The sequence below is a fragment of the Agrobacterium sp. FDAARGOS_525 genome (assembly GCF_003938925.1).
GTDB classification, from domain to species: Bacteria; Pseudomonadota; Alphaproteobacteria; order Rhizobiales; family Rhizobiaceae; genus Agrobacterium; species Agrobacterium pusense.
In genome coordinates this window covers 1,678,866-1,733,963 of record NZ_RKIU01000004.1, presented here as the reverse complement: position 1 = coordinate 1,733,963, position 55,098 = coordinate 1,678,866, and the positions used below count along the sequence as shown (strand labels likewise).

Here is a 55,098-nt window from a genome sequence, read left to right as displayed (position 1 = left end):
TCGATCATCTCCTGCCGGTATTCGGGCGTCGTCGTGGCGTTATATTCGGCATAATCCACGCCCTTGCTATCCAGCAGCGCCTTGGCGCGCGCGCAATAACCACAAAAATCCCGCGTATAGATTGTCACCGGTGCCATGTTTTCAAAGCCTCGCAAACGTGCGGTCAAGCGCACGGTTTCCTCATGTCATTACGGCTTCATATAGGACCGGAAATGGCCATTGCAAAGGTCAAAACTGTCACTTCCGCAGCACCCGCTTTTCGGAGGGCCCGGCTTGCCGCACGCACTGTCGCGCCGGTGGTGTAAACGTCATCCACCAGCACCACGTGCTTGCCTGAAACATCCGCTTCCAGACCAGGCGCGAGAGCAAAAGCGCCCCGCATATTGTCACGCCTGGCGATCGCCGAGAGCCCAACCTGCCGCTCCGTCGATTTCACCCGCAGTAGGGCGCCGGCGAGCAAAGGCTTGTCAGCCGCCCTGGCCAGATGCCGCGCAAGCTCGGCGGACTGGTTGAAACGGCGGCGCAGGAAGCGGTAGCGATGCAGAGGAACGGGCACGATGCAATCGCAGGCGCTGACCGCTCCGTCGTCTGCGCGCAGCATCCACAACGCCATCAACCGCGCAAGCTCTGTCCGGTCCTGATATTTCAGACGGTGCACCAGCTTGCGGGCGACGCCCTGATGGCTGGCGGCGGCACGCAGACGGTCGAAGGGCGGCGGGTCGGCAATGGCCTCGGCGCTGACAATGTTTTCGCCATGGTCGCGGACAAAGGGAATGCCGAGAATTTCGCAGTAAGGACGCTCGATAAAAACAATGTCCCGCCAGCACTCCGGGCACAACGCCCCTTCCGCGCCGATCATGCGGGTGCAGCCGGCACAGGTCGGCGGGTAAATCATGCGGAAGACCGAACGAAACACGGCTCGCGCGACCCGCGGTACGACCGCAGATTTCGACAGCATCCCCGAAAACAGACCTTCACCAGCGCCCATGAGGTTGACTTTAGCGCCGAACGGGTGCCTTTGCGAGACAGATCATTCCGGCCGGTGCCGGAAAAGCAATGCCTGAAACGGCATGACACAGAATGCGGCCCCGCCGTACCGATGGCGCCAGAGGCCGAGCAGGCAAGACGATGGACATTCTTTTTGACCAGGCCGTGATCGAACAAAACCGTCGCCGGGCGTGGAACCGGCGCGACGACAACGCCCTTTTTCTTCTCGACATGGCGGCTGAAGAACTGGCAGATAGGCTTGCCATTGTCGAACGCCAGTTCGAGTCCGCCATCGAGCTGCATGGCGGCACCGGCGTTGCCGCCCGGCGGCTGGCCCAGACGGGAAAGGTGAATTCCATTCGCCGCATAGAGACGGAAAGCCGTTTCACCACGGATGAGAATATTCCGGAGGCGGCATCCATGGAGCATCTGCCACTGGAAGAGGCCTCCGCCAATCTCATCGTTTCACCGCTTGCCCTGCATTTGACCAACGACACGCCCGGCGCGCTGATCCAGATCCGGCGGGCATTAAAGCCGGACGGCCTGTTTCTCGGCGCGATTCCCGGCAGCGGGACGCTGCAGGAACTGCGCGACGTGTTGTTGACGGCAGAGGCGGAACTGACCGGCGGGGCAAGCCCGCGCGTCATTCCCTTCGCCGATGTGCGCGATGTCGGCGCGCTTCTGCAACGCGCCGGTTTCGCGCTTCCCGTCACCGACGCGGAAACCTACACGGTACGTTACGATTCGATTTTCCCGCTGATGCGCGACCTGCGTGCGATGGGCATGGCCAATCCGCTGGCAGGCCGTAGCAGACGACCGCTCACCCGTGCCTTTTTCATGCGGGCGGCAGAGCTTTATGCTGAACGTTATGCCGATCCGGATGGGCGCATAAGGGCGACATTCTCCGTCATCTATGTCTCGGGCTGGGCGCCGCATGAGAGCCAGCAGAAACCGCTGAAGCCCGGCTCCGCCAAAGTGCGCCTGGCGGACGCCCTGAAGACCAGGGAAGTCAAGCTATCCTGAACGCAAGAATGACCGTTTCAGAAACTGGCGAAAGTGTCGGCGATGAACTGAAACAGGGCATTGATGTTGCTGCTGATGGCGCTCGCGCCGCCGACAAGGGCGACGGAAATCACGGCCACTATCAGGCCATACTCAACGGCGCTGGCGCCGTCTTCATTCCTGCAGAAATCGATAAATGAACGCAGCACAGAATATGCCCAATCCGCCAGCCGGCAATATGACCTATTGAAGTCGGCTTATTCTAGACGGGCTATGTGAGAGATCGGTTACCGACAATGGTAAACGATCAGCAACCGCTCTCATTGCTGTAGCCCGTCACCACGCAGGGCATTTCCGGCATCGGCTGTGTTATGCTACGGCGGATGGAGTATGTCTTGCCCACATCTGTCTTCTTGATGGAGCCGGTGCTGATCATGTCGTAATTGTCGGGGAACTGCGCCACACGCGTGGAAGACTTTCCGGCGAGCATGGGTGTGATGATCAACGACAGGGCGATGACGGCCGTGCCGAAAAGCAATGCGACGTTCAGAACGCCGGTGCGACTGGATTTATCGGAATAAGAGTGACGACCTTCCACCGTCTTCCAGAAATCCTCGTTCATGACCAACCTCGTAACGCGCAGTTTACCGCTTCTTTAGCTTAACAATCTGCCAGAGGGTGCTGAACGATCTCTTAACACAGACCCGTTTTGACACGGCAAAGCACTGGCAACGGGGCATTTTCACGAAGCTGTGACGGGATCATAAGCGAGGGACGCCGGCGATTGCCTGTTCTAAAGCAGATCCTGCAGGAAGGGGATCAGCGGCTCATCGGCCGGCGGCATGGGATAATCGCGCAATGCCTGCGGTTTTACCCATTTCAGCGCCTGTCCTTCCCGGCCATGCGCAATGCCCTCGTAACGACGGCACACGTAAAGCGGCATCAGAAGGTGGAATGTTTCATAAGTGTGGCTGGCAAATGTCAAAGGCGCAAGGCAGGCGATCTTGGTTTTGATACCCAGCTCCTCGTCCAGTTCGCGCACGAGGGTTTCCTCGGGCGTCTCGCCCTGCTCCACCTTGCCGCCCGGAAACTCCCACAGGCCCGCGAGCGACTTGCCTTCCGGACGTTGCGCCAGAAGAATGCGGCCATCCTGATCGAGAAGGGCGCAGGCGGCGACCAGCAGGATTTTTTTGCCGGCCTCGCTCATTCTCCTGAACCCTTGCGCCAATAGCGATAGCGATAAGCCTCGGAGAAGCCGAATTTCTCATAAAGTGCGATTGCCGGCGCATTCGCGGCTTCAACCTGCAGCCACGCGCTTTTTGCGCCGCTGATCCTGGCCCAGCGCAGTGCGGATGACAGGATTTGCGTACCGAGGCCCTTCTTACGCTGCGACTTTTCGACATCGAGGGAAAGGATGCCGGCAAGATCGTTGTCCTGCACGCAGATGACGGTTGCGAGCGGATTGCCTTCCACTTCCTCATTGATGAAGAGACCGAGCGTCGGCTTGATGGAACTGACGATTTCAGCAATTGCCGGGCGCAGCGCCGGATCGCCATCGCTCACCTTGATGCTCGCCTCTACAAAACGGCCGATATCGTGGCTCGGAAGGCTGACCAGCGTTTCCGGCAACTCCATGTCGGAAAGATCGGCCGTCATGACCACAACCTCTTCGAACATCGACCAGCCGTCATTGACCAGAAATTCCACAAGCTGCGGCGGCATCAGCGTCGTTTCGCGCACCACCAGCGGCCGGCCGAAATCATCGAAACGCTTGCGCGCCTTTTCCAGCCGCACCGCGCTGTTTCCGTAATCGGACGGATCGAGCGGCACTACGCAGTTGATACGCTTGGAGGGATGCGAACCCGTGAGACGGATTTGCCAGCTGCCGTCATAAATAACCGACGAGGCTGGCCACGCCCGGAAGCTGACGGCTTCCAGACGGCGAACCAGCGGCAGATTGACGGCCTTGTTGTCCTGCATTCTCTTCGGCTCCAACGGTCAGCTCCGGTAGTCGCCGTTGATCGCAACATATTCTTTCGTCAGGTCACAGGTCCAGACGATAGCCGTTCCCTGACCGAGGCCGATATCGACCTTTACCGTGATGTCTTCCAGTTTCATGACGGCACTGGTTTCCGCTTCGGAATAGTTCGGGTCGCGTTCGCCGTTGACGGCTACGCGCACGCCGCCGAACCAGATGGCGAGACGGTCGCGGTCCGCCATTTCGCCTGATTTGCCGACGGCCATGACGACACGGCCCCAATTGGCGTCCTCACCGGCAACCGCGGTCTTCACCAGCGGTGAATTGGCGATGGAAAGGGCGATCTTCTTGGCGGCGGCGTCGTTTTCCGCTCCTGTCACGGTAACTTCCACCATCTTGCGCGCGCCTTCGCCATCACGAACGACCTGCAAGGCAAGGTCCTTCAGAAGATCGTTCAGCGCGGCGCGGAAGCCGGAAAGGCGCTCATCATCGGCATTCGTCACTTTCACCTGGCCGTCTTCGGCCGCAGCGCCCGTGGCGAACAGCATCAACGTGTCGGAGGTGGAGGTATCGCTGTCGACCGTTACGGAATTGAAGGTCGGGCCAACGCCGGCCGACAACAGGGCCTGCAACGCGGCAGGCTCAATATCCGCATCCGTCACAACGAAGGAAAGCATCGTCGCCATATCGGGCGCGATCATGCCGGCGCCCTTGGCGATACCGTTGATCGTCACAATCACGCCGCCGATCTCGGCGGTGCGGCTGGCGACCTTCGGATAGGTGTCGGTCGTCATGATCGCCTTGGCGGCTTCCTGCCAGAAATCGGCTTCTGCCCGAACATTCATGTCACCCAGGACACCGGCGAATTTCGAGGCATCCAGGGGTTCCCCAATCACGCCCGTCGATGCCAGAAAGACCTCTCCTTCAGAGCAGCCGACGGCAGCTGCGGCGGATTTCGCCGTCAGCTCGGTCGCGGCCTTGCCCTTGAGGCCGGTAAAGGCGTTGGCATTGCCGGAATTGACCACCACGGCGCGCGCCGCGCCGCCGCCGAGATTGGCGCGGCAGAAATCAACCGGGGCGGAAGGGCATTTCGACTTGGTGAAGACGCCCGCAACGCTTGCAGGCTTGTCGAACACCATCAAGAGAACGTCCGTGCGGTTCTTGTACTTGATGCCGGCAGCGGCCGTCGCCATGCGAACGCCGCGGAGCGCAGGCATGTCAGGATAGGATTTCGGAGCGAGCGGAGAAACGGCAACGGACATGGGAAGCGCCTGAAATTCTGGAATGGATGTCTGGAGATGGCCTGAGATGAAACGGGGCGGCCGTTAAGCCGCCCCGTAATCCGAATTTTACTGTTGCGGCTGTGCCTGCTGTTCCTTCGTGGCTTCGTCGTAGCCCTTCTTCAGCGTCTCATCCATGATTTCGATCTTCTGGTCAGCCTTGGCCTTCTCGATGAGGGCAACGTACTTGTCGCGCATGACAAGCTGACGAACCTGCGGCTCGACCTGCTCGAAAGCCGGCGGCGGCGCGATGCGCTTGTCTTCCAGCTTGATGACGTGGAAGCCGAACTGGGTCTTCACAGGCGTTTTGGTGTAGGCGCCCTTTTCGAGGCCGAAGGCGGCTTCTTCGAATTCCGGCACCATGCGGCCCTTGCCAAACCAACCGAGATCGCCACCGTCATCCTTGTTGGAATCGGTGGATTTTTCCTTGGCGAGGGCTGCGAAATCCTTGCCCGAATCAAGCTGCTTGATGATGTCCTTGGCTTCGTCCTCGCTGGCGACGAGGATGTGAGCTGCCTTGATCTCTTCTTCCTGCGGCAGGGCTGCGACTTCCTTGTCGTAGCGGGCCTTTACTTCGTCATTGGTGACGGCGTCGACCACGTGCTTGCGGAAATACGCGTTATGCAGCTCACGGTCCTGGATGAATTCCATGCGCTTCTTGAAATCTTCAGTCTTTTCCAGACCTTCGGCGCTGGCGTTCTTGACGAGAAGCTTGACATCGATCGCGCCGGAAAGGGCTGCGACCTTCTTCTGCTCGTCGGGAAGCTGCGCGAGTTGCGGATCGAGGTTGCTCATGGCGAGGTCGAGTTCGGACTGGTGGATTTCCAGATCGCCGACCTTGGCGACGACCTTGTCTTCCTGTGCGAAAGCCGGAAGCTGGAGGCCGAGCGTGGCCACAATCACCGCAGCCGCAATTTTATTATAGCGCAACATTTTGAACCTTTCGGGGACAATGCCGGCTCCAGACATGGTTTCCGGCTCTGAAAAAACTTCCAAACACCGGAATGTGGCCATTCTGTAACGGGCAGAACCGTTGACATCATTTGCCCCCCCTCTTATCTGTCACGCAACCTCGCGTCCAGATACGTTGAAGGGCGAAGTCCGTCATTTGTGCTGAAAACAGCGTGACGGAGCAAAGCGCCCGGCAAAACGGAATTTCAGAAAGGGCCAGTAAGATGGTCAGTCTCGGCGGAATAGCCCGCAAGTTGTTCGGTTCGGCAAATGATCGCCGCGTCCGCTCTTATAAAAGCAAGATCGCAGCCATCAATGCGCTGGAAGAAGCCACCAAGGCGCTCTCCGACGAAGCGCTGGCGGCCAAGACCGCCGAGTTCCGCCAGCAGCTGGCAGACGGCAAGACACTCGACGACCTGCTGATCCCGGCATTTGCCGTGGCCCGCGAAGCATCGCGCCGCGTTCTCGGCATGCGTCCCTTCGACGTGCAGCTGACAGGCGGCATGATCCTGCACGGCGGCGCCATCGCCGAGATGAAGACGGGTGAAGGCAAGACGCTGGTGGCCACTCTTGCGGTGTACCTCAACGCGCTCGCCGGCAAGGGCGTGCACGTCGTCACCGTCAACGACTACCTCGCCCAGCGCGACGCCGCCACGATGAGCCGGCTCTATCGCTTCCTCGGCCTGACCACCGGCGTCATCGTTCATGGACTTGACGACGACCAGCGCCGCGAGGCCTATGCCTGCGACATCACCTACGCGACGAATAACGAGCTCGGCTTCGATTACCTGCGCGACAACATGAAATATGACCGCGCCCAGATGGTTCAGCGCGGCCACAACTACGCAATCGTCGACGAAGTCGACTCGATCCTGGTCGATGAGGCGCGCACGCCGCTCATCATTTCCGGGCCGCTGGACGACCGTTCCGATCTCTACAATACCATCGACGCCTTCATTCCGCTCTTGACGCCGGAAGATTACGAAATCGATGAGAAGCAGCGCTCGGCCAACTTCTCCGAAGAAGGCACCGAAAAGCTCGAAAACCTGCTGCGGCAGGCGGGGCTGCTCAAGGGCGAATCGCTTTACGATGTCGAGAACGTCGCGATCGTCCACCACATCAATAATGCGCTGAAGGCCCACAAGCTCTTCACCCGCGACAAGGACTACATCGTCCGCAACGACGAAATCGTCATCATTGACGAATTTACCGGTCGCATGATGCCGGGCCGTCGTTATTCCGAAGGTCAGCACCAGGCTCTCGAAGCCAAGGAAAAGGTACAGATCCAGCCGGAAAACCAGACGCTGTCCTCCGTCACCTTCCAGAATTATTTCCGCATGTATGAAAAGCTGGCCGGCATGACGGGTACGGCAGCGACGGAAGCGGAAGAATTCGGCAACATCTACGGCCTCGATGTCATCGAGGTGCCGACCAACCTGCCGATCCAGCGTATCGACGAAAACGACGAGGTTTATCGCACCGGCGAAGAGAAATTCCAGGCGATCATTACCGAAATCAAGGCAGCGCATGAGCGCGGCCAGCCGGTTCTGGTGGGCACGACGTCGATTGAAAAATCCGAGCTTCTGGCACATCTCCTGCGCCAGTCCGGTTTCTCCGACTTCCAGGTCCTGAACGCCCGTTACCACGAGCAGGAAGCTTATATCGTCTCGCAGGCCGGTGTGCCGGGCGCCGTCACCATCGCCACCAACATGGCGGGCCGCGGTACCGACATCCAGCTTGGCGGCAATGTCGAGATGCGTCTCGAGCGCGAGCTGGAAGGCATGGAGCCGGGTCCGGAGCGCGATGCGAAGGAACAGGCGATTCGCGCCGAAATCAAGGTGCTCAAGGAAAAGGCGCTGGCCGCCGGCGGCCTCTACGTCATCGCCACCGAACGCCATGAAAGCCGCCGTATCGACAACCAGCTGCGTGGCCGTTCCGGCCGTCAGGGCGACCCGGGCCGCTCGAAATTCTACCTGTCGCTTCAGGACGACCTGATGCGCGTCTTCGGTTCCGAGCGTATGGACTCGATGCTGCAGAAGCTGGGTCTCAAGGAAGGCGAGGCCATCGTCCATCCGTGGATCAACAAGGCGCTGGAACGCGCCCAGAAGAAGGTCGAAGCCCGCAACTTCGAGACCCGCAAGAACCTTCTGAAATATGACGACGTGCTGAACGATCAGCGCAAGGTGATCTTCGATCAGCGCCTTGAGTTGATGGAAGCCGATAATATCGGCGAAACCGCAGCCGATATGCGTCACGAAGTCATCGAAATGCTCGTCACCAAGCATATTCCCGAAAATGCCTATGCCGAACAGTGGGATATTGCAGGCCTGAAGGCGGGCATCGCCCAGTTCCTCAACCTCGACCTGCCGGTGGAAGAGTGGGCCAAGGAAGAAGGCATCGCCGAAGACGATATTCTCCAGCGCGTCACGGAGGCGGCCGACAAATACGCCGCCGAGCGTGCGGAACGTTTCGGCCCCGAGATCATGGCCTATGTCGAACGCTCGGTCATTCTCCAGACGATCGACCATCTGTGGCGCGAGCATATCGTCAACCTCGATCATCTCCGCTCCGTCGTCGGTTTCCGCGGTTATGCCCAGCGCGACCCGCTGCAGGAGTACAAGGCCGAAGCCTTCGAACTCTTCCAGGCGTTGCTCGCCAATCTGCGCGAAGCCGTGACCGCCCAGCTGATGCGTGTGGAACTGGTTCAGCAGGAGCCGCAGCAGCCGGAACTGCCGGAAATGACTGCCCATCACCTTGACCCGAACACGGGCGAGGATGAAATGGCTCAAGGCTTGCAGGCGGCGCCTGCCGCCTTCGTGCCGGCCGAGGAGCGCGATCCGAACAACCCCGCCACCTGGGGCCGTATCGGCCGCAATGAAATGTGCCCCTGCGGATCCGGCAAGAAATACAAGCACTGCCACGGCGTTTACGAACAGGCCTGAACGCCGCGCATATCCGATGAAGACCATCGCCCGTAACCCAGGTTGCGGGCGATTTTCTTTGCGCAATTCATTGTTGTTGACGGGCATGATCGGTTTCCAATATGGGAGCTGGATCATCCTCCGGAAAATGCTGCCATGGCCCCTCGCGATCTTGCCGCCTATGTTTTTCTCGCACTCGCATGGGGCGCGTCCTTCCTCCTGCTTCTACAGGTTGTGGATGCATTCGGCTGGATCGGCGCAGTGACGTTGCGGTCACTGGTGACCGCCACCACTCTTTTCCTGATCGCGAGAACTGCGCGACGCAAACTGGCGTTTTCGGCAAGCTGGCAAGCCTTTGCCATTGTGGGCGCAACCACCGTTGCCGGCCAGTTGATCGGCCTTTCTTATGGCACGCCACTTGTCGGGACCGCCATGGCCGCAATATTGGTCGCGACCATCCCGCTTTTTTCCATGCTCATCTCGCAGGTCTGGGGGCTGGAGCGACTGACGAGGCAAGGTGTCGTGGGGCTGGTTTTGGGCTTCGGCGGCATTGTGCTGCTCGTGGGTTTTCCCGCCGTACCCGTCACGACCGGTTTTGTCATCGGCTGCATCGCCTGTGTCGCCGCCTGCATCTGCGCGGCCTTCGGCAGCAATTATGCCAGCAGGTATCTCAAAGGCGTGGGTTCATGGGAAATTACCATCGGCTCATTCATGACCGGTGGTATCATGACGCTGCCACTGCTGCTGGCAGTTCCGATTCCCCGCATTCCCGCGCCGATCGACTACCTATACCTGCTCATCCAGGCCATCGTCATGAGCGGCCTCACCTACATAACCTATTTCCGCCTCGTCTCGGTTATCGGCGCGACAAAGGCCATCAGTGTGGAGTTTGCAGTCACCGTTGTGGCGGTGCTTATCGGCGCCCTCGTGCTGGATGAGCCGCTGTCGCTGCCTCAGCTCTTCGGCGCGGGCATCATTATCCTCGGCTGCGCGCTGGTGCTCGATCTTCTACCCAAAAAGAAGGCTCCGCCCACACCGGCCGGCGCATGAAGGGTTTGTTAGCGTTTTCCACCAATAGTCGTGTCGGCTAGCGCAGATCACGCGTGATCGCATGTGCGACGCGAGGAGAAAATGCAACCGAGCAGTTCAGATTATGAACATTACTGGGACCCGTTGCGAGCGCTTCTGATGCTGCTCGGCATTCCCTATCATGCCTCACTGCTCTATAGCTACGCCCTGCCCTGGGACATCAAGGATTTTGAGACCAGCACGCTCCTGACCGCGCTCGGTGCCGGGCTCGTCACCTTCCGAATGCCGGCGTTTTTTCTGGTCGCCGGGTATTTTTCCACCATGGTCATTGGCAAAAAAGGCAAAATGCCTTGGCTCAGACAACGTTTCCTCCGCCTCGGCGTGCCCTTCGTCGTGACGCTCGTTCTGCTCGGGCCGCTGCAGCTTTTACTGTTGCGACTGGCCGGTATCGCCAAAGGCGAGATTTCAGCCGAAGGACTGATTGAGAGCCTGCCGGGTCTGCTGCGCCCGAGTGAACAATGGATCATGCATCTGTGGTTCCTGCCCGCTCTCATAGCCTATTCCGTGGTGCTTGCCGCTTTCTTGTATCTTCTGGAACGTCCGCCTTTTGCGCGCGCAGTAGACAGGCTCGACAGGCTGCGGCGGCGACATGCCGGGGTGTTTTTCGCCGCACTCTGCATCCTGCCCATTTTATGGGAGCTGGCGATATATGGTTCCAGCCTGATTGCGGCAGAAACCGAAAGCAGCCTGCTTTCTCTTTATGAGCGCGCTTCCGACCCCTATGGGCGCTATCTGCCCTTCTTCCTTGTCGGAGCCCTGCTCCACCGCGACCGGACCCTCTTTCACCGCTTTCGCCAGACCGGTATTCTCACGGCAATCGTAGCGACGGCCGCCATTGCGGCGGCAGTGACACTCAGGCTGCAAAGTCCGTTTTCGAATTCAGCCCTGCTCGTGCTGGTGTCGGCAATTGCCGCAGTAACTGTGAGCCGCCTGCTGATCGACCTCGCCTGCCGGTATTTCGACCGGCCAAGCCGGTTTGCCAGACGGATGACGGATGCGTCCTTCACTATCTATCTGTTTCACCACCCGCTGATTTACGTTCTGGGTACGCTTTTTATTCTCATCTCCCTGCCGCCCCTCGTTGAATTCACCATCATCGTCGCAGCCACGACCATCACGGCTTACTCTCTGCATCAGGCGATACGCCGCAGCCCGTTGGCTCTGTTTCTCTTCAACGGCATCCGCAAGCCGCGGGAAGCGGGTGACATCAGGACAGGCGCAGCCGCCTCCCAAACGCTTCGTTAAGGATGAAGGGCTTACAATCGGCCTGCCCATTCAACTGGAAATAATGGCGTGTGGATCATGGCTATCCTCAGCACGGCGGAAAAAGCCTTACCCGCAGGCCTGCGCGCGAAGATTTCGCCGCTGGGCGATAAAATCGCCCTCATTGTCTCCGCGAGGGACGAGGTTGCCCGGGCACAGCGAATGGCGCTCGTCGCCTTCGCGGTGCGCATCGTCAGCGCCGGCATCGCCTTCATATCGCAGATCATCCTTGCCCGCCTGATGGGCGAGTTCGAATATGGCCTCTTCGCCTTCGTGTGGGTTCTGGTAATCCTGTTCGGCAATCTTTCCTGTCTCGGCTTCCACACCACCGTCATCCGCTTCCTGCCCGGCTACCGTCTGGAAGATGCCCATGACAAGATCATGGGGCTAACCTCGACGGCCCGCGTATTCGCCATGCTGTCTGCCAGCACGCTGGCGCTTTGCGGTTTCATCTTTCTGTATTTCTTTGGCGAGCGCATCGCCGCCTATTATCTCATTCCTGTCTCGCTGGCGCTTTTCACCCTGCCGATGGTGGCTCTGGGCGATGTGTTGAACGGCACGGCGCGGGCCAATGGCTGGGCCATCTCCGCCCTTAGCCCCACCTACATCGTACGTCCCGTGCTGATCCTCCTGTTCATGCTGGTGGCCATTGCCCTGGGAGCCGAAAAGACTGCGACGACGGCCATGCTGACGGCGCTTCTCGCAACTTATGTCACCACCATTTTTCACTTCGTCTTCCTGAACCGCCGGCTCAACCGACATTTCCGCAGCGCCGCCCGAAGGGTTCATTTTCGTCACTGGATCAGATTTGCCTTTCCGGTCTTTCTGATCGACGGCATCGGTTTTCTGATGACCAATTCCGATGTGGTGATCGTCGGCCTTTATCTGCCGCCGGATCAGGTCGGCATCTATTTCGCCGCGGCGAAAACCATCGTGTTGATGCAGTTCGTGTTTTTCTCCGTCCAGGCGGCGGCCGCACCACGTCTCGCGGCGCTGATTTCGGCCAATGACAGGCCGGGGCTTGCGAGCTTCGCGAGCCAGGCCGCACGGTGGGCCTTCTGGCCGTCTCTCGCCGTTGGCAGCGTGGTGCTTCTGGCCGGGCCATTCCTGCTGTCGCTGTTCGGTCCTGGCTTCGTAGAGGGTTACGAGCTGATGTTCTTCCTGTTTGCGGGGTTCCTGGCAAAAGCGCTCATCGGCCCCGGAGAGACGCTGCTGAATATGGCCGGCAAACAAAAATTGTGCGTGATACTTTATATTATCATCTTCGGTTGCAACATTGCACTCAACATGGCGCTCATTCCGGTCTATGGTCTGACAGGCGCCGCGGCAGCGGTGGCGATAGCCATGTCCATAGAGGCTGTGCTATTGCATGTTGCCATACGCCGTACACTCGGGATCGTCCTTTTTGCCTTCAACGACCCCCGGGCGAGTCAAAACACTGGTAAGGCGGTGTAACGATAAGCATGTCCAGCGATCCAAAGAATCCGGATTTTCAGGACCCGCGCATCGCGGCGCTCATGGCGTCTGCGGAGCGTGATCGCCCGGTGGCGGACAGCAGCCGGCGTGTGGACCGGGAAGGCCGTGAATTCTGCATCTATCCGGGGCAGCTCGGTTACGACATGCAGGAGGAACTCGACTTTCTCTCCAACCGCGTCATGGAGGCAAACGTCTTTTTCACCGGCCGGCTTCTTGCTCCGGCCATGCCGCGTATCGACGACAAGACCGTGCGCTTCGCCCTCATTCGCGATGAGAACGGCGCCCGAAGCCGCATGCGGTTTCTGATGCCTTTTACCGTTGAAAAGCCGGGTTTTTCCATCGGTCCTTCCATTATTCGCGTCTGGGCCAATCCTTTCGGGCCGCTCGGGACGCCGCTGGTGGATACCGAAGGGGCGGCCGAGACCCTCGATAACCTTTTTGACGCCATTTCCGACCGGGACATGCGGCTGCCGAATGTTCTGGTTCTGCCGGATGTGCGGCTGGAAGGGCCTTTTGCCCGCATGTTCCGAGCCATCGCGCTCAGCCGCAACCTGCCGGTGACGACGACGGGCCATTATCACCGGCCGATGCTGGAAAGCCTGCTTGATGGCCAGGCTTATCTGCAAAAAGCCCTTGCCCCGCATCATTTGCGGGAAATGCGCCGGCAGTGGCGACAGCTCGAGAGGTTGGGCGCGTTATCCTACACTGTCGCGCGCCAGCCGAAGGATATACGCTACCGCATGGAGGAGTTTCTGGCGCTGGAGGCAAGCGGCTGGAAGGGCCGCAAACGCACCGCGCTGGTCAACGACCGGTATCGCGCGGCCTTCGCCCGCGAGGCGATCACCAACCTGGCCGAAGCCGATGCCGTGCGTATCCACACCATCGATCTCAACGGAAGCGCCATTGCCTCCATGATCGTCTTCATCACCGCCGGCGAGGCCTATACGTGGAAGACCGCCTTCGACGAGAATTACGCGCAATTCTCGCCCGGCAAGCTGCTGGTACAGAAACTGACCGACTGGCATCTGGACGACGCCAATATTCTCCGCAGTGACAGCTGCGCCGTGCCCGATCATCCTGTCATGAGCCGCTTCTGGCAGGAACGGCAGGAAATGGGCACGCTTGTCGTGGGGCTCACCCAGAACAGTGACAGGGACGTTCGACAGGTTTCCACGCAGGTGGACATGTATCGCAACACCCGTAACCTCGCCCGCAGCCTGCGGCAGAAAATCCTGTCCTTCGGTCGCAAGGGCAACTGAGGCCGGAGGACGCCAACGGCATCCTCCGGATTGTTCGGGTCCAGCTTCAGCGCGAGGCCGTCCGGATCATCTTGCACAATTGCGTCAAAGCCGCATCGTATCCGCCACCCAGAATATCGATGCAACGCCGGGCGAGCCTGATCTGCTCGGTGCGCGACATGTCGTTATAAGCCTGAATGGCGTTACGCATGGCGCCAGGCGTTACCGGCCCCGATTTGCCGGGATTGTTCGGATTTCCCGGACTGCCCGGGTTTCCAGGATTGCCCGGATTACCGGGATTGCCCGTGGAACCTGAACCGCCGATGCCGAGACCGACATCAACGCCCAGGCCGCTGGATCCGCCGACATTTGCGCCGACATTGGCATTGACGCCGTTGGAGCCGCCAACGGAGGCGTTCACGCCCGCATTGACCCCGCTGGAACCGCCGACGGATGCGTTGACATCCGCATTGACCCCATTGCTGCCACCAACCGAAGCGTTGACGTCCGCGCCCAATCCGCCGCCGCTTCTGCCGCCGACATCGGCACTGGCGTTGACGCCGCCGCTGCCACCGACGGAAGCATCGACCCCGAGCCCACCGCTGCCATTACCACCCACGCTCGCATTAACCCCATTCTCTCCACCGATCCCTATGTCCAGCGCGTGGGCGTTGACCGGTAGGATCAGGCAGGCAGACAATAATAAATTGCGAGAAAAAGCCCTCATAATTTCCTCCCTATGAGTTGGCTACTCCCGCCCCGCGTGGAAACTCCACCCGGCCATTATAAATTCAATTAGCAATTGCGTACATACTAATTTATTAGAACTATCTAAAATTATCATGAAAACGCAACCGAGGATGTATCATTTCGAGACAGCGTGGGCGGTAAAATCCGTCCACGCTGCCCTCGTCAGTTTCCGAACCGTTCGACAAGCGTTGTGAGATCAACATGACCCCGGCAGCTTCCATTGCCTTTCGCCGGCTCTCCACGTTCCAGGCCACTCGCATAGACAACAGCGGGATCAGCCTCGAGACGCCTGCGCAACGCGGCTAGCTTTGGCCACCGGCCCGGGTCAGCCACATCGTGAATCTCCAGCCAGCGGGCGACACCGACCAGGATTCCATCCGCGAGGCTCGGCCCGTCGCCGATTGCAAAGGGGGTGACGCCAATCATCTCCTCCAGCAGGTCGTGCCGCCTGATGACCGCGTCCGTTCCATACTGCCGAAGAGCCGATTGCAGGGCCGGGTTCGGCGGCTCCATCTCAAGCGCAACCCACAGCGGGGTGAAAGCGCCGGTGAAGCCGGTGTTGATGAACGCCATAAACTGATGCATCAGCTCGGCCTCCCGTGAATGGAGATCGAAACTGATACGCCGCTCGGTGTCGCGTGTTTCCAGCCATGCAGCGATCGCCATCGTCTCGGTCAGTATCTCGCCCCTGTCCGTGATAAGGACGGGCGTTTCGATGCGTCGATTGATACGCTTATAGGGCGCCTGCCGCATTTCACCGAGCATATCCACCCGGCAAAGCCTGTACGGCTTGCCAAGCCACTCAAGCGCTGCGACAAGCCCCATCGAACTTCCCGCCGGGAAGCCATAAAGTAAAATCGGTTCCATTTTTCATACTCTCAGTTTCGAGGGCGCTGCGCAGCGGGTTGAACTTAGCGCCGGGTGGCGCCAAGTAAATTACGAACCTTTTTGTAACCACGAGGCGCTGATGAAAGACCTTGTATCCCGTTGCCCCATCGAGGAGGCCATGCAGGTCCTGAGCGGGCGCTGGCCGACGCTCCTGATCTACTACCTGAAGGATGGCACAAAACGCTTCAGCGATCTGCGCAGGGACAACCCGACGATCTCGCATAAGATGCTCGCACTGGAATTGCGCAAACTGGAAGACGCTGGCATCGTTCAACGGACAGAGTTTCAGGGTTATCCGTTGCGCGTCGAATACGACCTGACCCCCGCGGGCAACACGCTTGTACCGCTGATCGACTCTCTCGGCCAATGGTGGGAAACGACGAGCGCCACACCGGAAGCCAGCGGCCCGCCCGTCCACGCCCTACCTGGTGCTCAGGCACAGCGAAACGCTTAAAATTCCAAGGAATGGCAGCGATGAGCTGCCATTTGAAAGGCGCGAGGTTACACGCTCAAACGCGCAAATTTCCAGCTTTTGGGGTTGCACGCAGGGTCTCGCCCGTGATAGACGCCGTGACATTACCACCGTTGCCCCAATGGCGGAATTGGTAGACGCGCCGCACTCAAAAAGGGATTTGTCTACCAATCCACAGAAAATCACGGTGAAGTGAAAGCGTCGTGTTTTCAACGGACTGGCGGTATGGAAGTGAAGTGAGAGGTTTCCGTCGAAATGGCGCTAGGGGTCGGCTAGGAGCCGAGACCTAGAGTAAGATCGGCGGCAAAGTGCGGGCGTGGCGGAATTGGTAGACGCAGCGGATTCAAAATCCGCCGTCCTTACGGATATGTCGGTTCGAGTCCGACCGCCCGCACCATTGTCTCATTCACTGCAAAAGGCGCTTCTTGATAACGCGAAGTTCGCACTACCTGTCGAAGGACTTCACCAGATCATCGACGGCCTTCTCCTGCGAAAGGGACGCGGGGAGTGCAGCGAGACACAAGGGGCTTGGACCGTCGCACAATGCGTGGTCAGGATCGGGATGGGCTTCAAGGAATAGTCCAGCCAGCGACAAGGCCATTGCCGAACGGACGAGTGAAGCCGGTGGCGCGTGTAAAAGACTTCGGGGTATCGCCCTCAATGGCTTCCCGGCGCTTCATCGCGTAGCATCTACCTAGCCGGGGCTCTCAATGAACACGTCCAATCGACGAGCCGCGTGCGCACATGTTCCGGTCGGAAGCCGATCCCAATGAGGCGGCCGGTCAGCCGCGGCAGTAGGTGTGACTGGGCAATCAGGCGCATGAAAAGCGGAGGTCTTCGAATTTGCGTGTTGCCCGCTTCACCGGCACGCTTCCGGCTGCGCATCATCAATTGCAGTTTCTGGGTTGCCTTGGTCGGGAAGTTGCGACGGCGCTGTACGGCTTCGAGCATGCGCGTTTGCAGCCGCCCCTCGCGAAGAGCCTCCGCCAGCGTGTTGGCGGTGGCGATCGCGTCCTGGATCGCGAGATTCACACCGACCCCGCCAATGGGCGACATGGCATGGGCCGCGTCCCCAATGCAAAGCACGCCGGGTTTCCACCACGACTTGAGACGGTCGATGCGAACACTGAGCAGATGGATGTCATCCCAGGAACGGATTTCTTCAAATCGATCCGCCGACAATGGTGCTACGTCGGCAATCCTGGCGCGAAGCGCCTCAAGCCCTTGCTCTTTCAGCGAATCAACGGTTCCCTTCGTGATTACATAACCGCATTGCCAGTAAACGCCACGATCGATCAAGACCAGCCCTTGGCTCGGACCGGCGTGGCCCATTGCCTGCTGCGGATCGCCTGCTTTTTTGGAGATCTTCATCCAGAGAATGTCGGTAGCGATACCGAAGCTCTGAACCTCAAGTCCAGCCGCCTTGCGGATGATCGAATTGCGTCCGTCCGCCCCGATGACGAGAGCGGCTTCCATGGCGAGTTCACGTTCGCCCTGGCGAGCATTCAGGCCGACAACCCGGCAATTGTCCCAACGGAGCGAAGTTGCCTCAGTGGACATGATCAACCGAAAGCGCGGAAACTCGCCTGCCTTTCGCGCAAGAAAATTCAGGAAGTCCCATTGCGGCATGAAGGCGATGAACTTAGCGCGCGTCGGTAGTCTGGAGAAATCGGCGATCGTGGCCTTGCGGCCGGCGATCTCAGCGTGGAGATGGTAGGCTCTCTGATGGGGGAGAGAAAGAAGCTCATCGAGCAAGCCAAGCTCATGAATCGCTTCGAGGGTCGATGGATGGATGGTGTCCCCGCGAAAATCGCGCAGAAAGTCTTGATGTTTTTCGATGACCGTAACATCGACGCCCGAGCGGGCCAGCAAGAGCCCGAGCATCAGGCCCGCCGGTCCCGCACCGACCACGACGCAGCTCTGGCTCCTTTTCACATGGGAATAGTATCTCAACGTCGTCGGTCCTTGGGATGAGGCTAGTGAATCGATTCGCGGCCTTTGCTTGAAGTTTTCACCTCAGCATCGCCATCGCGGCTGGTGTCTTTCAAGGGCAAAATATCGAGCGGGATCAGATCCCCGTCATTCTCGCTTTCGGCAACGAGCTGGATCATCTTTTCGAGTGTTTCCAGTTGAGCGATTTTTTCCTCGACCGCAGCGAGTTGCTCCTTTGCGATGCGGAGCGCTTCGGCCGGACTTGAGAACGAGACGTCGGCAAGTCGAAACAGGTCCTTGATCGCCTCGATGCTGAAGCCGAGATCGCGGGCGCGGCGGATGAAGAGAAGGCGATGGACCGCGCCGTGGTCATAGCGTCGCTGGTTTCCCTTGCTCCGCAAGCGCTCGCGCAGCAACCCAATCTGCTCGTAGTAGCGGATCGTCGGAATTTTGACGCCGGTGAGCTGAGAGAGTTCGCCGATGCCGATATCCATGTTTGAAGTCCCTTCCGGATAGCCGCGTGTTTATGATTTGCTGCGTGTTCGATCGCTGAGGCCCTGACGGCCCGACCGCGCCGGGGTGCGGCAGCAGCCATGGGCCGCCCCGGCGTGGAATTGTGTGTCGGCCTGCTCAGGTATGGACTTCGGTCGCCTGTTGGGGCGACGCGCTCCGCCTGATCGCGAGCCGCCGCACGACCACATAGAAGATCGGCGTCAGAAGCAGGCCGAATAGCGTCACGCCGAGCATGCCGGCAAAGACGGCGATGCCCATGGCGTGCCGCATTTCGGCGCCCGCTCCGGTGGCGATGACGAGCGGAATCACGCCGGCAATGAAGGCGAGCGACGTCATCAGGATCGGCCGAAGGCGCAGGCGGGCCGCTTCGAGAACGGCGGCCAACGGATCGACGCCTTCATCCTCCTTCGCTCGGGCGAACTCGACGATTAGGATTGCGTTCTTCGCGGCAAGTCCGACCAGAACGACAAAGCCGATCTGCGTGAAGATGTTGTTGTCGCCGCCAGTGAACCACACCCCGGCGATCGCCGAGAGGAGCGCCATTGGAGCGATCAGCAGCACCGCGAAGGGAAGCGACCAACTGTTGTACTGCGCCGCGAGGATCAGGAACGCGAGCAAGACGGACAGCGGGAAGACATACATCGCTGTGTCGCCGGCCTGCTTCTCCTGATAGGCGAGATCGGTCCATTCGAAGGCCATGCCCGCTGGCAAGGTTTCGGATGCGATGCGCTCCATGGCGGCGGTGGCCTGCCCGAACGAGTATCCGGGCGCGGGACTGCCGCTGATGTCCGCAGAGGGGAAGCCGTTATAGTGCATGACACGATCGGGGCCTGAGCTGTGCTTGATGGTCAGCAGAGCCGAAAGCGGAATCATGTTGCCGGTCGCGTTGCGGACCTTCAGGCGGCCGATGTCCTCGGGCTGCATGCGGAACGGCGCGTCCGCCTGCACCATCACGCGGTAGGTGCGGCCGAAGCGATTGAAGTCGTTCGCGTAGAGCGAGCCGAGGTTGACCTGCAACGTCTCGAAGATGGTATTGAGCGGCACGCCTTGCGACTTCGCTTTCACCCTGTCGATATCGACCTGCACCTGCGGCGCGTTCACCTGGAAACTTGCCAGCATGCCGGCCAGCTCGGGCGTCTGCATCGCTCTGCCCATGACCGCGCCTTGAGCCTGCGCGAGCGCCTCGAAGCCGAGGCCCGCTCGATCCTCGATCTGGATCTTGAAGCCGCCGGTCGAACCAAGTCCCGGAACGGGCGGCGGCGGGAAGATGCCGGCGAAGCCATCGGGAATCTGGCTGAACTTGCCCATGAGCTTGCCGGCGATGGCAAAGGCCGAAAGAGACGGGTCCTTTCGTTCGTCGAACGGCTTGAGCATCGTGAACATGACGGCCGCATTGGGGATGTTGACCATGCCGTTGACCGAGAGCCCTGGAAACGCGACGACACTCTCCACGCCCGGCTCGGCCAGCGCGATCTCCGACATTTTCTTGACGACGGCCTCGGTGCGGTCGAGCGAAGCGCCAGTCGGGAGCTGGGCGATGCCGACGAGATAGTATTTGTCCTGGGCCGGCACGAAGCCGCCCGGCACCGTCTGGAAGCCGACCCACGTCATGCCGACCAGGCCGGCATAGACGAGCAGGACGAGAACACTGAGCCTCGCGGCACGGCGCACCGACCAGACGTAGGCGGTCGAAGCGCCGTCGAAGAAGCGATTGAACAGCCGGAAGAACCAGCCGAACAGGAAGTCGATCACGCGGGTCAGGAGATCGCGCTTCACGTCGCCGTGGTGGGGTTTCAGGAGCACGCCAGCAAGCGCGGGAGAGAGCGTGAGGGAGTTGATCGCCGACAGGATGGTCGAGATCGCAATCGTCAGCGCAAACTGGCGGTAGAATTCGCCCTGCAAGCCCGAGAGGAACGCCGATGGAATGAACACGGCCGACAGGACAGAGGTGATGGCTACGATCGGCCCCGTCACCTCGTCCATGGCCTTGCGCGCCGCCTCTTTCGGCGTTTCCCCAAGCGCGATGTGGCGCTCGACGTTCTCGACCACGACGATCGCGTCGTCGACCACGATGCCGATCGAGAGAACGAGGCCGAAGAGGGACAACGTGTTCAGCGAGAAACCGAACATATACATCAGCGCAAATGTGCCGACCAAGGAGACGGGAACGGCGACAAGGGGAATAATCGACGCCCGCCACGTCTGGAGGAACAGAACCACGACGATAACGACCAGCACGACGGCTTCGAGCAGCGTCATGACCACAGCTTCGAGAGACGCCTTGACGAACACCGTTGGATCGTAGGCGATCCGATATTCGATGCCTTCCGGAAAGCCCTTCTGAAGTTCGGCCATGGTGGTGCGGACGGCGCTCGATACGTCGAGCGCATTCGCGCCGGGGCTTTGGATGATCTGCATCGCGAGCGCCGGCTTGCCGTTGAGGAGGCTACGAAGGGCATAGGAGTCTGCGCCAAGCTCGATGCGGGCAACGTCGCGCAAGCGGGTGACCTGACCGTCGGTGCCTGTCTTTACGACGATCTCGCCGAACTGCTGCTCACTGGACAGCCTTCCGAGCGTGTTGACCGTCACCTGAAACGCGGCCGAGGCTTCGGGCTGCTGGCCGACCGAGCCGGCGGCCACCTGAACGTTCTGTTCCTGAATCGCCCCAACGACGTCGCTGGCGGTCAGCCCCCTCGCGGCCACCTTGGCCGGATCGAGCCACACGCGCATGGAATACTCGCCAGCCCCCCAGACGAGTACGTCACCCACACCTGACAGGCGCGCAAGCTGGTCGCGTACCTGCAAGGTGGCGAAGTTCGACAGGTAGACGGGATCGTAGCGATTGTCGGGCGAGACGAGATGGACGACCATCAGGATGTCTGGGGACGTCTTCTGCGTCACGACCCCGATGCGCTGCACTTCCTGCGGAAGCCTGGGCAATGCGCGCGAAACGCGGTTCTGCACCTGAATCTGCGCCATGTCGGGATCGGTGCCCTGCTTGAACGCAATGGTCAGGGTCATGCGTCCGTCGGTCGCCGCCTGTGAACTCATGTAGAGCATATTCTCGACGCCGTTGATCGCCTGCTCCAGAGGGGCGGCGACGGTTTCGGCGATCACGGCGGGATTTGCGCCGGGATAGCTGGCGGTGACCTGCACCGTCGGCGGCGTGACCTGGGGATATTCGCTGAGCGGGAGCTTCAGGAGCGTGAGGCCGCCAGCGATCAGCATCAGGACGGACAGAACGACCGCGAAGATCGGGCGGTCGACGAAAAAGCGCGGGATATTCATTGACGCGCCTCCTGCGAGTCTGCCGCAGCCCGGTCATCTGTAGCGGTGTCGCCGGGCGCCATGGAGATCATCTGCGGAACTACCTGCATGCCTGGGCGGACGAGTCCTTTTACGATGATCTTGTCGGCCGGCTTGAGACCCGCCGCGACGACGCGCAGGCCATCGATCATGGGTCCGATTTCGACCGGGCGGTATTCCGCCTTGTTGTCGGCGCCGAGAGCGAGAACGTAGCGCCGCCCCTGGTCGATACCGATCGCCTGATCGTCGATGAGCACGGTCTGGGCTGGTTCGGCCGTGACGAGCTTGACCCGCGCGAACAGGCCGGGCGTCAGCCTGCCGTCCGGGTTCTTGACGATGGCTCTTGCGCGGATCGTCCCGGTGCTCCGGTCCACGCGGTTGCCGAGGAAGTCGAGTTCGCCGGCATGCGGAAAACCCGTATCGGTCATCAAGCCCAGATGCACCGGGAGCTTGCCGGCAACCGTTCCCGTCTCGGGTGCGCGGGCATTGGCTACGAAGCCGAGATAGGTGGCTTCGTCGATGTCGAAATAGACGTAGAGCGGATCGGTCGCGACAATCGTGGTGAGGAGCGTCGCAGCGCCTGCATTGCCGCCGGTGACGAGATTGCCTTCCGTGACGAGGACCCGGTCGATGCGCCCAGCAATCGGCGCGGTGACGCGGGCAAAGGAGAGATCGAGTTCGGCGGCCGAGACGGCAACCTTGGCGATGTCGACTTGCGCCTGGCGTTGACGCCGCATGGCCAGCGCGTCATCGAAAGCCTTGCGCGGCGCGTTGCCGTTCGAAGCGAGCGCCTCGGTGCGCCCGAAGTCGATCTCGGCCTGATCGAGCAGGACGTTTGCCTGCTGCAACTGCGCTTTGGCCGCGTTCAGGACCACCTCGAACGGTCGCGGATCGATCTGGAACAGAAGCTCGCCGGGCCGCACGAGACCGCCTTCGGGAACGCTGGCGGCGACGATCGCGCCGCCGACGCGCGGACGCAGCTCGATAGCCTTGGTCGCTTCCAGATGGCCGGTAAACTCAACGGATGGCGCGACCTTGCGCGTGATGACCTCGGCAACCGGCACCTGCGGAACAGGCATCTGTGCCGGCTGCGCGACAGCCTCCGACGCAGCGGTCGAGGAAGCAAGCGCCAGAACGCTTTTGGCGTAGGGTCCGATCTCGTCGCGATAGACGATGGCAAGCGTGCCACCGGCGATGACGGCGCCGGCTAAAAACAGGGCGGCGGCTTTATTACTCATTCTCGTTCACCTTCAAAAGGCGCGCGCCCCCGGCCAGCCGGATGCGGCGACGTTCATTTTCTGCGAAGGTGCGGTTTCCAACGATGGAAAGGTCAAGGGCCTTGCAGGATGTTTCCGAACAGACCCTTGACGCTGCCGCCTAGCCATGTCGTGGCCAACCGCATGTCTCGCTTCGCCGACGTCTTGGAAGAAGCGGAGTCCGTCCCCGAATGAGCGCGATGGATCAGCGTTACCTCGACGGGCTCCAGTTGTGTGAAGCCGCCAGACCGATCCGGTTGGCGGCTCCTTGAGTGCGAGCGACTAGTGGCTTTCGGCCGGGACGAGAGGGTGAGAACGCATGCCCTCATCGCGACCGTCATCGGCAGACTTCGCACCCTTGAAGCGCAAGAGCCGCAACGCATTCAGCGTGACGATCGCCGTTGCGCCCGTATCGGCAAGGACCGCGATCCAGAGGCCGGTGATGCCGAGGACGCTGGTAACGAGGAACAGGCCCTTCAACGCGAGAGCGAAGACGACGTTCTGGTGGATGTTCGCCATGGTGGCGCGGGACAGCGCGACGAGATGGGCGACGTCCGTGACACGGCTCTTGAGCAGGGCGGCGTCCGCAGTCTCGATCGCCACATCGGTTCCGCCGCCCATGGCGATCCCGACGTCGGCCGTCGCCAGTGCCGGAGCATCGTTGATGCCGTCGCCGACCATGGCCACCTTGGACTTCCGCTTCATCTCGTTGACGAGATCGAGCTTGTCCTGCGGAAGCAGCTCGGCGCTCCACTCGATACCGAGACCCTTGGCAATGGCCTGGGCGGTGCGCCGGTTGTCGCCGGTTAGCATGACGGAGCGGACCCCCATAGCTTTGAGCTGGGCGACACCCTCCCGCGCGTCACGGCGCGGTTCGTCGCGCAGGGCGATGAGGCCGAGGACTTCCTTCGCCTGCTCGTCGAAAAGGACGGCAACGGTATTGCCGCGATCTTCGAGCTTCTCGATGGCGCTGCGCTCAAGCACCCCGAGCGTCACCATCTGTGCGGCATGGGTCGGGGAGCTGACGGCGAGGCGACGTCCGGCAACGGTCGCATGTACGGCCTTACCCGCCGTCGCCGATGCATCCTGTGCAAGGGGAACGGCGATGCCATCGGTTTCGGCACGGCCGATGATCGCCTTCGCAAGCGGATGGCTCGAACCTGTTTCGACCGCCGCTGCCAAAGCGAGAACGTCGCTCTCCTCGTTCTTGCCAAAGGCGAAGACTTCGGTGACGCGCGGCTTGCCCTCGGTGAGCGTACCCGTCTTATCGAAGGCGATGGCGCTCACCTTGCCAATGGTTTCGAGCGCATTACCGCCCTTGATCAGGAGGCCGCGGCGCGTGCCGACGGCGAGGCCCGAGGCAATCGCAGCAGGCGTCGAGAGGACAAGCGCACAGGGACATGCGATCAGCAGCAGCGCGAGGCCGCGGTAGATCCATGTGTCCCAATCACCGCCCATCGCGAGCGGCGGGACGACGACGATCAGCGCGGCGATCAGCATCACCGCCGGGGTATAGTAGCAGCTAAAATTCTCAATGAAGCGCGCGGTCGGGGCCTTGGCGGACTGCGCCTGCTCGACGAGCTGGATGATGCGCGAGATCGTGTTGTCGGAAGCCGTCTTTTCAACGCGGACCTGAAGAACGCCATCGACATTGATGGAGCCGGCGAAAATGCTGTCTCCCTTGGCCTTCGAGCGCGGCACGGATTCGCCGGTGATAGGCGACTCGTCTAGGCTGGAAGCGCCCTGTATGATTTGCCCGTCCGCCGGCACGCGGTCGCCGGGCCGCACCAGAACTAGATCGCTGACACGCAAGGACGTGGCCGGGACGCTGCGCTGCCCGCCATTCGGATCGAGCAGGACGGCCGTCTTCGGCACGAGCGATGCAAGGGCCTTTATGCCGGCGCGCGCCCTCCCGGCCGCGACGCTTTCGAGCAATTCCCCGACCGCGAACAGGAATACGACCGCAGCCGCCTCTTCAGCCTCGCCGATCACGAGGGCGCCTATCGAGGCGACGACCATCAACGTCTCTATAGAGAACGGAGATCCAGAGGTCGCGAGCGCGAATGCCTTGCGAGCGAAAGGAATGACGCCCGCGACGACGGCGGCGGCAAAGATCCATTCCGCATAAAGGGGGAAGAATTGGGCAATGGCGTACGCCGAGCCCATCAGCAGACCGAGCCCAATGACATGCTTCCCCTTGCGGGTCTGCCACCAGCGCTGATTGGGCATCGCTGGCGCTGGCGCGACGTCGATGGCCGCATCCGACGAAGCCGAAAGCTCGCGTGTGTTAGACACACCGAAGCCGAGGCTCTTGATCGTCTTTTCGATGTCGGCGACCTTGGTGATCGCGCCGGCAGCGAGCGTCAGTTCAAGCGTTTCGGTCGTGAAGTTCACGCGCACGTCGGAGACGTCTGGCATCCGTGCCAAGGCGACCTCGATCTTGCCGACGCAGCTTGCGCAATCCATCCCCTCGACGCGCATGGAGACATTGGGCGGAGAGGCCGGTGCGGCGCGGGGAGTTGGCGCAAGGCCCGCGTGATCATGTCCAGAGCAACCACCGTGGCCGTGATCATGATCGTGATGAGCGTGGTCGTGGTCATGGTGAGCGTGATCGTGACCGTGACCGTCATGACCATGGTCGTGCTTGTGATCGTGGCCGCCGCAGCCGCTGTGATCGTCGTGGCTTGCGTGACCGTGATCGTGATCGCCGGCGCAGCCGTTGTGATCATGACCAGCATGGGCGTCGGAGCGCTGCTCAGGCGCGGCGGGAATCGCAGAAGACGGCAGCTCGGTCACGTCGAACCCAAGCGAGCGAATCTTCTTGGCGATATCCTTCGACGTCGTTTTGCTCGTGGCATCGCGTGAGAGCAGCAATGTCTCGGTCGCGAAGTTGACGGCAACGTCGGAGATACCCCCCAGACGGCCCAAGGCCGTCTCGATCTTGCCGACGCAGCTTGCGCAATCCATGCCGTCGACACGAAAGCCGAGCCGTTCACCAGCGTCCGGCGTTGAAAGTCCAGTTGTCATTCCGATCTCCTTTCCGGCCGCCGTAGCGGGCGCGCGTGCTCACACGCCCTGCGCGGCTTCGGAAGGAGTCAATAACACACTTGAACAGCTATTCAAGTGTTAGTGGTAAAATTATGCTCTTCTCCAGGCGGATCAGTCGTCCGCATGATCCTCTGAAATATGCGTCGCCATATCCTGAAGAACATGGCTGACGTGCTGGTCGGCGATCGCGTAGAAGATCTGCTTGCCTTGGCGATCGCCCTTGACGAGACGCGCGCCGCGCAGCAGGCGTAGATGGTGGCTGACGAGGGTCACGGACAGGTCGAGCCGCTCGGCGATATCGCCCACCGAAATGGGCGCCGGTACACAGCTCAGCAGGATCTTCAACCGTGAGGGATCGCCGAGCAGGCGAAACGTTTCCGCGAGGATCGTGATCTCGTTCTGCGAGAGTGAAGGGAGCAGGAGGTGACCTTCAACCTCCATATGCTCGGGGGTCGCACGATCGTCTGGCTTCGTGGCGTTTGTCTTCTTGAGAGCAGTCATCTGCGTGCTTTACCTGAGTTCGGGACGGAACCTGCCGGCATTTGATCGCCAAGAGCTGTCCGTGTTTGATTGGTCTCGCCCAGTTTACCGGATGGGCGCGCAATCACAATGCGAAACACGGTCGCTGTCGATCGGCGGGACAGTTGGCGCAGTCCTTCTCTGCCCCTGCGTCATATCTCGAATTTTCCTTTTCCGCGCACGAACAGTCTTGACCTTACAAGCGCTGGAAGCCGCACGCTGACGACAATCCTGCCAAATCCGCCTGCGGTTGGGCGGCCTGGCGGCGGGGCAACCGTGTCGAATTCAGAGAAAGGCAAGACCGATGACGGAGAGCAGCAAACCCCAGATTCTCATCTACACCACACCGACCTGTCCGGACTGCCACGCGCTCAAACGCTGGCTCGACCAACAGGGCCTCGCCTACGAGGAACGCGACCTCACCGACCCGAAGATCGCCGAGGAGGCAAAGGCCCGGACCGGCGTCCGGGTCGCTCCGATCACCATCATCGGATCGGAAGTCTTCTACGGGACCTTCCCGAGCCAGAAGCCGGGCCTCGTCAAGGCGCTCGGTCTCGCCGGGAGCCTGTGAGGAGACGCAGATGACGAGCAAGTTCGTTGATATCCGGCAAGCGCGGACCAGCCTTGAGGTCCAAGAGGACCAAACCATCCTCGACGCCGCGCTCGCCGTCGGCATTCCCTATCCTCACGGTTGCCGTTCCGGCCGCTGCGGCTCCTGCAAGTCCCGCCTGATCGAGGGCGAGGTGGAATTGCTCCAGCACTCGCGCTTCGCGCTCACCGAGGAAGAGAAGGCCGATGGCCTGATCCTCGCATGCCGCGCTATGCCGCAAACGGATGCGGCCGTCGCTTGGCTGGGCAGCGATGACGACGATTCCGTGGAGACGCCGCGACGCCTGGACGCGATTGTCACCGGCCTCGACGATCTCACGCACGATATCAAGCTGGTGCGGATTGCACCCGCGGATGGTAGCCCGTTGCTGTTTACCGCCGGGCAGTATGCGCAGGTCGGCTTCGATGGAGCGCCGGCGCGCAGTTATTCGATGGCCAATCGTCACGGCGACGACAGCCTTGAATTCCACATTCGTCGCGTTCCGGGCGGCGTCACCTCGGAGCATGTGCATTTTGGGCTGAAGACTGGCGACAGGGTGGCGCTCGAATTTCCGCTGGGCTCTTCCTACCTGCGCCAGCATCATTCCGGCCCGATTCTTTGCATCGCCGGGGGCTCCGGCCTGGCGCCGATCAAATCGATCGTCGAAACCGCTCTTGCGCACGGCATGAAGCAGCCGATCCATGTTTACTTCGGCGCACGCGGCGAGCGAGATCTCTATCTCGTGGAGCATTTCCAGGCCATGGCCGAGCGTCACTCCACTCTTGCCTTCTCGGCCGTGCTCTCGGAGGCAGAGTCAGCGCAGCACCGGCGCGGTTTCGTGACCCAGGCGGTGGCCGAGGATCTGGAGGATCTCGACGGCTGGAAAGCCTACGTCGCCGGGCCGCCGCCGATGGTCGATGCAGCGATGGAGGTCGCCTTCGGACGGGGACTGCGCAGGGAGGACATGCACGCTGACGTGTTCTTCACGCCTGACGATCAGGATGCGTGAGGACGCCAGCCAGCAAGAGGGCAAGTCGCGGGCGAAATGGGGGAGAGCAGCTCGCCAGAGCGGGCAAAGGAGACCGAGAGTTATGAGCAGCCATACCGGGCGCCGCCCGAAGCCGACCGTTGCAGAGCTTCTTTCCGATCCGATTGTCCGCGCTGTGATGTCGGCGGACGGAGTGGACGAGGCCCAACTGCGAGAGCTGCTTGATCGCGTTTCCCGAGAGCAGTCGATGTGCGCGCCCCCCCCACGCGCACGAAGCTGTGAAGATAGTCGGGAGCGCTATCGAGCAAGCCTGCGCCGCGATCCCTCGCGGCGCAGGCGCCCTATCACGCTGATACGCTGAACTCGGTCATCATGCCAGTTTGAAGGTGCGGCATGTGGTGGCAATGCAGCATCCAGCGCGCCGCCTCGCCAGCATCGAGCGCCACCGTCACCATGCCCATCGGAGGAACATAGACGGTGTCGCGCCGCGCGCCTTCGAACCGCTTGCCGTTGATCTCCACGACCTGAAAAACGTGGCCGTGCAGGTGCATCGGATGGCCCATCATCGACATATTGTGGAACATGATCTCGACGCGCTCGCCAGTCGTTGCGACAATCGGCTTGTGCTCTCCCCAGACCTTGCCGTCGATGGTCCAGAGGTAGGGCTGCATTGAGCCGCCTAGCATGACCATCTGGGTGCGTTGCGCGGCACGCGGCGGCAGATTGTCCGTCGCCCGCAGCCTCTGCTCTTGCGAAAGCTCGATGTCGAATGCAGGCGTATCCGCGTCGCCGAGTGCGGGAACCTTCTGAATAGTCGCGCCCGGCGTTGCGAGGATCAGCCCGGTGCGCTCCTTTGCGCCCTCGCGCAACGCCAGCACAGGCCAGGCTCCATCTCCGGCAAGCTCCAGCTCAAGATCGAGACGCTGGCCCATGGCGACGCCGAACCGTTTGCCCTCAAGCGGTTGCACGGCATGGCCGTCGACAGCTACGAGGCGCGCCGAAAGCTCGCCGGTATCGATCCAGAAGACGGTGGCCGAAGCGCCGTTGATCACCCGAAGCTTTATCCGTCCGCCCTTCTCGACCCTGACGATCTGCGGATCGGACAAGGTGCGGTCGTTGGTGAGGTAGGCGTCCCAATCGTAGTCGTTCAGGTCCACGGCCATGCCCTGCATCGAGGACATATCCATCTTCATGCCGGAATGGTCCATCGACGCGCCGGGATCGGATTGGCCTCCCATCGCGCTCATATCATGGCCGCCACCATGTCCGCCGGTGATCTCCTGCATGACCTCTTCGGGCGTCTTGAACGAGAAATCATGAAGGAACATCACGACCTCCTGGCGGTCGGCCTTCACGTCTTCGGCGCTGCGCACGATCAAGGCCGCGGCGAGAAGGTTCATTTCTTGAAGCGGGATATGCGCGTGCATCCAGTAGGTGCCGGGAAGCGGCTCATAGTCATAGGAGCGCGTTTCTCCGGGTTGCAGCATCGGGCGCGGCACGTCCGGAACGCCGTCCTGCTCGTTGGGCGGGATCTGGCCGTGCCAATGGATCAGGGTCGGCACATCGAGACGATTGGCCAGGTCGACGCGAAAGCGTTGTCCGGGGTCGAGAACCAATCCTTGCCCGCTCGACCCTTCAAGGCCGAAGACTGTGGCGGCGCGCCCGTCGACGTCCAGCACGCGCGTTGCAGCGCTGAGGGCCATCGCGCTTTGGGCGTTGGCGAAGCGCGGTAGAGCTGCTGCGGATAGCGTGGCAGCGCCTGCGGCGAGAAAGCTGCGGCGTGAGATAAGCTTCATTTTCGGTCTCCTGGGAGGACTATGCTCCCTCTGAATTCAGATCGGCGTGCGACTAGGCAGGCCACTTGCGTTCAGCAAGACCGTCGTTGGGAGGGCGTTCGTTGCGTGCGGGGCCGATGCCGGCGAGGTCCGGCATCTCGGTAATGCTCCAGATCGCTGCGGTAGGAGCGGTGGCATTTGTCGGCGCCTTAGGCGCAAGCCAGTGCGTCATGCCTGAGCATAGGGCATAACAGAAGGCATTGTTTCCGTTGCAGATTCGATGTTCCTGGCACGGCACGGCAGCGGTATCCGCGGCCGGATGCTGCGATCCGTGTTCCGAAATCATTACGTGGGAGTTACTGGCCATGCGAGCACCGAGCGCCGGAACGGTCAACGCCACGCTGGCGAAGGAAAGGAGCATGAGCAGAGCGATGAACAGCCGTTGCATCGCCGTCAAAACGCCGTGCAAGACAACATCATCCGCACCCTCGGCTTGCGTTCATCCAGGGTGGTCCGCTCCCACCCGCTCGCCGCGTCCGCCGCCGAGCGTCTTTTTTGGTGACACACCACGGCGGTTCCAGGCGACACTGGTTACTTGCCTCGGTCGGCGAGCCACTTCTTCATCATGGCGATCTCGCCCTCCTGGGCCTTGACCACCTCTTCGGCGAGTTTGCGGACCTCGGGGTCCTTGCCGTACTGGAGCACGACCTTCGCCATGTCGATCGCGCCCTGATGGTGCGGGATCATACCGCGCATAAAGTCCACGTCGGCGTCGCCGGTATAGGGCACCATCATGTCCTTCATCATGGCATCCATGGCGGTCTCGTATGCCTTCGTCGACGGCGTGTCCGATCCTGGCGTCTGCATGCCTGACATGTCGTGACCTTGCATCGTGTTGTTGTCCGTTTTCATTTGGGTTTGAGCGAATGCCAGGCCGCCGGCGATAGCGATGGCCCCTGCGATGAAGATCGGAGTGAGCTTGTTCATGGTCTCGCTCCCGTTCAGTTTGAGGTCGCCGGATAGCCGGCTTCTTCCAGAACCTGCAAGATCGCGGACGGCGTGGCGGTCGTCTCGACCTTGACGGCGCGCGCGGCGGGATTCGTCTCGATCTTGGCTGCGGAGTCCACCGACTGGATCGCCTTGGTGACGGACTTGGCGCAACCGCCGCAGGTCATGTTTTCAATTTTGAGGTCCATGAGACTTCTCCTTGTTTTGATCTCATGTCGCCCAAGGTGGTGCTTCCAACCGTGGTAAGGTCAAGGGCCAAAAAAAAGAAAATGCGCTATTGACCTTCCCATGGTTGGAAGCCTCATTTTCCGTCCGAACGTGAATTTCGGAACGAGAAAAGGAGGCGGCTATGAATGCCCCCGTTCGAGCTGCGGACACCAGGAACGCGGCAATTTCCCTGTCAATAGAAGGCATGACCTGCGCCTCCTGCGTCGGTCGTGTCGAACGAGCCCTCAAGGCCGTCCCCGGCGTTGCCGATGCGGTCGTCAACCTGGCGACCGAAAAGGCAAGCATCACGACGAATGCTCCCGTCGATCGCGCTACGCTCGTCAAGGCCATCGAGGATGTCGGCTATGAGGTTTCGGAGAGCCCTGCCGCACAAGCGGCCGCCTCGCTTGAAGTCGCGATCGAGGGCATGACCTGCGCCTCCTGCGTGGGTCGTGTCGAGAAGGCCCTGAAGGCCGTGCCGGGCGTCACCAGCGCCGTCGTCAACCTCGCGACCGAGAAGGCCACGATCCAGGGAACCGCAGACACGGCAGCCGTGATTGCGGCCATCGAGAATGCGGGCTACGACGCCAAGGTCATCTCGGCGGCAACCGGATCGAGCCAGGCCGAGACGAATGACCGCGCAGAGAAGAAGGAAGCCGAACGCCGCGAGCTGACCCGCGACTTCACCATCGCGGCGGTGCTGACCGCTCCGGTCTTCCTTTTGGAAATGGGCTCGCACCTCATTCCGGGCGTGCATGGCGTGATCGAATCCACCATCGGCATGACGAACAGTTGGTATCTCCAGTTCGTGCTGACGACGCTGGTGCTGTTCGTGCCGGGCATCCGCTTCTATGACAAGGGGCTTCCCGCCCTCTGGCGTCTGGCGCCGGACATGAACTCGCTGGTGGCAGTCGGCTCGCTCGCGGCTTACGGCTATTCGCTGGTCGCGACCTTCGCGCCGGGCTTCCTGCCCGCAGGGACGATCAACGTCTATTATGAAGCCGCCGCGGTCATCGTCACGCTGATCCTGCTCGGCCGGCTGCTCGAAGCCCGCGCCAAGGGGCGTACCTCGGAAGCGATCAAGCGTCTGGTCGGCCTTCAGGCCAAGACGGCGCGCGTCCGCCGTGACGGCAAGACGGTCGATCTTCCGATCGACTCCGTGCTGTCGGGTGACATCGTGGAGGTCCGTCCCGGCGACCGTATCCCGGTCGATGGCGAGGTCATCGAGGGCGAAAGCTATGTCGATGAATCCATGATCACCGGCGAACCGATCCCGGTTTCCAAGACGAATCGTAGCGAGGTCGTCGCCGGCACCGTGAACCAGAAGGGCGCCTTCGCGATCCGCGCCACGGCGGTCGGCGGCAACACCGTGCTGTCGCAGATCATCCGCATGGTTGAGGAAGCACAAGGCTCGAAGCTGCCGATCCAAGCGCTGGTCGACAAGGTGACGATGTATTTCGTGCCGGCTGTCTTCGCCGTCGCGGCTCTGACCTTCGCGGCATGGCTCTATTTCGGGCCGTCGCCGGCGCTCACCTTCGCGCTGGTCAATGCGGTCGCCGTGCTGATCATCGCCTGCCCCTGCGCCATGGGTCTGGCTACGCCGACCTCGATCATGGTCGGCACCGGCCGGGGCGCGGAGCTGGGCGTACTCTTCCGCAAGGGTGAAGCGCTGCAACTGCTGAAGGACGCCAGGGTCGTGGCCGTCGACAAGACCGGCACGCTGACCGAGGGCAAGCCCGCCCTGACCGACCTCGAACTGGCCGCCGGCTTTGACCGTGCGACCGTGCTGGGTCTAATCGCGGCCGTCGAAGCCAAGTCAGAACACCCGATCGCCCGCGCCATCGTGGAAGCGGCCGAGGCGGAAGGCATCGCGCTTCCCGCCGTGTCTGGTTTCGAATCGGTAACCGGCTTCGGCGTGAAGGCCGTGGTCGACGGCAAGCGTATCGAGATCGGCGCGGACCGCTACATGGTCGAGCTTGGCCATGACGTGGCGGGCTTCGCCGTCGTGGCCGAACGGCTCGGCAACGAGGGCAAGTCGCCGCTCTATGCCGCGATCGAGGGCAGGCTCGCGACGATCATTGCCGTGGCCGACCCGATCAAGGCGACGACGCCGGCCGCGATCAAGGCGCTGCACGATCTCGGGCTGAAAGTCGCGATGATCACCGGCGACAACCGGCGGACGGCCAAGGCCATCGCCGCGCGTCTCGGCATCGACGAGGTGGTGGCGGAAGTGCTGCCGGACGGCAAGGTCGAGGCGATCCGTCGCCTCAAGGCCGAGCACGGTAAGGTCGCCTTCGTCGGCGACGGCATCAACGACGCTCCGGCGCTCGCCGAGGCGGATGTGGGCCTCGCCATCGGCACCGGCACGGATATCGCCATCGAGGCGGCGGACGTGGTGCTGATGTCGGGCAGCCTGACCGGGGTGCCGAACGCCATCGCACTGTCGAAGGCGACGATCGGAAACATCCGGCAGAACCTGTTCTGGGCCTTCGCCTACAACACGGCCCTGATCCCGGTCGCCGCCGGCGCGCTCTATCCGGCCTACGGCATCCTGCTGTCGCCGGTCTTCGCCGCCGGCGCCATGGCCCTGTCGAGCGTCTTCGTGCTCGGCAATGCGTTGCGGCTCAAGACCTTCAAGGTCCCAACCTAATGAACCGAAGCAGCCGACCCTATATTCGGGGTCGGCTGTCGTACCTTACGGGAGAAAACGCATGAATATCGGACAAGCTTCGAAAGCGTCCGGCGTCTCGGCCAAGATGATCCGCTACTACGAACATACCGGCCTCATTCCGGCCGCCGATCGGACGTCTTCCGGCTATCGCGACTATTCGGACACGGACGTTCACATGCTGCGCTTCATCCGGCGCGCGCGTGATCTCGGCTTCTCGGTGGCCGAGATCGGCGATCTCCTCGGCCTCTGGCGCGACGAGTCGCGGCAGAGCGCGGAGGTCAAGCGTCTGGCGCAGGGCCACATCGACGCGCTGGAGAAGAAGATCGCGGACTTGCAGGACATGGCGCACACGCTCACGATGCTGGTGAAAGCCTGCACGGGCGACCATCGCCCGCATTGCCCGATCCTCCAGCGTCTGGAAACCGATCAGGACGATGAGGACCTCACGGTCCAGCCGCGCAGCGGTGCGATTACTCGTTCCGTGCAGTAGAGTAACACTCGGCCCGTTCGCCTAACCGAAGCGGCCTGATGTTTTCGTCCCTGCCAGATATGGCGGGGACTTGTCGTTTCAGGCTTGGGGTTTGCGCGCCGCCTGCCAGAGCAGCGGCACGAGGATCAAGGCGACCGGCGGAAACAACAGCCAGTTGATCGCCGCCCAGCCCGAGTTGTGCAGGACGCTGCCAGCCAGAAACGATACGGCGGCGGTCGTGCCGAAGACCATGAAGTCGTTCGCGCCCTGCGCCTTGGCGCGCTCGCCCGGCGTATGGCAGTCCGTGACCATAGCCGTCGCGCCGATGAAGCTGAAATTCCAGCCGAGCCCCATGATGGCGAGAGATCCCCAGAAATTGATCAGCTCAAGCCCGGCCAGTGCGACCACGGCCGAGACGGCGATGAGCAGCATCCCCGCAGCGGTGACCCGCTCCTTGCCGAAGCGTGTCATGAGACGGCCGGTGACGAAACTTGGCGCGAACATCGCCAGTAGATGCCACTGGATTCCGAGTGCTGCACTGTTGACCGAATGGCCGGTGTTGACCATCGCGATCGGAGCCGCCGTCATGACGAAAGCCATGAGGCCGTAGGAGACGACGCCGGCTGCGACGGCGAGCATGTAGCGGGGCATCATCAGGATCTGAATCAGGGAACGGCCGGAGCTTTCGGACTCGGATTGCGAACCAGATTGCGGCGCGCGTAGCATCAACAGAATCGGGATGGACAACAGCGGAAGCGCCGCCTGGCTGAGAAAGCTGCCGACATAGGGCGTGCCGGGGAAGGAATCGCGTGTCCAGATGACGAGCTGGGGACCGATGACAGCCGCGATCAGTCCGCCGACCATCACCCAGGAGATTGCGCGTGCCTTCAACGCGCCTTCGGCAGCGTCGGCGGCGGCGAAGCGATAGCTTTGAACGTAGGAGCCGTAGAGACCGGCGGTAAAGCAGCCAACGCAGAACAGCAGAAACGATGCCACAAAGATACCAAGTGCTGCGATGAGACCCGCCGCGAGGCCGAAGAAGGCGCCGAACAAGTAACCGCTCCGGCGTCCCCAAGCGCGCATGACGAACGCGGCGGGCAGCGTGCCGATCGCCAGGCCGACGCCGAACAGGCTGACCGGCAGCGTCACCCATGCGGGGTTGTCGGCGAGCTGCTGGCCGACCAGGCCGCCGAGCGACATGACGATTGGCGCGCTCGATCCGCCGAGCGCCTGAGCGGCGGTCAGCACGGTGATGTTGCGCCGGACAGTTGCAGTATCGTCCATGGGAACTCCCACAATTATTTGCTTCGACGTTGACATGCCGGCAAAACTTTTGGGTTTTGCGGGAACGAAACCTTTCCTGAAACGTATATATACCCATACCGGGTAGGGGTAGCTGGATGTGCAATAAAAACTCGAAGCAGATCATTGCGTCACTCAACCGGATCGCCGGCCAGGTTCGCGGCGTCGGTCAGATGGTGGAGGACGAGCGATACTGCATCGACATTCTCAACCAGATCCACGCGGTCAAGGCCGCCCTCTCGAAGGTGGAGAACCAGGTGCTGCGATCGCATGCCGCCTGCTGCGTCGAGGAGGCGATCGCCTCGGGCGATGGCGACCTGCAAAGAGCAAAGTTCAACGAGCTGGTCGAGGTGTTCGCAAAGGCGAAACTATAGATCGAAGGGATCAGACAATGGCGACCCATGCTGCCAAACGCGCCGAACTTCATCGAATGGTGATGGAAAACCATACGTGTCCCTACGGGCTGAAGGCGCTCGATCTCCTCAAGCGCGAAGGCTACGAGGTCGATGATCACCATCTGACGACTCGCGCCGAGACGGATGCTTTCAAAGCAAAGCACAATGTTCAGTCAACGCCACAGACCTTCATAGGCGGCAAGCGGATCGGCGGCTACGATGATCTCGTCCGGTTCTTCGGCGGCAAGGTCAAGGACAAGGACACCGTCACCTACAAGCCGGTGATCGCGCTGTTCGCGATGGCAGCGCTGATGGCATTGGCCGCGAGCTGGGCGGCGTTCGGCAACCTCGCGACGGTCCAGGCGGCCGAATGGTTCATCGCCATCGCGATGTGTCTTCTTGCCCTTCAGAAGCTGAAGGACGTGGAAGGCTTCGCGACCATGTTCCTGAACTACGACCTTCTGGCGCAGCGGTGGGTCCGATATGCCTACATCTATCCCTTCGCGGAGGCGCTCGCCGGCGTCCTGATGATGGCTGGCGCCCTGATGTGGGTGTCGATCCCCGTCGCGCTGTTCATCGGCGGCATCGGCGCGGTCTCAGTGTTCAAGGCGGTCTATATCGACAAGCGCGAGCTGAAATGCGCCTGCGTCGGAGGCGACAGCAACGTGCCGCTCGGCTTCGTGTCGCTCACCGAGAACCTCATGATGATCGGCATGGCGGTCTGGATGATCTTCAAGCCGATGGGCATTGGACACTGACAACCGCGAAAGGACGATCAAATGGCGAGCGACCACACATCTCATGGCGGGCATTCGAGGGGCTCCCATGGCCGTCCCTATCTGATGTTCTGGATCAACATGATCCTCTGCCTCATTGTGATGTATGTCGTGATGTTTTCGATGATCGACGGCTGGGGCGACTTCCGGAATAATCTGAACATGCTTTACATGGCGATAACCATGTGGGCGCCGATGGGCATCTTCATGCTGGCGACAATGCCGGGCATGTTCCCGAACCGGAGCGCGAATATCGCCCTTTACGTCGTCTTCGCGCTGCTGACCGCCGGTTCCTTCTGGGCGACGCGGAGCCAGACCCTGATCGATGATCGCCAGTTCATCGATTCGATGATCCCGCACCATTCCGGCGCGATCCTGATGTGCCGCGAGGCGAAGCTTGCCGACTCGGAACTGAAAACGCTGTGCGACGAAATCATGGCAGCTCAGCGTGAGGAGATCGACAAGATGACGAGCATTCGAAATCGTCTCTAGTGTAGCGGCGGCGATAAAGACTCTACATCACGCACGCCGTCGCCGCCGCCAGAACCAGATATCGCCCGAGCTTGGCGACGCCAACTAGGAGGAGAAAGACGGGTAGCGGCTCCTTCATGATCCCGGCCGCGAGGGTTAGCGGATCGCCGATGACCGGCATCCAGCTTAGCAGCAACGACCATTTCCCATAGCGGCGATACCAACGCCGCGCCCGCTGGAGACCGGCTTCCGACACCGGGAACCAGCGCCGGTTACGGAAACACTCGACGCCGCGCCGATGATCCAGTTGACGACCGAGCCGGCCACGTTGCCAAGGCTCGCTGCGGCGACCAATGCCCAGGCCGCGAAAGAATCGGCCAGCAGCAGCCCGATCAGCGCGGCTTCCGACTGCATCGGCAGCAGGGTGGCAGCAAAGAAGGCGGTGAGGAACAGGCCCAAGCAGGCCGCCAGTGTGCTCAAGCACCGGCCCCGCGATCGCGCGGCGAAGCCGGCCATCTTGTATGATGGCGGTCGATGACGAAGGCATGGCGGTGCCGATATCCGCCATCGGCGGCAGCCGCATCGGACAGATGCGGATGGCTCGCCTCGAGCGTGTCATGCATATGGTCGAGTTCGTCGGGATCGGCCGCGGGCCAGAGGACCGCAGCGGCCGATACGGCGGCGGCGGCCAGCAGCCCCAGCGCAACGAAGGTGATCGGGAGGCCAAACGCGGCGCCCAGGCGCTCCGCGAAGGTCGCTGCGATAGGGGCCACCCCCACATAGGCGACCATCTTGATGGCGAGCGCCGTTCCCAGCACCGCATCCGCATCGGGACCGGCGAGATCATAGGCCAATAGCCCCAGCGCGATCGTGGCAAGCCCTGTTCCGATAAGCGCGATAACCTGTGCCAGGAAGAGGTGGCGATAGGTGCGGTTTCCAAGAACCTGCAACATAGGAACCTCACAAGTACTTGGTTATTTCCTTGAATTCGTCGATCGAACGACGATCGTCCTTAACAAGCGGCCCGACCACGTCGTCGAGACAGTGGTCGAGGTGGTTCTGAATCAGCGTCCGCTTGGCTTGTGCGATGGCCTTTTCGACCGCGTGAAGCTGCTGCGCGATATCGAGGCATGGCCGACCAGCTTCGATCATCTCGACGATCCCGCGCAAATGGCCGTCCGCACGCTTGAGGCGCATTGTGATCGCGGCGTGGGATCTGTGGGCATCGGATTGTTCGCTCATCCAGATATCCTATCCCCCTGGAGAGGATATTGTAACGAGCCTGCCGCCGGCGTCGCCTCAACCCCATGATCGTCGATAAGCCGTCGGCGTCGTCCCGAGCCAGCGCTTGAACATGGCGGTGAGAGAAGCCTGCCTTTCAAATCCCAGCGACGACGCCACCGTGCCGATCTCGTAGCCTTGGACCATCTTTCAGACGCCGCCGTCGCATGGTGGCTGGCTACTTTCTCGTTGCCACGCCAGCGGCGAAGATGCCCAACAGGGTAAGAAGCGCGATGCCGAGCGTAACATAGCGTGCGGAATCCACCGCAGATTCCCCGCCTGCCGCCATCAGCGTGCCAGCGAGTGCGGAAGTGATCGAGAAAGCAATAAGCTGTGTGATGGTGATCGCAGCAGCAGCCTTGCCTCCTTCGGCGGGATCATGTGTGCTGCTCATCGCTGCAACACCGAGCAGCGGCCACGCCAGTCCGATGCCGACGCCGGCAAGCGCGAGGACAGCCGCCCAAATCAGCACCATCCCGATATCGGCACCGAACACTTGTAGAAGTCCATAAGCGATCAGCCCAGCCGTCAACAGCAGTGGGCCGACGCGGATGGCGCGGCGGCGGCCGCTCTCACTCTTGACCGAAACAATGAAGAGCTGGGCGATGACCCATGCCAGCGAAAGAACTGCGCCAAGGAAACCGGCGATCAGCGGCGAAAGGCCCGCCAGTTGCTGACCAAACAGGGGGATGAAGTTCTCCACCATCACGCCCGCGCTCAGGGCAGCGACCGTGAGATAGACCCATTTCAGGGAGTTGCCACGCCGATAGGTGATGTGCGGAAGGATGGTCTCTTTTGCTCGCCGCTCCACGACGACGAAGAGCCAGAGCAGCACGATGCCAATTCCGACCATTGCCAGCGTTGGCCAGCCTATCGGCACGATGGCGCTGAGGCTGATAGCGATGGTCGCAAGCACAAGCGGAATGAGGGAGGCGACGGGAACAGGTGAACGATGCCCCGATCCAGCCATGCGGCCGAACGCGCGTTGAGCGATGATTCCGAACAGCAGCGAAACGACCGCCAGCGCACCGTAGGACCAGCGCCAGAGGCCCAGTTCTGCGAACACGCCGCCAAGCGCCGGCCCGAACAGCGTCCCCAAGCCCCACATGGCCGACACGACGCCGGTTGCCCGCGCCCAATGGCGTTCGGGAAGTGCTGCACGAATTACCGCATAGCCGAGTCCTGCCAGCAAACCGCCGCCAAGTCCTTGCACGACGCGACCGACGATCAGCGGTTCCATCGTTGGGCTGGCGGCATTGGCCGCTGCGCCGAGAGCGAAGACGACGAACGCCGTAACATAGGCAAGCGCCGGCCCCTTCCAGTCGAGAATGCGGCTGACGAACAGCGAGGCTACGATTGCCGAGATAACGAACGCAGTCGTCACCCACGCATAATATTGCTGCCCGCCAATATCCGCGACGATGGAGGGCATCAGTGCGGCGGTGAAATAGAGGTTCATGGCATAGAGCAGCACGCCGCTTGCCATGACCAGAACAATGGCGAGGTGGCGGCCGGACAGAAGATCGGACCATCCGTCCAGATGCGCCGCAGGCGCATTTGCGGGATCGGCCGAACCGGCCGGGGTTGGTGAGCTATTCATCGGGGATTCTCCGAAAGGGGGAAGTTCAGTTGGCTGCGCGCCGGACGGCCAAGGACAGCCCCAACACGACTAGCGAGACGAGCAGGACAATGCTGGGAGCGACCGCATGGCCGTAATCAGCGTTCAGCAGTGTCGTGAGGGAAGCAGCGGCCATCACGAGCGCGCCAAGGCCGGCTCCATAGGGCCGCGAGCCAGCGCGGATCAGCATCAGCCCAGCCGCCAGTTCGAGAATGGCGGTGATGTAGTGGAACCAGTCGGGGTAACCCCAAGCCACATAGGCCGCCGCATTTTCCTCTGAGATGAAGATGTTGCCGTAAGCGCCGAAGAGAAAGAAAGCTGCCAGCAGCCAAGCCAGGCTGGTCGCTATGATCGGAAGGGGTCTGTTCATGTGGCCTCGCATCTTGGAAATCGGACCGGCTGAGGCAGCATAGGACTGGACCAACCAGCCGTTCCGACATAGATTGAATGCTCACTCTAGTTATGATCGACGTGTGGTCAAGCTATATTAGAGCGATCATTCTATGTTTATGGAGGCCCCATGGTCCGCAAGCGCGTTCCCGAGCAGCATGAAGGCAGAAGGCAGGAGATTCTCGCAGCGGCGCATAGGTGCTTCCTGCGCCATGGTCTGCAGGGCGCGTCGATTTCGATGATCTGCAAAGAAGCGGCGATGAGCCCCGGCCACCTCTATCACTACTTCCCCAGCAAGGACGCTATCATTGAGCAGATGGCGGATGATTACCTTGCCAGTCTCCACAGCCATTTCAGCGGCCACCCCGAGGACGAACAGACGGCGACTGTTCTGCTATCGGAATTGTGGAGCATGAAGGGGTGGGACGATCTCGGTCATTGCCGCATTCTGTTCGAGTTGCTGGCAGAAGCGGGGCGTAACGAAAGAATCAGGGCCATCCTCAAACAGAACACTGATGGTGTTCGAACATTGCTGGCAGAAGCGCTGACCGCAGGTCAGGCGCGTGGCGAAGTCGATTCCGGCCTTGACCCTAAGCACACCAGCGCGGTTCTGGTGGCGGTCCTTGATGCCGCGCCGATGCTGCCGTTGATGACAGCGGACCTTGACTTCGAGGAGAGCCGCAAACTGGTCACGACAATGGTTGGCCGATTTCTGAAGCCTCAACAATGAAGCGGATTATGAAAATGGGGGATGGCGGCCGGTCGAAGCATTGGTGCCAGTCGCGCCAAAAACTTCCCTTTGATGTCGCGGATCGCGTCAAGTCATGACAGATGTTTCACAGCTAACCTCGCCCGACTTGTCCGGGTTGCAAGCATTTCTGGCGCTGTGTCTCTATACAGCCGTAACATCGGTCACGCCCGGACCGAACAACATGATGGTGCTGGCATCCGGTGTTAATTTCGGCATTCGGCGGACATTGCCACATATTGCGGGCATCAGCATTGGTTTCGCCGCGATGATCGTCATCATGGGGATGGGCCTTGGAGTGATTTTCGAGGCGTATCCCATGCTCAACACCATCCTGCGATGGGTTGGCGGCGCCTATCTTCTGTATCTGGCATGGAAGATCGCCGGGGCCGCAGCACCGGAGAATGCAGAAAGATCGGCTGCCAGACCCTTGGGCTTCATTGGCGCTGCTGCGTTCCAATGGGTCAACCCCAAGGCATGGGTCATGGCGCTCGGTGCCGTCGCCACCTATCTTCCGGGCTCTCCCTCGTTGTCGTCCGTCGCCGCAGCTGCACTGCTGATGGCAGCGATCAACGCACCCTGCGTCGGCATCTGGGCGGCGTTCGGTGTTGGCCTCCGCCGGCTTCTTACGGAGCCTGCGAAGCTGCGCGCCTTCAATCTCACCATGGCAGCGCTGCTGGTTGTCTCGCTCTATCCAATCTTTGTGACGTAGAGCCAGCTGCTGTTCGCTAAATCGGCATCGAAACACTCCGCAGCGCCAGTCGGAACGGATGACGATCCCGGCTACGCTTCATTCCTCGAATTCAAGATAATCACGTTAAATGCGGATGGAATCTGATGGCAAATACTGAACACATGATCGTCGTAACCGGTGGCCCCGGTTCCGGCAAAAGCAGTCTGATCGATGCCATGGCCCAGCGCGGCTTCCGCACCATGCCCGAGGCCGGCAGGGCGATCATTCGAGACCAGATCAGGATCGGCGGTAAAGCTTTGCCTTGGGCGGATCGCGCACTCTTCGCCGAACTCATGTTGGGCTGGGAACTGCGTTCTTATCAGGAGGCACTTGCAAGTGACGCGCTTGTCTTGATGGACCGTGGTATGCCGGATGTTGTTGGTTATCTCACACTCTGCGGCCTGCCTGTGCCTGCTCATTTCGAGACGGCGGCCAAAACCTACCCTTACAACAAGCGGGTTTTTCTCGCCCCGTATTGGGATGCCATCTTCACGCAAGACACTGAGCGCAAACAGGACAGGCAAGAGGCCGAGGCGACCGGTATGGTCATGGCTGAGACTTATGGCAGGCTTGGCTATCAGATAGTCGAGCTGCCGCTGGTGGGAATCGAGCAGCGGGCCGACTTCGTTGCTGAAAATTTGAGAGCTTAGAGCGAAGTGACAGTCCTCATCCAATTGGCGCTAACTCATCCAGCAACTTCCGAGGCCGCGCCGGTTTCGCGCTCCGTCAAGACGCGATCGATCAAACCCCATTCCAACGCTTCTTCCACCGTCATGAAGCGGTCGCGGTCCATGGCTTGTTCGAACTCTTCATAACTGCGTTTGCAATGCTCCGCGTAGAGCCGGGTCATGCGCTGCTTGGTTTTCAGGATCTCCTCGGCATGGATCAGCATATCCGACGCCTGCCCTTGGAATCCGCCTGATGGTTGGTGAATCAGGATGCTGGCGTTCGGCAATGCCGCGCGTTCGCCGGGTTCGCCGGCCATCAGCAGGAATGACCCCATCGAGCGGGCCGTCCCCATACAAAGAGTATGCACCGGAGCGCGGATGTATCGCATGGTGTCATACATGGCGAGCCCGCTGGTAACGACGCCACCGGGAGAATTGATGTATAGCTGAATTGGCTTCTTGGGATTCTCGGCTTCCAGAAACAGTAGCTGCGCGCAGACGAGCGCGGAAACGGTGTCGTTGACCTCACCGTTCAGGAAAATGATCCTCTCGCGCAGAAGGCGGGAATAGATGTCGAAAGAGCGTTCGCCACGGCTGGATTGCTCGATGACCATAGGGACGAGTTGCATCGCTTCGCGCATAGGCGAACTCCTGTCTTCTAGATTTTGATGTGTTGTTTGAGGTGCTATGCTGCGAGCATAAGCACGGGCCAATTGTTGTTCGCGGCAGGGGGTGTTCGCCGAACGGATCGGGCGTCCACAAGATGATGGATGATCCTCAACCTCGTGCCGCCATAGACATTGGGACCGACTTGGAACGTCACAATGCTTTCGAGGAAAGGCGATTCTTCTTCGCGCATCCGATAGCGGACTTCCTCTCCCGGTTCTGCCGAGATCGGGACAGCATCGGCCAAGTCTTTTTCAGGCAGCCATTTTTCTCGAAGCTCTGGAATACTAATCGCCCGCCAAACCATTTCAGGGGGAGCGTCGATTTCATATTCCACGACGAGATTATCCTTGGGCTTCTTTGCCTCCGTGTCGCTCATTGGTCCATGTCCCTTAGTAAGCTCTTCAAAGCGTCAATTCTCGCAGGCCAATAGGCCCGATACTTCGCCAGCCATTCCGCGATGAGTGCCAGCCCCTCTGGATCGACCTCATAGTTCACAAAGCGGCCCTGACGTTCTTCCCGCACCAGCTTGGCGTTGCGCAGGACAGAGAGATGTTGCGACATCGCCGGCTGACTAATTTCCATACCCTGCCGCAGTGTGACGGCGTTCATGCTGCCGGACGCCAGCTTCTCGAAAATCGCGCGGCGTGTCGGATCGGCCAGAGCTTTGAATATGTCGTTCGGGATCATAACAATAGATAAGCGCACACTTATCTGATTCGCAAGGGCGAACCATCATCACAACATAATCCCTCGTTGCCGCCCTAGCTGCCACGACACCGATCCGCCCTGAACGACGCCCATAACCTCGCGACCGAGCTGTCGGTCTATGACCGGCCGCCATGGGACCAAGGTAAACTCGTGGGACTGCTCGACCACGGCGAACTTGCCGCTCGATAGCTGCACGGTGCCGGTGAATTTGCCGCTGATGTTCTCGCCGTCCGTGGCGGCACGGAAAGGCAGGCCCTTGCTCTCGGCCATCTCCCCGCCAACACGGGCAACCTCGCGCTCGCGCAGGGTGGCGAGAAGGCTGCTCCGGTAGAAGATGCGGCCATTCCGTGCTCGGGTAGCGTCGCCTTGCTCGATATGATGCTCGCGGCGCTGGTCCATGGCCTCGCGCACCTGCTGGCCGAAACCGGCCGGCGCAATATCGGCGGTTTCGCTGTGGATCAATCGCCGGTCCAGCCACGTCGCGCCGTCCGAATGTATCTGCCTTTCCAGATTGATGGGTGACAGGACGCGAACACTGGCCTGCCGGTCTCGGCCGGCATCGTAGTCGGCGGCGCGGCTAACCAGATCATTGGGGATGCGCCATTGGTCGGCGTCGATGCGCTCGACGATCCCGGCGCGGCGCAATGCCTCCAGCCGACGAACATGGGCATCGACATAGCCCTCATAGTCGCCACCGGGAACGCGGCCCTCGAATTTCGCCTGTTCCAGGGTCGATAGATGCCGTCCTCGGCGATGGCGGTGATGGTGCGGTCGGACGGCCGGGCTGTCGCCTCGGCCGGGCCGATCTGGATGACGCCGCGGATACGGGCTTCCGTTGACGACCCTGATGCAAACGCTGGCGGTCGATTCAATTGCCCACCGGAGATGACAGCGTCATTGTTGAGGCAGGCCATCGAATAAGGATTGAGAAAACTATATGGCCAAATGGCCTGCCTGGACGCTTTGAGAGAAAGATCACCATCAGCCCGGTTGAGCTTGGTGACGCACAGTAGCCATCCTGAACATCATACGGACCTCGGCTTCCGGATCGTCTCGAACCCATAGCAATGCGTGAGGGAACGAACGCTGGATGAAACGCCGAGGCGGATGCGACTAACGCTCGTTTAGAGTGCTATAGCGTAAACGTAGTTGTCATCTTCACCCGGTGCAGCGCTCCGCCTTCCTCATCGGCCAGAGTTTCAAGACGGCCACCGAAGAAGTCGATGCAATTTGCGGCCCCTCTCATCGTCGAGAATCCTTCGTTCAGCGCGGCTCCGATGCTTTGTTTGCCGCGTCGCAACTCTGTCATCGTTTTCCGTGCTCACGACGATCAGGAGTGTTGAACGCTGGCGTCGCGTTCGGCGACGCCTTCTCGTTCCTCACGGACATGGGAGAGCATATCGAGCAGGACGTCGCCCACATGCTGATCGGAGATTTCGTAGAACATCTGCTTCGAATGTCGGACCCGCGTTACCAGCCGCGCGCCGCGAAGCAGTCGCAGGTGGTGGCTGACGAGCGACTGCGACAGCTCAAGCGTTTCGGAGATATCGGTGACCGACTTCGGGCCTTCCTCGCAATGGAGGAGAATCCTTAGCCTGCTGGGGTCACCCAGCAGGCGGAATGTTTCGGATAGGAAGTTCAACTCCTGGGTCGAAAGGGGATCTGCCTTGTTCAACGGTTTTCCTTTCCAGCTTTCCGAGTGAACCCATGAAGAGTGGACGGTCAGTGCGAATGCCCTGCGTGGGACACAGCCGCCTTGCTCGGCTCCTCCAGGGTGCAACTGGCCACGCCGTCCCAGTCGATCCCGATCGTCGGGTGCTCGATCTTGAACTGCGTCTTCAGCTCGTGGTCGACTTGCTGCATGACGGTGCGCACATCGACGCCTTCCATCGGCTGCACCTGAAGGGTTGCCAGCACACGGCCGGAAGTCAGCGACCAGACATGGACGTGGTGGACGCTCTGGATGCCGGGAACGGTCTTTCGAAGATGCTCGGAGATCTTCTCCGCGCCGGCGTTGTCGGGCGCACCTTCGAGCAGGATATGCAGCGTGTTCCTGAGCAGGCTCCAGGCGCTGCGCAGGATCAGCAGCGACACGAACACCGACAGGATGGGATCGATCGGGGTCCAGCCAGTGTACCAGATGACGATGGCGGCAATGATCGCGCCGACCGAGCCGAGCAGATCGCCCATGACATGCAGCACGGCGCCCTTGACATTGACGTGATCGGAGTCGCCGCGCGTCAGATACCAGAGGACGAAGAGGTTCACGAGCATGCCGATGATGGCGACGACGAACATCGAACCGGCCATGACCGGCTGCGGCTCTTGGAAGCGCTCGATGGCCTCGTAGACGATCCAGGCGACGATGCCGAACAGGGTAAGGGCGTTGATGAGGCCCGCAATCACCTCGAAGCGGGCATAGCCGAAGGTGCGCTGGCTGTCGGCGACGCGGCGGCCGAGGCGGAAGGCAACGTAGGCGAGACCGAGCGCGATGGCGTCGGTCAGCATATGTCCCGCATCGGCAAGCAGCGCGAGCGAACCGGAGATCACACCGCCGACTGCCTCGACGACCATGAAGATGAAGATGATGAAGAAGGAAATGAGGATCTTGCGCTCGTTTTCCTTCGTTACGGTCGGTACGTGTGAGTGATCATGATCGTGGCCGTGGTGGTCGCTGTGGGAGTGAGAGTGGTCTGCCATAGGTCGGTCCAGTGGTTGCGTTCAGTCTAAACACTTGAATACATGTTCAAGTGTTTATTGTCAACCGGCCCGCGTAAGAAATTTGAAAGCTATTCGAAGGCACCGCAAAATCACGTAAATTTCCCGACAAGTGGGCTTGACCTTGTCACCGTTGGAATCTGCACGATGCCCCCTCGAATGGGTGACGCATGCGGAGGTAGAGGTGATTGCTCAGACGTGACCGCGAGCCTGAAATCCAGATGCGGCAACTCCACTATGTGATTGCAGCGGCCGAGCATGGCAGCTTCCGACAGGCGGCGATAGCGGTCGGCGTTCGAGAATCGGCGGTCAGCCGCCGCATCCGCGATCTGGAGGATCAGGCCGGTGCGGCGCTGTTCATTCGATATCAGCGGGGGGTGGTCATCACCGAGGCGGGACGGAAGTTCCTGACGCACGCTCGGAGGGCGATCGCGGAAATCGATCTGGCCGTGAAGGAAGTGAGAGCTGCGGGCCGCGCCGAAAAGGGCGTGCTACGCATCGGCATATTCTCGTCCCTCGCCTCGGGCTTCATCGCCGATCTGCTGGAGCGATACGCAGGGGAGCATCCCGGTGTTCGCACGAGATTCATCGAAGGCACGCCTGCCGACCACAAGGCCGCTGTCCGGCACCACGAGATCGACATCGCCTTCCTGACGGGCGAGCCGCACGTCGCGGGATGTGAGGTGACGCGGCTGTGGGCCGAGCGCGTGTTCGTCGTCCTGCCGGAAAAGCATGAGCTTGTGGCAAGGGAGGAGATCGAATGGGCCGACCTGCGCGACCGGCATTTCATCGTCAGCGAGGCGGAGCCTGGTCCCGAGATCCACGACTATCTCGTCAAGCATCTCGCCGAGCTGGGCCACCATCCGAGCGTCGAGCAGTGCCCGGTCTATAACCGGGACACGCTGATGCAGTTGGTGGCTCTGGGAAAAGGTATCTCGCTCACCAGCGAGGCCACGACGGGGACCAGATTCCGGGGCGTGGCGTATCGGCTTCTGGTGACGGAAGAACTGCCGTTCTGCGCGGTCTGGTCGCAACGCAACGACAATCCGGCGCTGCGCCGGATGCTGAGCCTCGCCCGCAACCTGTCGGCGAAACGGTTCGGGACTCGCCCGATCAGCGACGATCAGGCGTGACCGAGCGGCGGGCCTTGGCGAACCCGCGGTCGGTGGCGATGAAGCGCTCCAGCATGGGCACGATGAGCTTCATCGGATCGGCGACCGGCTGGCCGGTGTCCCGCCCCAATATCTGCGCGTAGGTGGCAAGGTCATCGGCGAGCGCAGCCGGCAGCTCAAGCGTGACCTTGACCGGCTTGTCGTTGGCGAGCGGACCGAGTTTCAGCTTGGTCATGGATCATCCCCTGTAGGGTTCGAGGACCAGATCGCGGGTCACGATCATCCGGACCGGGAAGCCCGGCCGGATGGTCAGCGTGGGGGCGACCTGCAATTGCCGCTGGATGATCTGCTGGCCCGCCTGATTGATCGTATCCTGCGAGCCGTCGCGGATCGCGCGGATCAGGCGGTCCTCGTCGCTCGTCGCGAGTTCGGCGCCGACGGCAAGCAGGGTGGAGAGCCCGGCCGCCTTGGCGAGATCCCACCAGTGGTAGTCGACACCATCCTCTAGCCCGGCATAGCCTTGGCTGTCCGCGCCGGGCTGGCGCTCCAGCACGATCGAGCGACCATTGGGGAAGATCAGCCGGTTCCAGACCAACAAGACCCTCCTTTGGCCGAACTGCACGCTGTTGTCGTACTGACCGATGATGCGCGTGCCCTGCGGCACGAGGAGAACGCGGCCGGTCGGGCTGTCATAGATGCTTTCCGTGACCTGCGCGGTGATCTGGCCGGGAAGGTCGGAGCGGATGCCGGTGATCAGTGCTGCCGGGATGACCGCGCCCGCCTGAAGCACGAAGGGCGATGCCGGAGCCATGACGCGGTCGGTCGTGGTGGTCCGGCGATCGACGGCGGCGTTGAGGAAGGCGTTCTGCCGGTCCTGCGCGGTATTTCCGCCGAGGCCGAGCCCGGCGAGATTGGGCAGACCTGCGCCGGCGGCCGAATCCGCGCCTGCGGTTGGGTTCGTGCGTGTCTCGGTCTGGAAAAAGACGCGGCTCGTGCGTGCGGCTTCCTCCTCGGCGCGCCGCCGCTGCTCTTCCTGATCCACGGTTGGATCGGGGACGGTGGGCGGAACGACGGGCTTGCCCTCGTTCTGCGCGCTGAGGATCGGCCGGCCGAGATCGCCGGGCAGTGCCGGGCCGAGGACCGGCCCGGTATAGTCGCGTGGAAGGCCGGCGAGCCCATCGGCCGTCGCCCGGTTCTCGGTCGAATAGAGTTCCTCGCCATCCGCGCCGCGATCGCGGGTCTGGAGCGCATAGATCAGCGCGCCGCCGATACCGAGCGAAACGATGAGGCCGGCTCCGGCCAGCGCCTTGCGCGATAGGCGCGTGACGCGCGGGGCTTCGGCGCGAAGGCGCATCGGGGCAGCATTGTTGTTTCCGGTGTCTGTCATGACGACTGCCCTCCCTTGTCCTGGCGGACATTCGTTGCGCGCGAGGAGCCGTCGATGCGTTCGATCCTGACGGTCTGCTGACGCTTGCCCCCGCCAAGCCGCAGCTCGGCCGCGCCGAACAGGCGATCGACGATCAGCACGTTGCGATAGGTGCGCGTATTGGCGATCTGGGCCTCGCCTTCGGGGCCGATCACGAAGATCGGCGGCAATTCGCCCTGGACGATGCCGCGCGGAAACTCGATGTAGACGCGCCGCCCGTCGTCATAGACGGAGACCGGCTTCCACGGCGGATTGTCGCCGGATGCGAAGCCATAGCGATAGTTCCGCGCCGCCACGGCCGGGATAACCGGCGTTGTCGGTATCGCCTGCGCCGAGCCTCCGCGGGCGCGCGGATAGGACCAGGCGACGGACGGCATGTAGGGTTTCTCGCGCGAGCGCAGCTCGATCATGTAGGTGCGCCGGTCGGTGGTGATGACGAGATTGGTCGAGATTTCCGCGCGCGACGGTTTCACCAGCACATGCACGCGCCGCGTCTCGCCGGAGCCGCTCTCGGTGTCGCCGATGATCCAGCGTGCTGTGTCGCCGGCGGCGATCGGGCCTGCGCCGGTCAGGCTTTCACCCGGCTCAAGCGCGATGTTGGTGATCTGTCCGGGCGAGGCATAGATCTGATAGAGGGCGCCGTCGCTCCACGGATAGACCTGGATAGCGTTGTAATAGCCCTCGCGTCGCGGCTCGACGCGGGCGGCGAGATTGGCGTTCTCGACACGGGCGGTCGGCGTACTGGCTCCGCCGCCGCCCCGGCTCACCGTCCAGGCGGGCGGGATGTGGAGCGGCTTTGGCGTGGTGTCCGTCACAGCCGGTACGGCCGGCAGCGGCGGGACGTCGGAATCGTAGGTGATTGCAGGCGGCTTCTTCGCAGAAGCACATCCGCCGAGCACCGCAGTCGATACCAGCAAAGCCGTGATCACGGATTTACGGAAAGCCGGGTTTGCGGCATTGCGGAAGTGCGGCGTCATTGTCCCAACTCCCGCGACCAGTTGATTGCATTGACGTAGATGCCGAGCGGATTGGCCTTGAGCCGTTCGGCGTCGCGGGGCGGCTGGACGACGATGGTGAGAATTGCCGTCCATCGCTCGGTGGTCGAAAGCTGGCCGTTCTCATAGCGCCGCTCTATCCACGCGATCCGGAAGCTCTCCGGCGAGGCGCGGATGACCGAGGAAACCTCGACGGCAACCTGCTGCTTGCCGACCTTGGTGAAGGGGTCGTTGACGCGGGCATAGTCGTTGAGCGCGGCCGCGCCCCGGTCCGTCGTCCATTCATAGGCGCGCAGCCAGTTCTGCCGCACGATGATCGGATCGGCCGGGACGGAGCGGACCTGTTCGATGAAACGGGCGAGATGCCATGCGATCTGCGGATCGGTCGGACGGTAGTCGGCGGTTGCCGCGGCGACGGTCTGGGCCTGTCCCAGCTTGTCGACCTGAACGATCCAGGGAACGACGGTGCCCCGCGCCGACTGGACGACAAGAGCGGCGGCGAAGCCGGCCGACAGCGCCAGGCATCCGAAAGCCATAAAGCGCCAGTTGCGCGCCTGGACGCGGGCGGAGCCGATACGCTCGTCCCATATCTGGGCAGCCTTCTGATAGGGGGTCTCGGGTTGCGGCGTCTTGCCGTAGTGGGTGGCGGGTCGTCGGAAGAGGTTCATGAGCGGTCGCTTTCGGAGAGATTGACGGAAGAGCCGGAGCCGTGGCTGTCGCCGGAGCGGACCGCGTGGGCGGCCGCGGAAACGCCATGGCTCATTGCCTGGCCGCGCTTCATGCGCTGCGCCCAGGCCGGCGGGGTATTCACAGATCCGGCCGCGGCAGCGCCGGCGGAGGCGTCATTGGCGGCCTGCCCGCCACCTCCGACGGTTCCCATGGTCGAAGAGCCGCCCGTCGTTTCGAAAGCGCCCTTGACGCCGCCGGTGTGGCTCGACTTGAGGCTCTCAGCGGCGCGGGCGAGACCGCGACGCAGCGGCGAGGCAGCGCCCGAACCGGCGGCGCGCGCCACGCCGCCGAGACCGGAGGCGATGCCCGACATGCCGGACTGTCCCATCGAGCCGAGCGTATAGGCCGAGGAAGCCGCGCCGGCGGCGGCAGCGCCGCCACGCGCGGCGGCCGCACCTCCAGACAAAGCGAGCGCTCCGCCCTTGGCGGCCAGCACGGCTCCGCCGCCTGCGGCGAGCGCTGCGCCTCCGACCGCCAGCCCTGTGCCTACGGCGGCGCCCGCGCCGAGTTGAGGTCCGCCGGAGACGAGGCCGTTGGCGATGCCGGGGCCGAATATGCCGAGGCCGAGCAGGGAGAGCGCGGCGAGCACGATCGCCATGGCCTGGTCGATGGTCGGCGTCGCGCCGCCGAAGCCGGCGGTGAACTGCGAGAACAACGTCGAGCCGATGCCGATGATGACGGCGAGAACCAGGACCTTGATGCCGGAGGAGATCACGTTGCCGAGCACCCGCTCGGCCATGAACGCGGTCTTTCCGAACAGGCCGAAGGGGATCAGGACGAAGCCGGCCAGTGTCGACAGCTTGAACTCGATCAGCGTGACGAAGAGCTGGATCGCCAGGATGAAGAAGGCGAGGATGACCAGCACCCAGGCGAAGAACATGCAGGCGATCTGGATGAAATTCTCGAAGAAGGCGATCCAGCCCATGAGGTCGGAGATGGAATCGAGCAGCGGCCGTCCGGCGTCGAGTCCGGTTTGCGCCACCTTGCCGGGGCGCAGGAGATCGGCGGTGCTGAAGCTGGTTCCGGAGCCCTTCAGGCCGAGTCCGGCGAAGCTGTCGAAGACGATCTTCGCGAGGCTGTTCCAGTTGGAAATCAGGTAGGCAAAGACCCCGACGAAGAGCGTCTTTTTCACCAGCCGCGCCATGATGTCGTCGTCAGCGCCCCAGCTCCAGAACAGGGCCGCAAGCGTCACGTCGATCACGATGAGGGTTGAAGCTATGAAGGCGACCTCGCCGCCGAGCAGGCCAAAGCCGCTGTCGATGTAGGACGTGAAGACCGAGAGGAAATTGTCGATGACGCTGGTGCTGCCCATCTGCGCTCACCGTGCGTCATTCGCCGCGGGCGCGACCGGCTGCGGCGTGCGGCCGAGAAAGCGATCGCGGGTCTCGGCCCAGACGCGCAGGCATCCGGCATCCTTGCCGGCGGCCTCGCCAAGCTGCTGGCACCGTCGCTGTTCGACGCGAAGCGCATCGATCGAGCGCTCGACGGCCCGCGCCGGCTCCGGGACATTTACCTCGTCCTTGCGGGTCAGCTCGATGGCCGTCGCTGTGATCGCGACAGCCACGAAGACGACGGCGCCCAGCCGGGCCAGCATCTTGCCGTCCATGGTCGTCCCCCTTCCTGCGTCTCAGTTGCCGTTGAACATCTTGGCGTTTCCCGGCTGGTAGCCGGAGCCGGGCGTGAGGAAGCGGCGGCGCTGCTCGCGTCCCTGCTCGGCGGCCGCTGAACGCTCGGCGTCGGTGAGCGCCTGCGCCCGGCCGTTCGCGGCGATCACGGCGGTCAGGTCGGCGAGCTGCTGCGCCTGAAGGGCGAGGAGCTGGTTGCCGGCCTGGGTTGCCTGAAGTGCGCCGGTCGCGCCCTGGCTCTGCCCGACCAGCGCCGACATCTGGGTACGGTTGGTGTCGATGTTGCCGACAACGGTGGCCTGGACGCGCATGGCGTCCTGCAGACCGCCGACGGTGTTCTGCCAGCGGGTCTTCGCGTCCTCGATCAGCTTGGCGTCCGAGGCGGTCAGCGAGGCGTTGCCGTATTGCGTCTTGAACGCCTGATCGATCTGGCCGACGTCGAATGCGATGTTCTGCGCCTGGCTCAGGAGCTGCTGCGTGCGCTGCACGGACTGCTGGAGCTGCTGGAGCGAGGAGAACGGCAGGCTCGCCAGGTTCTTCGCCTGGTTGATGAGCATCTGCGCCTCGTTCTGGAGCGACGTGATCTGGTTGGTGATCTGCTCCAGCGCGCGGGCGGCCTGAAGGACGTTCTGGGCGTAATTGGTCGGATCGTAGACGATCTTCCAGGCGTGTGCCGGGGTGGTCAGGACCGGAGCGACGGCGAGCGGTACGGACAGCACGGTGGCGGCAAGCAGGGCGGCGGAGATGCGAGGCGAGGTGGGCGTCATGTTTCAGTTCTCCTGTTCGGGCTGGGGGTCGAAGTTGACGAGATCGGGGATGAGGTCCGCGGCCCATGCGACGTCGCGCGCCGCGAGCCACGCGGGCAGGAAGCCGTCGCGGCCGTGTTCGGCGACGATCTGGTCGATGAGGGTCTGGTCGGATTTCGAGGAGGCCGCGCAAAGCGCGAGCCCGACTTCCGACAGGCCCAGCTCGAACATCCGGTTGCCGCGCCGCGACTGGCAGTAGTAGTCGCGCTTCGGCGTGGCGCGGGCGATCAGCTCGATCTGGCGGTCGTTGAGGCCGAAGCGCCGATAGATCGCCGTGATCTGGGGCTCGACCGCGCGTTCATTCGGCAGGAGCAACCGGGTCAGGCAGCTTTCGATGATGGCGGGCGCAATGCTGCTGCCATCGATGTCGGACAGCGATTGCGTGGCGAAGATCACGCTGGCGTTCTTCTTGCGCAGCGTCTTCAGCCATTCGCGGAGCTGGCCGGAAAAGCCGTCGTCGTCGAGCGCCAGCCAGCCTTCGTCGATGATCAGGAGCGTCGGCCGGCCGTCGAGCCGGTCGCCGATGCGATGGAAGAGATAAGCCAGCACCGCCGCGGCGGAGCCGGTTCCGACTAGCCCCTCGATCTCGAACGCCTGTACGGACGCCGAGCCGAGATGCTCGCTCTCGGCGTCGAGCAGGCGGCCATATGGACCGCCGACGCAGTAGGGGCGCAGCGCCTGTTTCAGGTCGTTCGACTGGAGCAGCACGGCAAGGCCGGTGATGGTGCGCTCCCCGACCGGCGCGGAGGCGAGCGAGGTCAGCGCGGTCCAGAGGTGCTCCTTGACCTCCGGTGTGATCTGCACGCCCTCGCGCATCAGGATGGCGACGATCCAGTCGGCCGCCCAGGCGCGTTCCGGCACCTCATGGATGCGGGCGAGCGGCTGGAGGGAAACCGAGGTTTCCGAGCCATCGGTCAGGTCGCCGCCGAGATCGTGCCAGTCGCCGCCCATGGCGAGCGCCGAGGCGCGGATGCTGCCCCCGAAATCGAAGGCGAAGACCTGCGAGCGCTTGTAACGACGGAACTGCAAGGCCATGAGCGCGAGCAGCACGGACTTGCCTGCGCCGGTCGGGCCGACGACGAGCGTATGGCCGACATCGCCGACGTGAATTGAAAGCCGGAACGGGGTCGAGCCTTCGGTCCTGCCATACAGCAGCGGGGGCGCGCCGAGATGCTCGTCCCGTTCCGGCCCCGCCCACACGGCGCTGAGCGGCATCATGTGGGCAAGGTTGAGGGTGTTGACCGGCGGCTGCCGGACATTTCCGTAGACGTGGCCGGGCAGGCTGCCGAGCCAGGCATCCACGGCGTTGATGGTCTCGGGCATGCAGGTGAAATCGCGGCCCTGGATCACCT

At 61.9% G+C, this 55,098-nt stretch carries 58 protein-coding genes, 1 tRNA gene and 2 pseudogenes (2 of these 61 running past the window's edge); 19 read left to right on the top strand and 42 right to left on the bottom strand.

Annotation, left to right across the window (positions count from 1 at the left end; genetic code table 11):
* Positions 1-137, bottom strand: the 5' portion of a protein-coding gene (gene grxC, locus EGT36_RS24540) for a glutaredoxin 3 (protein WP_003585640.1). It extends 118 nt beyond the left edge of the window; the window shows 137 of its 255 coding nt (coding positions 1-137); its start codon is at positions 135-137; the stop codon falls past the left edge of the window.
* A 59-nt stretch (positions 138-196) separates the two neighbouring features.
* Positions 197-988, bottom strand: coding sequence for a ComF family protein (locus EGT36_RS24535; RefSeq protein ID WP_125271215.1), 792 nt, complete (start codon positions 986-988; stop codon positions 197-199).
* Between the two features lie 140 nt (positions 989-1,128).
* Here EGT36_RS24535 and EGT36_RS24530 point away from each other — a divergent pair, with 140 nt between their 5' ends.
* Positions 1,129-2,010, top strand: coding sequence for a methyltransferase domain-containing protein (locus EGT36_RS24530; RefSeq protein ID WP_125271214.1), 882 nt, complete (start codon positions 1,129-1,131; stop codon positions 2,008-2,010).
* Between the two features lie 17 nt (positions 2,011-2,027).
* Here the strand turns inward: EGT36_RS24530 and EGT36_RS31545 are convergent, their stop codons facing one another.
* From EGT36_RS31545 to EGT36_RS24500, 6 genes are all read right to left on the bottom strand, one after another.
* Positions 2,028-2,198 (bottom strand): Flp family type IVb pilin, encoded by a 171-nt coding sequence (locus EGT36_RS31545; RefSeq protein WP_006698497.1) that lies wholly within the window; start codon positions 2,196-2,198, stop codon positions 2,028-2,030.
* 98 nt (positions 2,199-2,296) lie between these two features.
* Positions 2,297-2,611 (bottom strand): hypothetical protein, encoded by a 315-nt coding sequence (locus EGT36_RS24520; RefSeq protein WP_003585635.1) that lies wholly within the window; start codon positions 2,609-2,611, stop codon positions 2,297-2,299.
* Positions 2,612-2,782: 171 nt separating this feature from the next.
* Positions 2,783-3,196, bottom strand: coding sequence for an 8-oxo-dGTP diphosphatase MutT (mutT, locus tag EGT36_RS24515; protein WP_003585633.1), 414 nt, complete (start codon positions 3,194-3,196; stop codon positions 2,783-2,785).
* A complete protein-coding gene (locus tag EGT36_RS24510) occupies positions 3,193-3,969 on the bottom strand; it encodes a GNAT family N-acetyltransferase (RefSeq protein ID WP_006698498.1) in 777 nt (258 codons plus the stop codon). The genes mutT and EGT36_RS24510 overlap by 4 nt, the downstream gene beginning before the upstream one ends.
* Before the next feature lie 18 nt (positions 3,970-3,987).
* Positions 3,988-5,229: a bifunctional glutamate N-acetyltransferase/amino-acid acetyltransferase ArgJ gene (gene argJ / locus EGT36_RS24505; RefSeq protein ID WP_125271213.1), complete on the bottom strand. Its 1,242-nt coding sequence runs from the start codon at positions 5,227-5,229 to the stop codon at positions 3,988-3,990.
* Positions 5,230-5,316: 87 nt separating this feature from the next.
* Positions 5,317-6,180, bottom strand: a complete 864-nt coding sequence (locus EGT36_RS24500) for a peptidylprolyl isomerase (RefSeq protein WP_035211677.1) — start codon at positions 6,178-6,180, stop codon at positions 5,317-5,319.
* 242 nt (positions 6,181-6,422) lie between these two features.
* On the opposite strand from EGT36_RS24500, the gene secA reads away from it, so the two are divergent.
* The 5 genes from secA to EGT36_RS24475 all read left to right on the top strand — a co-directional run bounded on the left by secA (position 6,423) and on the right by EGT36_RS24475 (position 14,206).
* On the top strand, positions 6,423-9,140 hold the full coding sequence (gene secA / locus EGT36_RS24495; RefSeq protein WP_125271212.1) for a preprotein translocase subunit SecA: 2,718 nt from the start codon (positions 6,423-6,425) through the stop codon (positions 9,138-9,140).
* A gap of 135 nt (positions 9,141-9,275) precedes the next feature.
* Positions 9,276-10,169, top strand: a complete 894-nt coding sequence (locus EGT36_RS24490) for a DMT family transporter (protein ID WP_003585624.1) — start codon at positions 9,276-9,278, stop codon at positions 10,167-10,169.
* An 81-nt stretch (positions 10,170-10,250) separates the two neighbouring features.
* A complete protein-coding gene (locus tag EGT36_RS24485; protein ID WP_022562959.1) occupies positions 10,251-11,453 on the top strand; it encodes an acyltransferase family protein in 1,203 nt (400 codons plus the stop codon).
* Between the two features lie 57 nt (positions 11,454-11,510).
* Positions 11,511-12,926, top strand: coding sequence for a Wzx-type polysaccharide biosynthesis protein UppV (gene uppV, locus EGT36_RS24480; RefSeq protein ID WP_022562960.1), 1,416 nt, complete (start codon positions 11,511-11,513; stop codon positions 12,924-12,926).
* A gap of 8 nt (positions 12,927-12,934) precedes the next feature.
* The gene (locus tag EGT36_RS24475) at positions 12,935-14,206 is read left to right on the top strand and encodes a GNAT family N-acetyltransferase (protein WP_125271211.1); all 1,272 of its coding nucleotides are present in this window, start codon (positions 12,935-12,937) and stop codon (positions 14,204-14,206) included.
* Between the two features lie 46 nt (positions 14,207-14,252).
* Here the strand turns inward: EGT36_RS24475 and uppQ are convergent, their stop codons facing one another.
* Both uppQ and EGT36_RS24465 read right to left on the bottom strand, forming a co-directional pair.
* On the bottom strand, positions 14,253-14,912 hold the full coding sequence (gene uppQ, locus EGT36_RS24470; RefSeq protein ID WP_003585617.1) for a polysaccharide biosynthesis GNAT family N-acetyltransferase UppQ: 660 nt from the start codon (positions 14,910-14,912) through the stop codon (positions 14,253-14,255).
* 185 nt (positions 14,913-15,097) lie between these two features.
* On the bottom strand, positions 15,098-15,802 hold the full coding sequence (locus EGT36_RS24465) for a glutathione S-transferase family protein (protein ID WP_125271210.1): 705 nt from the start codon (positions 15,800-15,802) through the stop codon (positions 15,098-15,100).
* A 100-nt stretch (positions 15,803-15,902) separates the two neighbouring features.
* On the opposite strand from EGT36_RS24465, the gene EGT36_RS24460 reads away from it, so the two are divergent.
* A complete protein-coding gene (locus EGT36_RS24460) occupies positions 15,903-16,277 on the top strand; it encodes a winged helix-turn-helix transcriptional regulator (RefSeq protein ID WP_125271209.1) in 375 nt (124 codons plus the stop codon).
* Positions 16,278-16,605: 328 nt separating this feature from the next.
* Positions 16,606-16,692 (top strand) — tRNA-Leu (locus EGT36_RS24455).
* Between the two features lie 48 nt (positions 16,693-16,740).
* Here the strand turns inward: EGT36_RS24455 and EGT36_RS31380 are convergent.
* The 7 genes from EGT36_RS31380 to EGT36_RS24420 all read right to left on the bottom strand — a co-directional run bounded on the left by EGT36_RS31380 (position 16,741) and on the right by EGT36_RS24420 (position 26,851).
* Positions 16,741-16,956 (bottom strand): hypothetical protein, encoded by a 216-nt coding sequence (locus EGT36_RS31380; protein WP_375797014.1) that lies wholly within the window; start codon positions 16,954-16,956, stop codon positions 16,741-16,743.
* Positions 16,957-16,985: 29 nt separating this feature from the next.
* On the bottom strand, positions 16,986-18,248 hold the full coding sequence (locus tag EGT36_RS24445; RefSeq protein ID WP_046801861.1) for an FAD-dependent oxidoreductase: 1,263 nt from the start codon (positions 18,246-18,248) through the stop codon (positions 16,986-16,988).
* 23 nt (positions 18,249-18,271) lie between these two features.
* On the bottom strand, positions 18,272-18,721 hold the full coding sequence (locus EGT36_RS24440; protein ID WP_003500212.1) for a MerR family transcriptional regulator: 450 nt from the start codon (positions 18,719-18,721) through the stop codon (positions 18,272-18,274).
* 136 nt (positions 18,722-18,857) lie between these two features.
* Positions 18,858-22,028 (bottom strand): efflux RND transporter permease subunit, encoded by a 3,171-nt coding sequence (locus tag EGT36_RS24435; RefSeq protein WP_003500205.1) that lies wholly within the window; start codon positions 22,026-22,028, stop codon positions 18,858-18,860.
* On the bottom strand, positions 22,025-23,284 hold the full coding sequence (locus EGT36_RS24430; protein ID WP_003500202.1) for an efflux RND transporter periplasmic adaptor subunit: 1,260 nt from the start codon (positions 23,282-23,284) through the stop codon (positions 22,025-22,027). The genes EGT36_RS24435 and EGT36_RS24430 overlap by 4 nt, the downstream gene beginning before the upstream one ends.
* 300 nt (positions 23,285-23,584) lie before the next feature.
* Positions 23,585-26,329, bottom strand: coding sequence for a heavy metal translocating P-type ATPase (locus tag EGT36_RS24425; protein ID WP_080600488.1), 2,745 nt, complete (start codon positions 26,327-26,329; stop codon positions 23,585-23,587).
* A gap of 132 nt (positions 26,330-26,461) precedes the next feature.
* Entirely contained in the window at positions 26,462-26,851 is a 390-nt protein-coding gene (locus EGT36_RS24420; RefSeq protein WP_428839562.1) for an ArsR/SmtB family transcription factor, read from the bottom strand.
* Between the two features lie 322 nt (positions 26,852-27,173).
* Here EGT36_RS24420 and EGT36_RS24415 point away from each other — a divergent pair, with 322 nt between their 5' ends.
* Positions 27,174-27,440 carry a glutaredoxin family protein gene (locus tag EGT36_RS24415; RefSeq protein WP_003500194.1) on the top strand — a complete coding sequence of 89 codons (267 nt, stop codon included), beginning with the start codon at positions 27,174-27,176 and terminating at the stop codon, positions 27,438-27,440.
* 10 nt (positions 27,441-27,450) lie between these two features.
* Positions 27,451-28,467, top strand: coding sequence for a 2Fe-2S iron-sulfur cluster-binding protein (locus EGT36_RS24410; protein WP_003500193.1), 1,017 nt, complete (start codon positions 27,451-27,453; stop codon positions 28,465-28,467).
* Between the two features lie 323 nt (positions 28,468-28,790).
* Here the strand turns inward: EGT36_RS24410 and EGT36_RS24405 are convergent, their stop codons facing one another.
* From EGT36_RS24405 to EGT36_RS24390, 4 genes are all read right to left on the bottom strand, one after another.
* Positions 28,791-30,242: a multicopper oxidase family protein gene (locus EGT36_RS24405; RefSeq protein WP_003500192.1), complete on the bottom strand. Its 1,452-nt coding sequence runs from the start codon at positions 30,240-30,242 to the stop codon at positions 28,791-28,793.
* 52 nt (positions 30,243-30,294) lie between these two features.
* Positions 30,295-30,690, bottom strand: a complete 396-nt coding sequence (locus EGT36_RS24400; protein ID WP_035243490.1) for a hypothetical protein — start codon at positions 30,688-30,690, stop codon at positions 30,295-30,297.
* 122 nt (positions 30,691-30,812) lie between these two features.
* Positions 30,813-31,208 (bottom strand): CopM family metallochaperone, encoded by a 396-nt coding sequence (copM, locus tag EGT36_RS24395; RefSeq protein WP_003500191.1) that lies wholly within the window; start codon positions 31,206-31,208, stop codon positions 30,813-30,815.
* A gap of 14 nt (positions 31,209-31,222) precedes the next feature.
* Complete coding sequence (locus tag EGT36_RS24390) at positions 31,223-31,417, bottom strand: heavy-metal-associated domain-containing protein (RefSeq protein WP_003500190.1); 195 nt, start codon at positions 31,415-31,417, stop codon at positions 31,223-31,225.
* Positions 31,418-31,578: 161 nt separating this feature from the next.
* Between EGT36_RS24390 and EGT36_RS24385 the strand changes: the two genes are divergently transcribed.
* The gene (locus EGT36_RS24385; protein WP_024899654.1) at positions 31,579-34,086 is read left to right on the top strand and encodes a heavy metal translocating P-type ATPase; all 2,508 of its coding nucleotides are present in this window, start codon (positions 31,579-31,581) and stop codon (positions 34,084-34,086) included.
* Positions 34,087-34,147: 61 nt separating this feature from the next.
* Positions 34,148-34,597, top strand: coding sequence for a Cu(I)-responsive transcriptional regulator (gene cueR, locus EGT36_RS24380; protein ID WP_003500188.1), 450 nt, complete (start codon positions 34,148-34,150; stop codon positions 34,595-34,597).
* Between the two features lie 78 nt (positions 34,598-34,675).
* Here the strand turns inward: cueR and EGT36_RS24375 are convergent, their stop codons facing one another.
* On the bottom strand, positions 34,676-35,860 hold the full coding sequence (locus EGT36_RS24375; protein ID WP_024899653.1) for an MFS transporter: 1,185 nt from the start codon (positions 35,858-35,860) through the stop codon (positions 34,676-34,678).
* A gap of 116 nt (positions 35,861-35,976) precedes the next feature.
* On the opposite strand from EGT36_RS24375, the gene EGT36_RS24370 reads away from it, so the two are divergent.
* The 3 genes from EGT36_RS24370 to EGT36_RS24360 are packed head-to-tail and all read left to right on the top strand — an operon-like array spanning position 35,977 to position 37,541.
* On the top strand, positions 35,977-36,252 hold the full coding sequence (locus EGT36_RS24370) for a metal-sensitive transcriptional regulator (protein ID WP_003500186.1): 276 nt from the start codon (positions 35,977-35,979) through the stop codon (positions 36,250-36,252).
* A 17-nt stretch (positions 36,253-36,269) separates the two neighbouring features.
* Positions 36,270-37,031: a glutaredoxin family protein gene (locus EGT36_RS24365; protein WP_003500183.1), complete on the top strand. Its 762-nt coding sequence runs from the start codon at positions 36,270-36,272 to the stop codon at positions 37,029-37,031.
* Between the two features lie 21 nt (positions 37,032-37,052).
* Positions 37,053-37,541, top strand: a complete 489-nt coding sequence (locus EGT36_RS24360; RefSeq protein ID WP_024899651.1) for a DUF305 domain-containing protein — start codon at positions 37,053-37,055, stop codon at positions 37,539-37,541.
* Positions 37,542-37,563: 22 nt separating this feature from the next.
* Here the strand turns inward: EGT36_RS24360 and EGT36_RS24355 are convergent.
* From EGT36_RS24355 to EGT36_RS24330, 6 genes and pseudogenes are all read right to left on the bottom strand, one after another.
* A pseudogene (locus tag EGT36_RS24355) lies at positions 37,564-38,000 on the bottom strand (YqaA family protein).
* A gap of 257 nt (positions 38,001-38,257) precedes the next feature.
* Positions 38,258-38,473, bottom strand: a pseudogene (locus tag EGT36_RS24350) (MFS transporter); the annotation flags it as partial.
* A 7-nt stretch (positions 38,474-38,480) separates the two neighbouring features.
* On the bottom strand, positions 38,481-38,762 hold the full coding sequence (locus tag EGT36_RS24345; protein ID WP_024899650.1) for a metal-sensing transcriptional repressor: 282 nt from the start codon (positions 38,760-38,762) through the stop codon (positions 38,481-38,483).
* 57 nt (positions 38,763-38,819) lie between these two features.
* A complete protein-coding gene (locus EGT36_RS31375; RefSeq protein WP_003500177.1) occupies positions 38,820-38,948 on the bottom strand; it encodes a helix-turn-helix domain-containing protein in 129 nt (42 codons plus the stop codon).
* 31 nt (positions 38,949-38,979) lie between these two features.
* The gene (locus tag EGT36_RS24335; protein ID WP_003500174.1) at positions 38,980-40,401 is read right to left on the bottom strand and encodes an MFS transporter; all 1,422 of its coding nucleotides are present in this window, start codon (positions 40,399-40,401) and stop codon (positions 38,980-38,982) included.
* Between the two features lie 25 nt (positions 40,402-40,426).
* Complete coding sequence (locus tag EGT36_RS24330) at positions 40,427-40,789, bottom strand: DoxX family protein (protein WP_003500172.1); 363 nt, start codon at positions 40,787-40,789, stop codon at positions 40,427-40,429.
* 150 nt (positions 40,790-40,939) lie between these two features.
* Here EGT36_RS24330 and EGT36_RS24325 point away from each other — a divergent pair, with 150 nt between their 5' ends.
* The 3 genes from EGT36_RS24325 to EGT36_RS24315 all read left to right on the top strand — a co-directional run bounded on the left by EGT36_RS24325 (position 40,940) and on the right by EGT36_RS24315 (position 42,940).
* Positions 40,940-41,539: a TetR/AcrR family transcriptional regulator gene (locus EGT36_RS24325; RefSeq protein ID WP_003500170.1), complete on the top strand. Its 600-nt coding sequence runs from the start codon at positions 40,940-40,942 to the stop codon at positions 41,537-41,539.
* Between the two features lie 94 nt (positions 41,540-41,633).
* Positions 41,634-42,269, top strand: a complete 636-nt coding sequence (locus EGT36_RS24320; protein WP_024899649.1) for a LysE family translocator — start codon at positions 41,634-41,636, stop codon at positions 42,267-42,269.
* A 143-nt stretch (positions 42,270-42,412) separates the two neighbouring features.
* Positions 42,413-42,940 carry an AAA family ATPase gene (locus tag EGT36_RS24315; protein ID WP_003500160.1) on the top strand — a complete coding sequence of 176 codons (528 nt, stop codon included), beginning with the start codon at positions 42,413-42,415 and terminating at the stop codon, positions 42,938-42,940.
* 35 nt (positions 42,941-42,975) lie between these two features.
* Here the strand turns inward: EGT36_RS24315 and EGT36_RS24310 are convergent, their stop codons facing one another.
* From EGT36_RS24310 to EGT36_RS24285, 6 genes are all read right to left on the bottom strand, one after another.
* Positions 42,976-43,599: an ATP-dependent Clp protease proteolytic subunit gene (locus tag EGT36_RS24310; protein ID WP_024899647.1), complete on the bottom strand. Its 624-nt coding sequence runs from the start codon at positions 43,597-43,599 to the stop codon at positions 42,976-42,978.
* A 44-nt stretch (positions 43,600-43,643) separates the two neighbouring features.
* Positions 43,644-44,003: an SRPBCC family protein gene (locus EGT36_RS24305; RefSeq protein ID WP_024899646.1), complete on the bottom strand. Its 360-nt coding sequence runs from the start codon at positions 44,001-44,003 to the stop codon at positions 43,644-43,646.
* Entirely contained in the window at positions 44,000-44,314 is a 315-nt protein-coding gene (locus EGT36_RS24300; RefSeq protein ID WP_003500156.1) for an ArsR/SmtB family transcription factor, read from the bottom strand. The genes EGT36_RS24305 and EGT36_RS24300 overlap by 4 nt, the downstream gene beginning before the upstream one ends.
* Positions 44,315-44,362: 48 nt before the next feature.
* Positions 44,363-45,064 (bottom strand): DUF3363 domain-containing protein, encoded by a 702-nt coding sequence (locus EGT36_RS31160; protein ID WP_035243487.1) that lies wholly within the window; start codon positions 45,062-45,064, stop codon positions 44,363-44,365.
* A gap of 601 nt (positions 45,065-45,665) precedes the next feature.
* Complete coding sequence (locus EGT36_RS24290) at positions 45,666-46,010, bottom strand: ArsR/SmtB family transcription factor (RefSeq protein ID WP_035243485.1); 345 nt, start codon at positions 46,008-46,010, stop codon at positions 45,666-45,668.
* Positions 46,011-46,057: 47 nt separating this feature from the next.
* Positions 46,058-47,035 (bottom strand): cation diffusion facilitator family transporter, encoded by a 978-nt coding sequence (locus tag EGT36_RS24285; RefSeq protein WP_024899644.1) that lies wholly within the window; start codon positions 47,033-47,035, stop codon positions 46,058-46,060.
* 206 nt (positions 47,036-47,241) lie between these two features.
* On the opposite strand from EGT36_RS24285, the gene EGT36_RS24280 reads away from it, so the two are divergent.
* Entirely contained in the window at positions 47,242-48,186 is a 945-nt protein-coding gene (locus tag EGT36_RS24280) for a LysR family transcriptional regulator (protein WP_003500137.1), read from the top strand.
* Here EGT36_RS24280 and EGT36_RS24275 read toward each other — a convergent pair.
* The 8 genes in view from EGT36_RS24275 to trbE are tightly spaced (at most 21 nt apart) and all read right to left on the bottom strand, a layout consistent with a single transcriptional unit that may run on beyond the window.
* A complete protein-coding gene (locus EGT36_RS24275; RefSeq protein WP_003500135.1) occupies positions 48,167-48,400 on the bottom strand; it encodes a DUF2274 domain-containing protein in 234 nt (77 codons plus the stop codon). The two genes, EGT36_RS24280 and EGT36_RS24275, sit on opposite strands and share 20 nt — an antisense overlap.
* Before the next feature lie 3 nt (positions 48,401-48,403).
* Positions 48,404-49,552 carry a TraB/TrbI/VirB10 family type IV secretion system protein gene (locus tag EGT36_RS24270; RefSeq protein WP_024899643.1) on the bottom strand — a complete coding sequence of 383 codons (1,149 nt, stop codon included), beginning with the start codon at positions 49,550-49,552 and terminating at the stop codon, positions 48,404-48,406.
* On the bottom strand, positions 49,549-50,568 hold the full coding sequence (gene trbG, locus EGT36_RS24265) for a P-type conjugative transfer protein TrbG (RefSeq protein WP_003500131.1): 1,020 nt from the start codon (positions 50,566-50,568) through the stop codon (positions 49,549-49,551). The genes EGT36_RS24270 and trbG overlap by 4 nt, the downstream gene beginning before the upstream one ends.
* Positions 50,565-51,254, bottom strand: coding sequence for a conjugal transfer protein TrbF (gene trbF / locus EGT36_RS24260; protein WP_003500130.1), 690 nt, complete (start codon positions 51,252-51,254; stop codon positions 50,565-50,567). The genes trbG and trbF overlap by 4 nt, the downstream gene beginning before the upstream one ends.
* A complete protein-coding gene (gene trbL / locus EGT36_RS24255) occupies positions 51,251-52,627 on the bottom strand; it encodes a P-type conjugative transfer protein TrbL (protein WP_003500129.1) in 1,377 nt (458 codons plus the stop codon). Before trbL ends, trbF begins: the two co-directional genes overlap by 4 nt.
* Before the next feature lie 6 nt (positions 52,628-52,633).
* Positions 52,634-52,921: a putative entry exclusion protein TrbK-alt gene (gene trbK-alt, locus EGT36_RS24250; protein WP_003500127.1), complete on the bottom strand. Its 288-nt coding sequence runs from the start codon at positions 52,919-52,921 to the stop codon at positions 52,634-52,636.
* A 21-nt stretch (positions 52,922-52,942) separates the two neighbouring features.
* Positions 52,943-53,707 (bottom strand): P-type conjugative transfer protein TrbJ, encoded by a 765-nt coding sequence (gene trbJ / locus EGT36_RS24245; protein ID WP_003500125.1) that lies wholly within the window; start codon positions 53,705-53,707, stop codon positions 52,943-52,945.
* A 3-nt stretch (positions 53,708-53,710) separates the two neighbouring features.
* Positions 53,711-55,098 carry the 3' portion of a conjugal transfer protein TrbE gene (trbE, locus tag EGT36_RS24240; protein ID WP_003500123.1) on the bottom strand. Its footprint extends 1,063 nt past the window's final position, so 1,388 of the gene's 2,451 nt are visible here — the last part of the coding sequence; its start codon lies off the right edge, out of view; the stop codon is at positions 53,711-53,713.

Bases quoted from the DNA above. Each gene is read 5' to 3' on its own strand.
- EGT36_RS24440 (WP_003500212.1), bottom strand. From the start codon at position 18,721: ATGGATATCGGCATCGGCGAACTCTCTCAGCTCACCGGCGTCAAAATT.
- EGT36_RS24510 (WP_006698498.1), bottom strand. From the start codon at position 3,969: ATGCAGGACAACAAGGCCGTCAATCTGCCGCTGGTTCGCCGTCTGGAA.
- cueR (WP_003500188.1), top strand. From the start codon at position 34,148: ATGAATATCGGACAAGCTTCGAAAGCGTCCGGCGTCTCGGCCAAGATG.
- trbF (WP_003500130.1), bottom strand. From the start codon at position 51,254: ATGAACCTCTTCCGACGACCCGCCACCCACTACGGCAAGACGCCGCAA.
- mutT (WP_003585633.1), bottom strand. From the start codon at position 3,196: ATGAGCGAGGCCGGCAAAAAAATCCTGCTGGTCGCCGCCTGCGCCCTT.
- EGT36_RS24430 (WP_003500202.1), bottom strand. From the start codon at position 23,284: ATGAGTAATAAAGCCGCCGCCCTGTTTTTAGCCGGCGCCGTCATCGCC.
- EGT36_RS24300 (WP_003500156.1), bottom strand. From the start codon at position 44,314: ATGATCCCGAACGACATATTCAAAGCTCTGGCCGATCCGACACGCCGC.
- EGT36_RS24535 (WP_125271215.1), bottom strand. From the start codon at position 988: ATGGGCGCTGGTGAAGGTCTGTTTTCGGGGATGCTGTCGAAATCTGCG.
- EGT36_RS24345 (WP_024899650.1), bottom strand. From the start codon at position 38,762: ATGAGCGAACAATCCGATGCCCACAGATCCCACGCCGCGATCACAATG.
- EGT36_RS24270 (WP_024899643.1), bottom strand. From the start codon at position 49,552: ATGACAGACACCGGAAACAACAATGCTGCCCCGATGCGCCTTCGCGCC.
- EGT36_RS24485 (WP_022562959.1), top strand. From the start codon at position 10,251: ATGCAACCGAGCAGTTCAGATTATGAACATTACTGGGACCCGTTGCGA.
- EGT36_RS24370 (WP_003500186.1), top strand. From the start codon at position 35,977: ATGTGCAATAAAAACTCGAAGCAGATCATTGCGTCACTCAACCGGATC.
- EGT36_RS24320 (WP_024899649.1), top strand. From the start codon at position 41,634: ATGACAGATGTTTCACAGCTAACCTCGCCCGACTTGTCCGGGTTGCAA.
- secA (WP_125271212.1), top strand. From the start codon at position 6,423: ATGGTCAGTCTCGGCGGAATAGCCCGCAAGTTGTTCGGTTCGGCAAAT.
- EGT36_RS24385 (WP_024899654.1), top strand. From the start codon at position 31,579: ATGAATGCCCCCGTTCGAGCTGCGGACACCAGGAACGCGGCAATTTCC.
- EGT36_RS31375 (WP_003500177.1), bottom strand. From the start codon at position 38,948: ATGGTCCAAGGCTACGAGATCGGCACGGTGGCGTCGTCGCTGGGATTT.
- EGT36_RS24530 (WP_125271214.1), top strand. From the start codon at position 1,129: ATGGACATTCTTTTTGACCAGGCCGTGATCGAACAAAACCGTCGCCGG.
- trbG (WP_003500131.1), bottom strand. From the start codon at position 50,568: ATGACGCCGCACTTCCGCAATGCCGCAAACCCGGCTTTCCGTAAATCC.
- uppV (WP_022562960.1), top strand. From the start codon at position 11,511: ATGGCTATCCTCAGCACGGCGGAAAAAGCCTTACCCGCAGGCCTGCGC.
- argJ (WP_125271213.1), bottom strand. From the start codon at position 5,229: ATGTCCGTTGCCGTTTCTCCGCTCGCTCCGAAATCCTATCCTGACATG.
- EGT36_RS24475 (WP_125271211.1), top strand. From the start codon at position 12,935: ATGTCCAGCGATCCAAAGAATCCGGATTTTCAGGACCCGCGCATCGCG.
- EGT36_RS24310 (WP_024899647.1), bottom strand. From the start codon at position 43,599: ATGCGCGAAGCGATGCAACTCGTCCCTATGGTCATCGAGCAATCCAGC.
- EGT36_RS24315 (WP_003500160.1), top strand. From the start codon at position 42,413: ATGATCGTCGTAACCGGTGGCCCCGGTTCCGGCAAAAGCAGTCTGATC.
- EGT36_RS24405 (WP_003500192.1), bottom strand. From the start codon at position 30,242: ATGAAGCTTATCTCACGCCGCAGCTTTCTCGCCGCAGGCGCTGCCACG.
- EGT36_RS24275 (WP_003500135.1), bottom strand. From the start codon at position 48,400: ATGACCAAGCTGAAACTCGGTCCGCTCGCCAACGACAAGCCGGTCAAG.
- EGT36_RS24420 (WP_428839562.1), bottom strand. From the start codon at position 26,851: ATGACTGCTCTCAAGAAGACAAACGCCACGAAGCCAGACGATCGTGCG.
- EGT36_RS24435 (WP_003500205.1), bottom strand. From the start codon at position 22,028: ATGAATATCCCGCGCTTTTTCGTCGACCGCCCGATCTTCGCGGTCGTT.
- EGT36_RS24375 (WP_024899653.1), bottom strand. From the start codon at position 35,860: ATGGACGATACTGCAACTGTCCGGCGCAACATCACCGTGCTGACCGCC.
- EGT36_RS24520 (WP_003585635.1), bottom strand. From the start codon at position 2,611: ATGAACGAGGATTTCTGGAAGACGGTGGAAGGTCGTCACTCTTATTCC.
- EGT36_RS24360 (WP_024899651.1), top strand. From the start codon at position 37,053: ATGGCGAGCGACCACACATCTCATGGCGGGCATTCGAGGGGCTCCCAT.
- EGT36_RS24490 (WP_003585624.1), top strand. From the start codon at position 9,276: ATGGCCCCTCGCGATCTTGCCGCCTATGTTTTTCTCGCACTCGCATGG.
- EGT36_RS24410 (WP_003500193.1), top strand. From the start codon at position 27,451: ATGACGAGCAAGTTCGTTGATATCCGGCAAGCGCGGACCAGCCTTGAG.
- EGT36_RS24365 (WP_003500183.1), top strand. From the start codon at position 36,270: ATGGCGACCCATGCTGCCAAACGCGCCGAACTTCATCGAATGGTGATG.
- trbK-alt (WP_003500127.1), bottom strand. From the start codon at position 52,921: ATGGACGGCAAGATGCTGGCCCGGCTGGGCGCCGTCGTCTTCGTGGCT.
- copM (WP_003500191.1), bottom strand. From the start codon at position 31,208: ATGAACAAGCTCACTCCGATCTTCATCGCAGGGGCCATCGCTATCGCC.
- EGT36_RS24415 (WP_003500194.1), top strand. From the start codon at position 27,174: ATGACGGAGAGCAGCAAACCCCAGATTCTCATCTACACCACACCGACC.
- trbL (WP_003500129.1), bottom strand. From the start codon at position 52,627: ATGGGCAGCACCAGCGTCATCGACAATTTCCTCTCGGTCTTCACGTCC.
- EGT36_RS24325 (WP_003500170.1), top strand. From the start codon at position 40,940: ATGGTCCGCAAGCGCGTTCCCGAGCAGCATGAAGGCAGAAGGCAGGAG.
- EGT36_RS24425 (WP_080600488.1), bottom strand. From the start codon at position 26,329: ATGACAACTGGACTTTCAACGCCGGACGCTGGTGAACGGCTCGGCTTT.
- uppQ (WP_003585617.1), bottom strand. From the start codon at position 14,912: ATGAGGGCTTTTTCTCGCAATTTATTATTGTCTGCCTGCCTGATCCTA.
- EGT36_RS24335 (WP_003500174.1), bottom strand. From the start codon at position 40,401: ATGAATAGCTCACCAACCCCGGCCGGTTCGGCCGATCCCGCAAATGCG.
- EGT36_RS24460 (WP_125271209.1), top strand. From the start codon at position 15,903: ATGAAAGACCTTGTATCCCGTTGCCCCATCGAGGAGGCCATGCAGGTC.
- trbJ (WP_003500125.1), bottom strand. From the start codon at position 53,707: ATGACGCCCACCTCGCCTCGCATCTCCGCCGCCCTGCTTGCCGCCACC.
- EGT36_RS24500 (WP_035211677.1), bottom strand. From the start codon at position 6,180: ATGTTGCGCTATAATAAAATTGCGGCTGCGGTGATTGTGGCCACGCTC.
- EGT36_RS24465 (WP_125271210.1), bottom strand. From the start codon at position 15,802: ATGGAACCGATTTTACTTTATGGCTTCCCGGCGGGAAGTTCGATGGGG.
- EGT36_RS24330 (WP_003500172.1), bottom strand. From the start codon at position 40,789: ATGAACAGACCCCTTCCGATCATAGCGACCAGCCTGGCTTGGCTGCTG.
- EGT36_RS24390 (WP_003500190.1), bottom strand. From the start codon at position 31,417: ATGGACCTCAAAATTGAAAACATGACCTGCGGCGGTTGCGCCAAGTCC.
- EGT36_RS24305 (WP_024899646.1), bottom strand. From the start codon at position 44,003: ATGAGCGACACGGAGGCAAAGAAGCCCAAGGATAATCTCGTCGTGGAA.
- EGT36_RS24285 (WP_024899644.1), bottom strand. From the start codon at position 47,035: ATGGCAGACCACTCTCACTCCCACAGCGACCACCACGGCCACGATCAT.